General features: G+C 72.0%; 44 protein-coding genes and 2 pseudogenes. 26 read left to right on the forward strand and 20 right to left on the reverse strand.

Going from position 1 to position 57,671, the window contains the following annotated elements; genetic code table 11:
• Positions 1-100 (forward strand): annotated as a pseudogene (locus tag ACIP64_RS08945) (IS481 family transposase); the annotation flags it as partial.
• Here ACIP64_RS08945 and ACIP64_RS08950 read toward each other — a convergent pair.
• The 5 genes from ACIP64_RS08950 to ACIP64_RS08970 all read right to left on the reverse strand — a co-directional run bounded on the left by ACIP64_RS08950 (position 97) and on the right by ACIP64_RS08970 (position 7,355).
• A complete protein-coding gene (locus ACIP64_RS08950) occupies positions 97-2,442 on the reverse strand; it encodes an ATP-binding protein (protein WP_401583234.1) in 2,346 nt (781 codons plus the stop codon). The pseudogene ACIP64_RS08945 and the gene ACIP64_RS08950 sit on opposite strands and share 4 nt — an antisense overlap.
• A gap of 92 nt (positions 2,443-2,534) precedes the next feature.
• Positions 2,535-4,328: a glycoside hydrolase family 127 protein gene (locus ACIP64_RS08955; RefSeq protein ID WP_401583236.1), complete on the reverse strand. Its 1,794-nt coding sequence runs from the start codon at positions 4,326-4,328 to the stop codon at positions 2,535-2,537.
• On the reverse strand, positions 4,321-5,097 hold the full coding sequence (locus tag ACIP64_RS08960) for a carbohydrate ABC transporter permease (RefSeq protein WP_401583237.1): 777 nt from the start codon (positions 5,095-5,097) through the stop codon (positions 4,321-4,323). The genes ACIP64_RS08955 and ACIP64_RS08960 overlap by 8 nt, the downstream gene beginning before the upstream one ends.
• Positions 5,094-6,029: a carbohydrate ABC transporter permease gene (locus tag ACIP64_RS08965; protein ID WP_401583239.1), complete on the reverse strand. Its 936-nt coding sequence runs from the start codon at positions 6,027-6,029 to the stop codon at positions 5,094-5,096. The genes ACIP64_RS08960 and ACIP64_RS08965 overlap by 4 nt, the downstream gene beginning before the upstream one ends.
• A gap of 48 nt (positions 6,030-6,077) precedes the next feature.
• Positions 6,078-7,355, reverse strand: a complete 1,278-nt coding sequence (locus ACIP64_RS08970) for an ABC transporter substrate-binding protein (RefSeq protein WP_401583240.1) — start codon at positions 7,353-7,355, stop codon at positions 6,078-6,080.
• Positions 7,356-7,561: 206 nt separating this feature from the next.
• On the opposite strand from ACIP64_RS08970, the gene ACIP64_RS08975 reads away from it, so the two are divergent.
• A complete protein-coding gene (locus ACIP64_RS08975) occupies positions 7,562-8,578 on the forward strand; it encodes a LacI family DNA-binding transcriptional regulator (protein ID WP_401583241.1) in 1,017 nt (338 codons plus the stop codon).
• A gap of 24 nt (positions 8,579-8,602) precedes the next feature.
• Here ACIP64_RS08975 and ACIP64_RS08980 read toward each other — a convergent pair whose 3' ends face one another.
• A complete protein-coding gene (locus tag ACIP64_RS08980) occupies positions 8,603-9,358 on the reverse strand; it encodes a helix-turn-helix domain-containing protein (RefSeq protein ID WP_401583242.1) in 756 nt (251 codons plus the stop codon).
• Between the two features lie 238 nt (positions 9,359-9,596).
• Between ACIP64_RS08980 and ACIP64_RS08985 the strand changes: the two genes are divergently transcribed.
• From ACIP64_RS08985 to ACIP64_RS09000, 4 genes and pseudogenes are all read left to right on the forward strand, one after another.
• Positions 9,597-10,259 (forward strand): DUF4097 family beta strand repeat-containing protein, encoded by a 663-nt coding sequence (locus ACIP64_RS08985; RefSeq protein ID WP_401583243.1) that lies wholly within the window; start codon positions 9,597-9,599, stop codon positions 10,257-10,259.
• Positions 10,260-10,411: 152 nt separating this feature from the next.
• On the forward strand, positions 10,412-11,227 hold the full coding sequence (locus tag ACIP64_RS08990) for an alpha/beta fold hydrolase (RefSeq protein ID WP_401583244.1): 816 nt from the start codon (positions 10,412-10,414) through the stop codon (positions 11,225-11,227).
• Between the two features lie 287 nt (positions 11,228-11,514).
• Positions 11,515-12,996, forward strand: a complete 1,482-nt coding sequence (mmsA, locus tag ACIP64_RS08995; RefSeq protein WP_401583246.1) for a CoA-acylating methylmalonate-semialdehyde dehydrogenase — start codon at positions 11,515-11,517, stop codon at positions 12,994-12,996.
• A gap of 129 nt (positions 12,997-13,125) precedes the next feature.
• A pseudogene (locus ACIP64_RS09000) lies at positions 13,126-14,655 on the forward strand (FAD-dependent monooxygenase); the annotation flags it as partial.
• 99 nt (positions 14,656-14,754) lie between these two features.
• Here ACIP64_RS09000 and ACIP64_RS09005 read toward each other — a convergent pair.
• Entirely contained in the window at positions 14,755-15,630 is an 876-nt protein-coding gene (locus tag ACIP64_RS09005; RefSeq protein WP_401583248.1) for a LysR family transcriptional regulator, read from the reverse strand.
• 70 nt (positions 15,631-15,700) lie between these two features.
• Between ACIP64_RS09005 and ACIP64_RS09010 the strand changes: the two genes are divergently transcribed.
• On the forward strand, positions 15,701-16,069 hold the full coding sequence (locus tag ACIP64_RS09010; RefSeq protein WP_401583250.1) for a nuclear transport factor 2 family protein: 369 nt from the start codon (positions 15,701-15,703) through the stop codon (positions 16,067-16,069).
• A 140-nt stretch (positions 16,070-16,209) separates the two neighbouring features.
• Here the strand turns inward: ACIP64_RS09010 and ACIP64_RS09015 are convergent, their stop codons facing one another.
• The gene (locus tag ACIP64_RS09015; protein WP_401583251.1) at positions 16,210-16,806 is read right to left on the reverse strand and encodes a helix-turn-helix transcriptional regulator; all 597 of its coding nucleotides are present in this window, start codon (positions 16,804-16,806) and stop codon (positions 16,210-16,212) included.
• Between the two features lie 217 nt (positions 16,807-17,023).
• Positions 17,024-17,908: a GNAT family N-acetyltransferase gene (locus tag ACIP64_RS09020; protein WP_401583804.1), complete on the reverse strand. Its 885-nt coding sequence runs from the start codon at positions 17,906-17,908 to the stop codon at positions 17,024-17,026.
• A 348-nt stretch (positions 17,909-18,256) separates the two neighbouring features.
• On the opposite strand from ACIP64_RS09020, the gene ACIP64_RS09025 reads away from it, so the two are divergent.
• Entirely contained in the window at positions 18,257-18,472 is a 216-nt protein-coding gene (locus ACIP64_RS09025; protein WP_401583253.1) for a hypothetical protein, read from the forward strand.
• 516 nt (positions 18,473-18,988) lie between these two features.
• Here ACIP64_RS09025 and ACIP64_RS09030 read toward each other — a convergent pair.
• The 4 genes from ACIP64_RS09030 to ACIP64_RS09045 all read right to left on the reverse strand — a co-directional run bounded on the left by ACIP64_RS09030 (position 18,989) and on the right by ACIP64_RS09045 (position 25,852).
• On the reverse strand, positions 18,989-22,597 hold the full coding sequence (locus ACIP64_RS09030) for a S8 family serine peptidase (RefSeq protein ID WP_401583255.1): 3,609 nt from the start codon (positions 22,595-22,597) through the stop codon (positions 18,989-18,991).
• A 558-nt stretch (positions 22,598-23,155) separates the two neighbouring features.
• Positions 23,156-23,557, reverse strand: coding sequence for a tautomerase family protein (locus tag ACIP64_RS09035; protein ID WP_401583256.1), 402 nt, complete (start codon positions 23,555-23,557; stop codon positions 23,156-23,158).
• A gap of 223 nt (positions 23,558-23,780) precedes the next feature.
• The gene (locus ACIP64_RS09040; protein WP_401583257.1) at positions 23,781-24,560 is read right to left on the reverse strand and encodes an SDR family NAD(P)-dependent oxidoreductase; all 780 of its coding nucleotides are present in this window, start codon (positions 24,558-24,560) and stop codon (positions 23,781-23,783) included.
• 71 nt (positions 24,561-24,631) lie between these two features.
• Positions 24,632-25,852: an alpha/beta hydrolase family protein gene (locus ACIP64_RS09045; RefSeq protein ID WP_401583259.1), complete on the reverse strand. Its 1,221-nt coding sequence runs from the start codon at positions 25,850-25,852 to the stop codon at positions 24,632-24,634.
• 237 nt (positions 25,853-26,089) lie between these two features.
• On the opposite strand from ACIP64_RS09045, the gene ACIP64_RS09050 reads away from it, so the two are divergent.
• Positions 26,090-26,719: an isochorismatase family protein gene (locus ACIP64_RS09050; protein ID WP_401583261.1), complete on the forward strand. Its 630-nt coding sequence runs from the start codon at positions 26,090-26,092 to the stop codon at positions 26,717-26,719.
• 25 nt (positions 26,720-26,744) lie between these two features.
• Here the strand turns inward: ACIP64_RS09050 and ACIP64_RS09055 are convergent, their stop codons facing one another.
• The 3 genes from ACIP64_RS09055 to ACIP64_RS09065 form a co-directional block, all read right to left on the reverse strand.
• Positions 26,745-27,215 (reverse strand): MarR family winged helix-turn-helix transcriptional regulator, encoded by a 471-nt coding sequence (locus tag ACIP64_RS09055; protein ID WP_401583262.1) that lies wholly within the window; start codon positions 27,213-27,215, stop codon positions 26,745-26,747.
• 115 nt (positions 27,216-27,330) lie between these two features.
• The gene (locus tag ACIP64_RS09060) at positions 27,331-27,708 is read right to left on the reverse strand and encodes a DUF488 domain-containing protein (RefSeq protein WP_401583264.1); all 378 of its coding nucleotides are present in this window, start codon (positions 27,706-27,708) and stop codon (positions 27,331-27,333) included.
• A 230-nt stretch (positions 27,709-27,938) separates the two neighbouring features.
• Positions 27,939-31,643, reverse strand: coding sequence for a S8 family serine peptidase (locus tag ACIP64_RS09065; protein WP_401583265.1), 3,705 nt, complete (start codon positions 31,641-31,643; stop codon positions 27,939-27,941).
• Between the two features lie 406 nt (positions 31,644-32,049).
• On the opposite strand from ACIP64_RS09065, the gene ACIP64_RS09070 reads away from it, so the two are divergent.
• On the forward strand, positions 32,050-32,421 hold the full coding sequence (locus ACIP64_RS09070; RefSeq protein ID WP_401583266.1) for an ArsC/Spx/MgsR family protein: 372 nt from the start codon (positions 32,050-32,052) through the stop codon (positions 32,419-32,421).
• Positions 32,422-32,500: 79 nt separating this feature from the next.
• Here ACIP64_RS09070 and ACIP64_RS09075 read toward each other — a convergent pair whose 3' ends face one another.
• Positions 32,501-33,184 (reverse strand): hemerythrin domain-containing protein, encoded by a 684-nt coding sequence (locus tag ACIP64_RS09075; RefSeq protein ID WP_401583267.1) that lies wholly within the window; start codon positions 33,182-33,184, stop codon positions 32,501-32,503.
• A gap of 465 nt (positions 33,185-33,649) precedes the next feature.
• Between ACIP64_RS09075 and ACIP64_RS09080 the strand changes: the two genes are divergently transcribed.
• The 13 genes from ACIP64_RS09080 to ACIP64_RS09140 all read left to right on the forward strand — a co-directional run bounded on the left by ACIP64_RS09080 (position 33,650) and on the right by ACIP64_RS09140 (position 46,620).
• Complete coding sequence (locus tag ACIP64_RS09080; protein WP_401583269.1) at positions 33,650-34,549, forward strand: DUF2199 domain-containing protein; 900 nt, start codon at positions 33,650-33,652, stop codon at positions 34,547-34,549.
• A 13-nt stretch (positions 34,550-34,562) separates the two neighbouring features.
• Positions 34,563-34,925, forward strand: a complete 363-nt coding sequence (locus ACIP64_RS09085; RefSeq protein WP_401583271.1) for a hypothetical protein — start codon at positions 34,563-34,565, stop codon at positions 34,923-34,925.
• Positions 34,926-35,036: 111 nt separating this feature from the next.
• The gene (locus ACIP64_RS09090) at positions 35,037-35,447 is read left to right on the forward strand and encodes a cupin domain-containing protein (RefSeq protein WP_401583273.1); all 411 of its coding nucleotides are present in this window, start codon (positions 35,037-35,039) and stop codon (positions 35,445-35,447) included.
• Positions 35,448-35,604: 157 nt separating this feature from the next.
• On the forward strand, positions 35,605-36,450 hold the full coding sequence (locus ACIP64_RS09095) for an alpha/beta fold hydrolase (protein WP_401583275.1): 846 nt from the start codon (positions 35,605-35,607) through the stop codon (positions 36,448-36,450).
• A 283-nt stretch (positions 36,451-36,733) separates the two neighbouring features.
• Positions 36,734-38,368: a purple acid phosphatase family protein gene (locus ACIP64_RS09100; RefSeq protein WP_401583277.1), complete on the forward strand. Its 1,635-nt coding sequence runs from the start codon at positions 36,734-36,736 to the stop codon at positions 38,366-38,368.
• Between the two features lie 355 nt (positions 38,369-38,723).
• Positions 38,724-40,085, forward strand: coding sequence for an FAD-dependent oxidoreductase (locus tag ACIP64_RS09105; RefSeq protein WP_401583278.1), 1,362 nt, complete (start codon positions 38,724-38,726; stop codon positions 40,083-40,085).
• Between the two features lie 161 nt (positions 40,086-40,246).
• The gene (locus tag ACIP64_RS09110; protein WP_401583280.1) at positions 40,247-40,738 is read left to right on the forward strand and encodes a hypothetical protein; all 492 of its coding nucleotides are present in this window, start codon (positions 40,247-40,249) and stop codon (positions 40,736-40,738) included.
• A 102-nt stretch (positions 40,739-40,840) separates the two neighbouring features.
• Positions 40,841-41,410, forward strand: a complete 570-nt coding sequence (locus tag ACIP64_RS09115) for a hypothetical protein (protein WP_401583281.1) — start codon at positions 40,841-40,843, stop codon at positions 41,408-41,410.
• Positions 41,411-42,235: 825 nt separating this feature from the next.
• The gene (alr, locus tag ACIP64_RS09120) at positions 42,236-43,414 is read left to right on the forward strand and encodes an alanine racemase (RefSeq protein WP_401583283.1); all 1,179 of its coding nucleotides are present in this window, start codon (positions 42,236-42,238) and stop codon (positions 43,412-43,414) included.
• Positions 43,411-44,448 (forward strand): D-alanine--D-alanine ligase family protein, encoded by a 1,038-nt coding sequence (locus tag ACIP64_RS09125; protein ID WP_401583284.1) that lies wholly within the window; start codon positions 43,411-43,413, stop codon positions 44,446-44,448. The genes alr and ACIP64_RS09125 overlap by 4 nt, the downstream gene beginning before the upstream one ends.
• 68 nt (positions 44,449-44,516) lie before the next feature.
• Positions 44,517-44,753, forward strand: coding sequence for a hypothetical protein (locus ACIP64_RS09130; RefSeq protein ID WP_401583285.1), 237 nt, complete (start codon positions 44,517-44,519; stop codon positions 44,751-44,753).
• Positions 44,754-44,830: 77 nt separating this feature from the next.
• A complete protein-coding gene (locus ACIP64_RS09135) occupies positions 44,831-45,982 on the forward strand; it encodes a sensor histidine kinase (RefSeq protein ID WP_401583286.1) in 1,152 nt (383 codons plus the stop codon).
• Entirely contained in the window at positions 45,979-46,620 is a 642-nt protein-coding gene (locus ACIP64_RS09140) for a response regulator (protein WP_401583288.1), read from the forward strand. The genes ACIP64_RS09135 and ACIP64_RS09140 overlap by 4 nt, the downstream gene beginning before the upstream one ends.
• A 10-nt stretch (positions 46,621-46,630) precedes the next feature.
• Here the strand turns inward: ACIP64_RS09140 and ACIP64_RS09145 are convergent, their stop codons facing one another.
• Positions 46,631-48,385, reverse strand: coding sequence for a CocE/NonD family hydrolase (locus tag ACIP64_RS09145; protein WP_401583290.1), 1,755 nt, complete (start codon positions 48,383-48,385; stop codon positions 46,631-46,633).
• A gap of 665 nt (positions 48,386-49,050) precedes the next feature.
• On the opposite strand from ACIP64_RS09145, the gene ACIP64_RS09150 reads away from it, so the two are divergent.
• Positions 49,051-51,303, forward strand: a complete 2,253-nt coding sequence (locus tag ACIP64_RS09150) for an LLM class flavin-dependent oxidoreductase (RefSeq protein WP_401583292.1) — start codon at positions 49,051-49,053, stop codon at positions 51,301-51,303.
• A 99-nt stretch (positions 51,304-51,402) separates the two neighbouring features.
• Here ACIP64_RS09150 and ACIP64_RS09155 read toward each other — a convergent pair whose 3' ends face one another.
• Positions 51,403-52,083, reverse strand: a complete 681-nt coding sequence (locus tag ACIP64_RS09155; RefSeq protein ID WP_401583294.1) for a hemerythrin domain-containing protein — start codon at positions 52,081-52,083, stop codon at positions 51,403-51,405.
• Positions 52,084-52,536: 453 nt separating this feature from the next.
• Between ACIP64_RS09155 and ACIP64_RS09160 the strand changes: the two genes are divergently transcribed.
• Both ACIP64_RS09160 and ACIP64_RS09165 read left to right on the forward strand, forming a co-directional pair.
• A complete protein-coding gene (locus tag ACIP64_RS09160; RefSeq protein ID WP_401583295.1) occupies positions 52,537-53,421 on the forward strand; it encodes a nuclear transport factor 2 family protein in 885 nt (294 codons plus the stop codon).
• An 89-nt stretch (positions 53,422-53,510) separates the two neighbouring features.
• Complete coding sequence (locus tag ACIP64_RS09165) at positions 53,511-54,965, forward strand: MFS transporter (RefSeq protein WP_401583296.1); 1,455 nt, start codon at positions 53,511-53,513, stop codon at positions 54,963-54,965.
• A gap of 117 nt (positions 54,966-55,082) precedes the next feature.
• Here the strand turns inward: ACIP64_RS09165 and ACIP64_RS09170 are convergent, their stop codons facing one another.
• A complete protein-coding gene (locus ACIP64_RS09170; protein WP_401583298.1) occupies positions 55,083-57,512 on the reverse strand; it encodes a SpoIIE family protein phosphatase in 2,430 nt (809 codons plus the stop codon).
• Between the last annotated feature and the right edge of the window lie 159 nt (positions 57,513-57,671).

A 57,671-nucleotide genomic window follows, 5' to 3' on the forward strand; every position in this document is an offset into this window, starting at 1 on the left:
AGACTTCCTCCACACCTACAACCACCATCGCTGCCACACCGCACTCGGAGGCAAGCCCCCGATCAGCCGCGTCAACAACGCTCCGGGCCAATACACCTAGCGGTGGCCGGCCATCCAGGCCGCGACCTGCACCCGCGAGCTCATGTTGAGTTTCGCCAGGATGCGCTGCACGTGACCGTGCACGGTCCGCTCGGAGATGACCAGCCTGCGGGCGATCGACCGGTTCGTAAGGCCGCGGCCGATGAGGACGGCGACCTCCCGCTCCCTGACGCTCAGCGGGCTGCCGGAGGGCGCCGTCGCCGAGGGGGACGGCGGCGGCGCGGACTCCAGCAGCCCCCGCACGTCGCCCGAGGCGGCGAGCTCCCCGCCCGTGCGGTAGGCCACGGCGAAGGCGCTCTTCCCCAGGGCGTCCCGGAGGTTCCGGTCGCAGTGCCCGTGGTGGACCAGCAGCGAGGGGAAGAAGGTCGGCGGGCTGTCGGTGCGGTGGCTGAGCGTGTCGGCGGCCCCGAGGAGGGCGGCGGCGCGCCGGGCGTCGCCCTCCCCGTCGGCGATCCACGCGAGGACCTCCAGGCAGGCCGCGGTCAGCAGCGGATGGCCGATGTCGTCGGCCATCCGCAGGCTCTCCCGCAGCCGGGCCGCGGCGTCCTCGGCGTGCCCGCCGCGCCACAGCGAGAGGCCGGTGCCCCACAGCAGGTAGGACCGGAACACCGACTCGCCGCGTGCGGTGGTGAAGGCCAGCGCCTCCTCGAAGCGCCGCCGCGCCGACTCCCCGTCGGACCGCAGTTCGTGGGTGAGGGCGAGCATCGTCAGGGCGGACAGGTGCAGCAACTCGCAGGTGTCCGGCGCGTCGAGCGCGGCGACGGCGTCCTCCAAATGCGCCTGGGCCCGGACGAAGTCGTCGCGGAAGAGTGCGGCGGTGCCCTCGGACAGGGCGGTGATCCCGTGCACCGACGGGTCGGTGGAGGCCGCGTCGATCGCGCGCGCCCTGGTCAGCAGGGCGTCCACGGCCGCGCGGTCGCCCTGAGGGGCCGTCAGCGCGCAGTCGGCGTAGACCACTCCCGCCAAAGCGTCACCGTCCGCTTCCGCCTCCTGGCCGAGCAGCCGGTCCAGCCAGCGGCGTCCCTCGCGGAACAGGCCCCGGGCGTTCCAGTACGGGAAGAGGTCGCCCGTCGTCCGCAGGCCGGCCCGGGGGTCCCGGAGCACCTGGCGGTCCAGGACGTCGCGGAAGTTGGGCATCTCGCGGTCGACGCGGGCGATCCACTCCAGCTGGCGCGGCCCGACGAACTCCGCGCGGGCGCGCGCGGCGAGACCGGTGTACCAGTGGCACAGGCGGTCGATCGCCTCGTCGGCGCATCCGGCCTCCCGTGCCTTCGACCGGCCGTACTCGCGCAGTGTCTCCAGCATCCGGAAGCGCACCGCCGTGCCGTCGGTCTCCTCCCGTACCAGCACGGACTTCTCGTGGAGTGAGGTCATGACGTCGAGCACGTGATCGGATCCGCAGACGGCGGTGGCGGCCGTCATGTCGATGCTGCCGGCGAAGAACGCCAGGCACGACCAGACCCGTCGCTCGGCGGGGCTGCAGAGTTCGTGGCTCCACTCCACGGACAGCCGGAGTGTCTGCTGGCGGGTCGGGATCCCGCGGCCGCTGCGGGTCAGCAGCGCGAACCGGTCGCTCAGCCGGTCCAGGATCTGGGCGGGCGACAGGGTGCGCAGGCGCGCCGCCGCGAGTTCGATGGCGAGCGGCAGCCCGTCCAGCCGCCGGCAGACGGCCGCCACGACGCCCGCGGTGTCCGCGGTGAGTGCGAACCCGGGGGCGGCGGCGGCCGCCCGCTCGACGAAGAGGGTGACGGCGTCCGACTCCCCGGGCCGCGCGGAGGTGTCGTCGCCGGGAAGCGTCAGCGGGGGAACCCGCAGGACCGTCTCGCCCCCGATCCGCAGTTCCTCGCGGCTGGTGCACACGAGGTGGACCGGCGGGCAGGAGCGGAGCAGGCGACCGCACAGGGCCGCGACGCCTTCGACGATCTGCTCGCAGTTGTCGAGGACCAGCAGGCGGCAGCCGTCGGCGAGGAAGTCCACGAGCGCGTCCTCGGTGGACCTCCCGGCCGGCGCCCGGACGCCGAGGGTTCCGGCGACGACGTCGGCGAGGAGCGCCGCGTCGGACAGCTCCCCCAGGTCGACGAGCCACACCCCGCCGGGGAAGCTCCGGCGGGACCGCTCCGCGGCGCGCAGCGCCAGCCGGGTCTTCCCGACCCCGCCGGGTCCGGTCAGGGTCACCAGGCGGGCGCCGCGAAGCGCTCGTACGGTCTCGGTCAGCTCGTTGCGCCGGCCCACGAAGCTCGTCACCTCGGTGGGCAGGTTGCCTTCGGCTCCGGGGCGCCCCGGCTGCCTCCCGGTGGGACGGCGGCCCTCACGCGTGGTGCGCCCGGCGTCGTCGCCGGCCATACCTGCCATTCAACCACCACGGCCTCGGCGGGTGTCCCCGGTGACAACGCACCGGATGCACACCGGTACGCGGTGTGACCGCCGCACGGGGGTCAGGCGCGGGGGGCGGGGAGCCAGACGCGCATGGTGGCCGGGCCCCGGTTGCCCCAGCGGTGGTAGGGCACCAGCCGGACCCGCGTCCGCTCCCCCGGCGCCTCCGGCGGCTCGCCGTACGGCCAGCCCCGGTGCCCGGGCAGCACCGTGGTCGCCGGGGCCTCCAGCTCGACCAGGCCTGCTTCCTCGTGCTCGACGAGGGGGCCCGCCGTGTCCACCTGGACGAGCTGCTCCCGGGGGTTCTCCGCGCAGTAGACGATCGGCCCGCGTTCGACCGCGACGCAGCCGCGCACCGCGTCGATGCGGGGGTCCGGCCAGACCCAGCGCGGCCGGAGCGGCAGTTCGAGCCGGAAGCGGTCGCCGGGCCGCCAGGTCTTCTCGACGTGGACCTGGGCGCCCTCGCGGCGCACCGCGGCGGCACCGGCCGCGACCTCGGCCCCGGACGCCCAGGGCGGCAGGCGGAGGGAGACCGTGCGCGGGGCGGCAGGGGCGGCGAGTACCTCCACCTCGGCCCCGCCCGACACCGGGTAGCCGGTCTCCACCCGCAGGGCGAGGCCGTCGTGCCGGATCTCGGAGGGGGTCAGGTGGTGGATCTGCACGCCGTCGCCGGTCGCGGTGGCGAGGTAGGCGGGAAGGGAGGCGAGGGTGCGGGCGAGGTTGTTCGGGCAGCACGACACGGAGAACCAGGGGGCGCGCAGCCCGGTCCCCGCCCGCGGGCTGACGCCGTCGGAGGGTTCGCCGGGGACGCGGACCTGGAGGGGGTTGGCGTAGTAGAACGAACGCCCGTCCAGGGCCGGCGAGGTGGCGATGACGTTGTAGAGGGTGCGTTCGGCGAGGTCCGCGTAGCGGGAGTCGCCCGTGGCCAGCAGGAGCCGGTGGCACAGCATGAACGACCCGACCGCGGCGCACGTCTCGGAGTAGGCCCGGTCGGGCGGCAGTTCGTAGTCGTCGCCGAACGACTCCCCGGCGTGGCGGGACCCCATGCCGCCGGTGAGGTGGACGCGCCGCTCGACGGTGCGCTCCCACTGCTCCCGCACGGCGGTCAGCAGGGACGCGTCCCCGGTCTCGACAGCGACGTCGACCGTGCCGCACGCGAGGTACATCGCCCGTACGGCGTGGCCCCGGAACACCTTCGCGTCCCGTACCGGCACGTCGTCCTGGAAGTAGGCGCGGCCCAGCTCGATGTCGGCGAGCGCGGGGGTGCCGCGCCTCTCGACGAAGCGCCGGGCCATCTCCAGATAGCGGTCGGCCCCGGTGGCCCGGTAGAGCTCGACCAGGGCCATCTCGATCTCGGGGTGGCCGCAGACCTCCGGGGACTCCATGAAACGCCGGCAGATGTGGTCGGCCGCCCGGCGGGCGGTCTCGGTGAGCGGGCCCGGCCCGGTCCGGCGCAGGCGGGCGACGCCCGCCTGGATGAGGTGGCCGAAGCAGTAGAGCTCGTGGCCCCACTCGAAGTCGCGGTAACGGTCGCCGCTCCATCGGGTGTTGAGGTAGCCGTCGGCCTCCTGGGCCCGGGCGACCACCGATTCCAGCGCCTCGAACCGCGGGTCGCCGGCCCAGGCCATGGCCTCCAGCAGTTTGTAGACCTCCGAGTCGGCGAACTCCCTGCCGCGGGCCGGCTCGCCGCGGAAGTTGCCGATCCATCCGCTCCTGTCCATCCATTCGAGGCAGTGCCCGATGATCACGTCCTGGTTGAGGGTCTGCCGGTCGCCCCAGAAGCCCGGGGCCAGCCGGACGGTGTCCAGCCCCAGCGGGGTCAGTACGCCTGCGGACGGAACGACGGGGTCAGCCACGTAGTGCTCCTGTCATGAATCCGCGCACGTAGAAGCGCTGGAGGGCGAGGAAGAGGATCAGGCAGGGGACGGCCATGAACATCACGCCCGCCTGCATGACCGGGTAGTCCACGGCACCGAAGTTGTGCACCCGCATGTTGACCACCGCGACGGGCAGCGGCAGTTTGTCGCCCGAACTGATCAGAATCAGCGGGGCGACGTAGTCGTTCCAGGAGGCGAGGAAGGCGAACAGACCGACCGTCACCAGGCCCGGGGCCACCAGCGGCAGCAGCACCCTGACCAGGGTGCGGAGGCTTCCGCAGCCGTCGACCCTCGCGGCGTCGTCGAGGGTGCGGGGCACGGCCTCGAAGGCGTTGCGCATCATGAACACCGCGAACGGCAGCTGGAACATGACCATCACCAGGGCCAGGCCGACGAGCGAGTCCTGCAGGCCCAGTTCGCCGAGGAGCACGTACAGCGGGATGAGGATCGTCGGGTAGGGCACCATCAGGATGGCGAGGACGAGGGCGAACAGCAGGCCGCGGCCGGGGAAGGCGAAGCGCGAGAAGGCGTAGCCGGCGAGGGTGGCGACGAGGAGGGTTCCGGCGACGGTGAGCGCCACGAGCACCACGGTGTTGGTCAGATAGGTGCCCACGCCCTCGCCGTACGTGGCCAGCTTCCGGTAGTTGCCGAGGGTGAAGGAGTCGCCGGCCCGCACCGACGACCACGCGCTCCGTCCGATCGGGTAGACGAACACCACGGCGAGCGCCGCGAGGGCGAGACGTCTCACAGGGTCCTCCTCCTGATGGAGACGAGCTGCACGGCGTTGAGGACGACCAGCGCGACCAGCACGAGCACCGACATCGCGGCGGCCGAGCCCAGGTCGAACCGGACGAACGCCTCACGGACGATGACCATGACGACCGAGGTCGTGCTGTTGCCGGGCCCGCCCCTGGTGAGGATGTAGAACTGCTCGAAGCCGAGCAGCGAGCCGGTGACCATCAGGCAGAGCACCAGGGCGATGGTGGGCCGCATCAGCGGCAGCGTGATCCGCCGGAACGCCTGCACCGCCGAGGCGCCGTCCACCCGTGCCGCCTCGTAGAGTTCGGTCGGGATGGACTGCAGGCCGGTGAGCAGGATGACCATGTTGAACCCGGCCCACCGCCAGATCACCAGGGTCACCGTGGACCCGAACGCGACGTTCGGGTCGCCCGCGGTCCAGGACACCGGCTCGTCGATGAGGCCGATCGCCTCGAGCATCCCGTTCAGGGGGCCGATCTGCTCGCTCAGCAGGCCGAAGAAGAGCAGGGTCGCGGTGGCCCAGCCGACGGCGGCCGGCAGGAAGAACGCGCCCCGGAACAGGCCGGTCCCCCGCCCTCCGTTCTGGATCATCAGGGCCAGGGCGAAAGAGACGGCGAAGAGCAGGACGGTGACGATCGCGGTGTACTTCAGGGTGAACACCACCGCGTCCACCACGAGGGAGTTGTCGGCGATGCGCTGGTAGTTGTCGGGTGCGTTGAAGGACGGGGACGCCAGCAGCGGCCACTTGTTGAGGGACATCCAGACGACGAGGCCGAGCGGCACCAGGAAGAACAGGCCGACCACGACGGCGGCGGGAGCCGCGTAGGCGAGCCCGGTCAGGCCCTCGGAACGCCGCCGCCGGCGGCGGGCACGAGCGGCCGTACCGCGCGCGGCCGTGCGGGGTTCTGCTGAATCCGTCATGTTCTCTCCAGCTGCGGTCCGGCACACCGCCGGTGTGCCGGACCTGTCCTATTGCTGGTTCAGTGAGGCGGAGATGGTGCCGGCGCCGTCCTTCAGCGCCTTGGCGGGGTCGGAGCCGAACAGCGCGTCCCGCAGGGTCTTCACCCACGGGCTCTGCGGGTCGTTGTAGGACTCGTTGAACTTCAGCGCGTAGGGCGTCCGGCCGTCGGCCATGATCTCGTTCATCGCCTGCACCCGGGGATCGTCCGCGGTGATGTCGGTGCGGGCCACGGTGGACATGCCCTTGGCCTGCAGGTCCGCCTGCACCGTGTCCGAGAGGGTGTAGGCCAGGAAGTCCCAGGCCGCGTCGGCGTTCTTGCTGGTGGCGCTCACGCCGATGACGTCGCCGCCGACGAAGGTGGACTTGCCTCCCTTCACGCCCGGGATCGGGGCCACGCCCACGTCGATGCCCTTGTCCTCCAGCAGGCCGAGCCAGGTGGACGGTCCCGGGGCGATGCCGATGTCGCCGGCCTGGAGGGCGCCGAGCCAGGTCGTCCCGTTCTCGTCCTTGGAACCGGGCGCGGCCACGCCCTCGGCGTAGAGCGTGCGGTAGACGTCGAACACGGCGGCCATCTGCGGGTCGTCGACGGTGCTCGCGGTCCCTTCGGCGTTCATGACCTCGCCGCCGTCGGCCCAGACGGACGGCCAGAACGTGAAGACGTCGCAGCCGCCGCAGTTCCCGCCGAAGTAGGTGCCGTAGGTCTTGCCGCCGAGCTTCTTGCGGATCGTCGTGGCCTGGTCGGCGAACTCCTGAAGCGTCGCCGGGGCCTTGTCCGGGTCGAGACCGGCCTTCTTGTACAGGTCCTTGTTGATGAACATCACCGAGATGTCGACGGTGTGCGGGACCGCGAAGAGCCTGCCGTCCTGGGTCGCCTCCTTGATGTGGGCCGGGGCCACCTTGTCCTTGAACGGGAGCGACTCGAACCGGTCGGTGACGTCCTGCCACAGGCCCTGGGAGATGTAGTTCGGCGCGAACACCACGTCCGAGGCGAACAGGTCCGGCAGGTTCCTGCCGCCCGCCGCCGTGGCGATCTTCGCCGGGTACTCCTCGTTCGGGAACGCGGTCACCTCCACCTTGTTGCTGTGGGAGGCGTTGTAGGACTGCGCCAGTGCCTTGGTCTGAGCCTCCGTCGCGGCTCTGGTCCACACCGTGATGGTGGACGCCGCCGAGGACGTGCCGGGCTTGTCCGCCGACCCTCCTGAGTCGCTGCAGGAACTGGCCAGCACCGCCGCACACGCCACGGCGAGCGCGGCGGCGACCTTGCGTCCGGACGATCGCGATTCCATGTCTTCCCCCTCTGCATCCCCAGAGAAGCACCGAAAACTGACCTGAAAGGTTTTTGGAAACGTAGGATCGGCGGCCGGGGCTGTCAAGGGTTCGGAGTGAGGTACGTCACTTGTCCACCACGCATGTCCCCTCTATATTCAGGCAAATTGGAGCAGGCAGCCTGGGACGCAGCGTCCTCCCTCCTCACGAAAAGGTTCTCGGAACGATGAGTTCTCAGCGGCGACGGGCGACCACGATCACCGATGTGGCCTCGCTCGCGGGGGTGTCGATCGCGACCGCGTCCAAGGCGCTCAACGGCGGTAACCAGGTCCGCGCCGAGACCGTGCAGCGGGTGCTGCGGGCGGCCGAGGAACTCGCGTACCAGCCCAACGCGCTCGCCCGGAGCCTGATCTCCGGTCAGACCCGCACCGTGGGGCTGCTCACCAGTGACAGCGTCGGCCGTTTCGGCATCCCCGTGATGCTCGGCGCGGAGGACGCCTTCGGCACGGGGGAGATGGCCGTCCTGCTGTGCGACGCGCGCGGCGACTCCATCCGCGAACAGCACTACGTACGCACCCTGCTGGCCCGTCGCGTCGACGGGATCATCGTGGTGGGCGAGAGCACCGACCGGCGGCCGTCGATCAGCCGCGACCTGCCGGTGCCCGTCGTCTACGCCTATGCGCCCTCGGACGATCCGCGGGACGTCTCATTCGTGCCCGACGACGTCGGAGGGGCCCGCCTCGCCGTCCAGCACCTGGTGACCGTCGGCAGACGGCGCATCGCCCACATCACCGGGCCGACCGACTACCAGGCCGCGCAGGACCGTGCCGCCGGCACCCTCGGCGCGCTGGAGGAAGCGGGGCTCGCCCTCTCCGGCGGCCAAGTGCTCTTCGGGGCCTGGTCGCAGCGGTGGGGGCGGCAGGCGGCCGAGATCGTGCTCGGCTCCGACCCCGGGATCGACGCCGTGGTGTGCGGGAGCGACCAGATCGCCGCGGGCTTCGTCGAGGCCGCCCGCGAGCGGGGCCGTCGTGTGCCCGAGGACATCGCGGTCGTCGGGTACGACAACTGGGAGGTGCTGTCCACCGAGACCAGGCCCCCGCTGACCACCATCGACATGAACCTCGAAGTGCTGGGCCGCACGGCCGCCCAGCACCTGTTCGCCGCCATCGACGGCCAGGCCGGCTCGGGAGTGCACCGCATGCCTTGCAGCCTGACGATCCGTGACTCGACCCTGCCGCAGTAGCGCGACCCGCCGACGGGCTGCCGCCTACGCGCCGCCGGGACGCGGCGGTGCGCTGTCCTCCGGCGCTGTCGCGGGCCTGGTGTGGAGGACTTCGCGGGCCTGTTCGGCGGCGCGGGTGATGCTCTCGCTGATGAAGTCGAGGAAGCGGGCGATGTTCTCCAGGCGGGCGGCGGCCGGGGTGTCGGGGCCGAGGACGGCGACACCCTGACGGGCCGTCGCGACGAGATGGTCGTTGGCCCGGGCGCTGGCGATCGTCGCCTGGAAGAAGAGCTCGTCGTCGACGACGTAGCGGTCGCGGCGGCGTTCGTCGCGCTCCCGGCGCACCAGGCTCTGACTCTCCAGGAACGAGATCGCCTTGGAGACGGACGCCGGGCTGACCTGGAGGCGCGAGGCGAGCTCGGACGCCGTGAGGCTGCCCGCGTCCGTGGTGAACAGGCAGGTCAGCACGCGGGCCGGCGTCTTGCCCAGGCCGGAGCCCATCAGCACGGTCGTAAAGGTCTCCTCGTACGCCGCGACGGCCGCGGCGTCGCGTCCGTGCGACTGGGGATCCGTCTGCGGGGCCCGGGGGGACGCGGGCCGGCGCCGGTGCGCGCGGTGTTCGGTGGCGCGGTGCGCCAGGTCGGCGCGGTAGGCGGTGGGGCCGCCGTTGCGCATCACCTCGCGCGTGACCGTCGAGGTCGGACGGTCCAGGCGCCGGGCGATCTCGGCGTAGGGGAGGCTGTCGGCCAGCCCCAGCGCGATCTGCTGGCGTTCGGACTGGGTGAGCCTGCCTCCCGGCATCGCGATCTCCTCGGTGGTTCCTCACGGCGGTCCCTGACTCCCCCACCATAGCGTTCACTCCTTACTCATTGCAATGCACGAGAGATCTGTCGTTGCGTTACTTTCAGGTCCGTTGCAACACTTTCTAGTCCTTGAGCTGCGTATTTATGGATGCGATGCAACAAGCATGTTGTCGTGAGATGGAAAGCAACGTAGCGTTTCTCATGTCGGAAACAAGGAACGAGCACAGGAGAGAACGATGCAGAAGTTCGACACCCCGGCCCCGGTGACCGCGATCCTGAGCATCCCCGCCGGCCGCGTCCAGGTGATCGCCGCCGACCGCGCCGACACCACCGTCGAGGTCGTGGCCGCCGATCCCGCCAAGGGCCGCGACACCAAGACCGCCGAGCAGGTCACCGTCACCTACGCCGGCGGCATCCTGCGGATCACGGCGCCCGACGCCAACCGGCTCATCGGTCCTTCCGGTTCCGTGGAGGTCACCGTCCAACTGCCCGCCGGCTCCCGCATCGAGGCCAAGACCGGCAGCGCCGAGCTGCGCGGGGTGGGACGCCTCGGCGACGTGGTCTTCGACGGCGCGTACCGCCACATCAAGATCGACGAGGCGGCGGGCGTCCGCCTCACCGCGGTCGACGGCGACGTCGAGATCGGCCGGCTGGGCGGTCCCGCGGAGATCAGCACCGCACGGGGCGACATCCGGATCACCGAGGCAGTGCGCGGCACCGTCGTGCTCAGCACCCAGTCCGGTGACATCTCGGTCGGCGCGGCCGCCGGCGTCTCGGCAGCCCTGGACGCCGGAACGGGCCACGGCCGCATCGTCAACGCCCTCAAGAACGACGGCACCGTCGAACTCGACATCCGCGCCACCACCCCGCAGGGCGACATCACCGCCCGCAGCCTCTGAACAGCGCGGCGCCACCACCGCCCCGCCGGACCCGCCGCGGCCGAGATCCCTTCGGCCGCGGCGGGCGCGGCAGGCCTGGGCAGGGGCCCACGATTCCGCGCCGGGCCCCGCACACCACGTACAGGACATCTCACGCGAGCAAGGGGAATCCCATGACGAACAACAGCACGTCCAGGGCCGGTGCGCAGTGGTCCGGCATGGTGCCGGTCGAGGACACGGCCCTGGCCGTCACCGACTCCGGTGGCCCCGGCATCCCCGTGGTCTACCTCAACGGCCAGTTCGCCACCCAGGGGTACTGGCGCCGCGTCCTCGCCGAACTCGGCCCGCAGTGGCGGCACATCACCTTCGACGAGCGTGCCCGCGGCAAGTCGGGGCGCTCGTCGGACTACTCCTTCGAGGCGGCCGTCCGGGACGTCGACGCCGTCCTCGCCGCCAGGAACGTGGACCGGGCCCTGGTCATGGGCTGGTCCTACGGCGCGGTCGTCGCGGCGCACTGGGCCGACCGCAACCCGCAGCGCGCCCTGGGCGCGGTCCTCGTCGACGGCGCGTTCCCGCACAACTGGCTCGACGAGGCCATGGAAGTGCGCATCCGCAAGCTCTTCCGGCGCATGAGCTGGTTCCTGCCCCTGCTGCGCCCGACCGGCCTGGCCCCCCGGATGACCGCCGCACAGCAGGCCGAGAGCAACATCGAGCTGGGCGTGCTCTCCCGCGAACGCGAACTGGGCCCCGTGCTGGACCGCATCACCGTCCCCGTCCGCTATGTCGTCGCCTCCGGCACGTCCCTCGGCAGCCGCGGCGACGAACAGGAGCGCATCCGCGCCGGCCTCGACGCGGTGACCTCCCGGAACCCGAACATACGGATCGCCGCGAAGGTCGCCAGCAACCACGGTGCGATCCTCAAGAAGGACTACCCTGCCGTCGCCCGGGCCCTGCGCGACATCGCCCCGCAGGAGGGCACGAGTCACTGAGCACCGACCGGCGGACGCGGAGGCGCGGCGGGCGGGCGGGCGGGCGGCGAGTGACGCGGGCCACCACACAACGAGACCGGATGCGCGCACATCGGGCCCCGGGCGTCCGAACCGCCTCACCGCCGGGATCCCGGTCGTAGATTCCAGTTCAGCAGTGCGGGCCCGCGGACGCGTGGCACATGCACGCGGCCCGGACCACGGCCCGTCCGGCCGGGCTCACGGCGTGCGAGGTGCGGCGCCAGGAAGCCCGCGGCCCGCCGCCGTCATCCCTGGAGGAGTTCCGACCGATGAAGACCGTCACCCACTGGATCGCCGGCAAGCCGTTCACGGGCGCCCCGGGTGCCCCCGGCACCTGGGGCACCGTGACCGACCCCGCGACCGGAGAGGTCACCGCGCAGGTGGCAATGGCCGGCGCCGAGGAGGCCGACGCGGCGGTCGCCGCGGCCAAGCAGGCCTATGCCACCTGGCGCACGACCTCGCTCGCCGATCGGATCGCGATCCTCTTCCGCTACCGCGCCCTGCTGGACGCGCGCCGCGACGACATCGCCGCGCTGATCACCGCCGAGCAGGGCAAGATCCACGCGGACGCCCTCGCGGAAGTCGCGCGGGGCCTGGAGATCGTCGAGCTGGCCTGCGGGATCGGCACGGCGCTCAAGGGTGACACGTCCACGGAGGTGTCGGGCCGTGTCGACGTGGCGTCGTTCCGGCAGCCGCTCGGTGTGGTCGTCGGCATCTCACCGTTCAACTTCCCCGCCATGATCGGCATGTGGATGTTCCCCATGGCGATCGCCTGCGGGAACACCTTCGTGCACAAGCCGAGCGGAAAGGCCCCGTCGGCCTCCATGCTCCTCGCGGAACTGGCGGCCGAGGCCGGCGTGCCCGACGGTGTGCTCAACATCCTGCACGGCGACAAGGTCGCGGTGGACGCGCTGCTCGACCACCCCGACGTGGCCGCGGTGTCGTTCGTCGGCTCCACGCCGGTCGCCCGCCACGTCTACAGCCGGGCCGCCGCGAGCGGCAAGCGCGTCCAGGCCCTCGGCGGGGCGAAGAACCACATGCTGGTGCTCCCCGACGCCGACCTCGACGCGGCGGCCGACGCCGCCGTGACCGCCGCCTACGGATCCGCCGGCCAGCGCTGCATGGCCGTCTCCGTGGTGGTCGCGGTCGGCTCGGCGGGCGACGCACTCGTCCCGCGGATCGCCGAACGGGCCGCCCGGATCACGATAGGACCCGGGAACGACCCGGCGTCCGAGATGGGCCCGCTCGTCACCCGGGAACACCGCGACGAGGTCGCGGCCCACGTCGCGGGCGCTGCCGCCCAAGGCGCCGACGTGGTGCTCGACGGCAGGGATTTCACCGTCGAGGGTCGGGAGAATGGCCACTGGATGGGCGTCACCCTGCTCGACAGGGTCAGCACGGAATCGGACGCCTACCGCAACGAGATCTTCGGTCCCGTCCTGTGCGTGGTCCGCGTGGAGACCTTCGAGGAGGGCCTGGCCGTCGTCAACGGCTCCCGGTACGGCAACGCGAGCTCCGTCTTCACCCGCGACGGCGGCGCGGCCCGGCGGTTCCAGTTGGAGGTCGAAGCCGGGATGGTCGGCGTGAACGTGCCGATGCCCGTGCCGGTGGGCTACCACTCCTTCGGCGGCTGGAAGGACTCGGCCTTCGGCGACCACCGTATGTACGGGAGCGAGGCCGTGCACTTCTACACGCAGGGCAAGGTGGTCACGAGCGTGTGGCCGGAAGCCGCAGCTCGGGCCTCCCGCTGAACCCCGCGCCGGGAGGCGGTGCGCCACCGCCGACGATTCCGCCCAACTCCGCTGTCCCGTCGTCGCGTTGATGTCCCACAGACGGTCGGCCCGGCACCCGTTCTCTGTTACTGTCCCCGCCGACAGGCCAGTGCGGGCGACTCATCGGCGGAGGAACGCATGGGAGAGACCGTTGTCGTCGGTGCCGGGCCGACCGGTCTGTGGCTGGCGGCGGAACTGCGCCTGGCGGGCGTCGATGTGACCGTCGTCGAACGCCGCGAGGAGCGCTTCCCGCACTCGAAGGGCTTCACGATCCATCCGCGGACCATGGAGATCTGGGCATCGCGCGGGATCGACCACCTCTTCCTCGACGAGGGCAGGAAGATCCCGAACTCCCATTTCGGCCTGCTCGACCAGCGCGTCGACTTCAGCACGCTGGACACCCCCTTCCCGCACATCCTCGTGCTGGGCCAGCCGAGGGTCGAGGAACTGCTGGAGCAGTACGCCCTCGACCTGGGTGCGGACATCAGGCGCGGACACGCCTTCGCCGGCCTGACGCAGGACGCCGATTCGGTGGTGGCCCAGGTGGAGACCGCAGGCGGGCGGTACACGCTGGAGGCCGACTACCTGGTCGGTTGCGACGGCGCCGCGAGCGAGGTCCGCAAGGCCGTCGGCATCGCGTTCCCGGGAACGGACTCCACCGCGTACACCTGGATCGCCGACGTCACCCTCGACGACCCGCCGGACGTGCCGTACTTCCAGCGGAACAGCGCCGCGGGCCAGGCGCTCGTCGTCCCCATGGGCAACGGCGTCCACCGCGTCGGCGGGGTCAACGCCACCGGCGACGGCGACGACGACTGGACGCGCCATGCGGGCGCGGAGGAGCTCCGCGTCCGGCTGGCGGCCGTGGCCGGCTCGGACTTCGGCCTCCGCGATCCCCTGTGGGTGTCACGGACCGGATCCGCCAACCGGCTCGCGGAGCGCTACCGGTCCGGAAGGGTCCTGCTGGCCGGGGACGCCGCCCATCGCATCTTCCCCGTCGGCGGCCTGGGCCTCAACGTCGGCCTCCAGGACGCGTGGAACCTGGGATGGAAGCTCGCGGCCACCGTGCGGGGCTGGGCGCCCGGCGGGCTGCTGGACAGCTACCACGACGAACGCCATGCGGCCGGTGTCGCGCTGATGGAACTCGTCCGCGCGCAGACGTCGCTCATGACCGATTTCCGGCCGGATCTTCTCGCCCTGCGCTCGGTGCTGAACCGGGCCATCAGCGAGGTGCCCGCGTTCTCCGCTTCGCTGGCCAAGGAGCTGTCCGGGCTCGCCGTCGCCCATCCGCCGGGCGGCGACGCCCATCCGCTCGTCGGCCACCGGGCCCCGGACCTCCGACTCGCCGACGGCAGGGGGCTCTTCTCCGTCCTCGCCGCCGATCGGTACGTGCTGCTCATGGCCTCGAAGGCGGACGCGGAGACCGCGTCGCCGCGCACGGACGGCGGGCGTCCGCCGCACGTCCTGACCGTGGTCACGGACGCGCCCGACCGCGTCCGCCCGGAATGGGACCGGCTCCGCGCCGCACTGATCCGCCCGGACGGCCATGTCGCCTGGGCCGCGTCGACCCGCGACGGAACGGCGCTCACCGCCGAGGCGGCGGACGCGATCGCCGCGGTCCGGCGGCCGGGGGCCTGAGAACCGCTCTCCTCAAGCGGGTGCCGCAGGTACGAATCCTGCCTGGGTGCTCCCCTTCGGCTCGACCAGGCCGTGCATCGCCGTGATCGACGCGCAGGTCTAGCCGGTGTGCAGGGCGGCAAGGAGCCTGGCCCGCAGGAGTTGTACGGCTGGAGAAGACTGGCCATGGCGGGTGACGAGTCCGAGCCGGGCGTGCGTGGCGGCGTCGGTGAGCGAGACAGTCCGCACGTCGGCGCCCTGCACGGAGGACGCGCTCAGGACGGCAACCCCGGCGCCGCGCTCAACGAGGCGGAGCAGGGTGACCGGGGAACTGGCGTCGATGTCCACGCGTGGGTCGAGACCGATCCTGCGGCAGGAGTCCTCGTAGGCGGCGCGGATGCCGGTGCCTCGGGAAAGGCAGAGGATCTTCTCACCCTCCAGGTCGGCGAGACTCAATTCCTTCCGGTCGAGAGGGTGCCCGGCCGGGACGGCGACGGCAACCGGCTCGTCGAGGACGACGCTCACCTCCAGGCCCGGGGCGACATCGCCCGCATAACCGATCAGGGCCAGGTCGAGAGTGCCGGAGAGAGCGTGGGTCTGGAGGTCACCGGAGTAGCCCTCGTGAAGGCTGAGCTCGACGCCGGGGTGGGTACGGCCGAGATCCGCGACGGTATCGAGGAAGGCCGGGATCGAGCAGCCCATGATCATGCCGAGACGGACCCGGCCCCGGACGGCATCGGTGAACTCGGCGACGGTGTGCTCGATGGCCTCAAGGATGGCAAGGGCGCTCTTCGCCAGAGGGAGGACCGCCTCGCCGGCCGGCGTGAGGCGAATTCGTCGGCCGGAGCGGTCGAGCAACTGCTGGCCCAGTTCCAACTCCAGCTTGGCCACTTGGGTGCTGATGCCGGACTGGCTGACGTGCAGGCGATGAGCGGCAGCGGTGAAGGTGCCCTCGTCCATGATCGCGGCGAAGTAGCGAAGCTGATGAATCTCCATATCCAATGATGATAGAGGCCATCGGATCCATCTGTTGGACGGATGGAGGGAGCTGCTCAAGGATGAGGGCATGACGACAACGAAGACGGTGCGAGAGCTTGCCGAGACCTACTTCACCGCCTGGGAAGCAGGCGACTTCCAGACCCTGCGGGGGCTGCTGGCCGAGGATGTCGACTTCGTCGGGGCACTGGGAACAGCGTCCGGGGTGGAGGAGGCGCTCGCAGGACTGAAGGGGCTCGGTCAAGTGCTGGAGAAGATCGACGTGAAGGTACGGGTGGCGGAAAATGATGACGCGATCACCTGGTTCGACCTGCACACAAGCGTTGCGCCGCCCACCCCGACGGCGAACTGGATGCACGCGGAGAACGGGAAGCTCACCCGGATCCGGGTGACCTTCGACCCCCGCGCACTGCTGGCGGGATTCGAGAAACACCACTGACGACGAAGACCCCGGCACGGCCGGTGCTCCGGCCCTCGGACCGGAGCACACCCCGGTCGCCCCGGAAGCCCGAGGAAGCCGGTCCGGGGCGTCGGGACCTTGCGCGGATCACCGAACACCGGCACGGGGCCGGGCGTCAGTCAGGCCGGTGAGAGTCCGCTCCCCTTGCCCCCCTGCTGCAACCGCAACTCGCGGGGGCTCACTCCGTACGCCGCCTTGAAAACCCGGCTGAAGTGGGCCGGGCCGGCGAACCCCCACCGGTGGGCGATGGCCGCGATCGTCATGAACTGATGCACCGGCGACGCCGGTTCCCTCCTGCATTCCTCGAGGCGCTGCGACCTGATCCATTCACCGAGGGTGATTCCCGCCCGGGACAGGGTCAGGTACAACCACCCTACGGAGACGTCGTGCTCGGCGGCGATGCGCTCGGCAGTCAGATCGGGGTCCGCCAGCTGAAGGCGGACGAATTCCTGAACCCGCTCCAACAGGGTGCTGTTCAGGGACTCCTTGGCCAGGTCGTCCCGGCCCAGGCCCAAAGTGACCACAGCCCCGACCAGATCGACACAGGGCTCCGCGAACAGGCCGGTCTCAGTCTCGCCGACAGCGGTCCGGTCGTGGGCCAGCCGGGCGAAGAACGCCGCTGTGGCGCCCAGGACCGTGGGCTCTGCTTTATCACCGGTTGATCGTGCGGTACGCCGATCGCCGGTTCGGCACAGGGGCACCGGCCGGTGTCGCACGCGTGCCGGAGGTCGGCGGCGACCTCGGCGGCGAGATCACTCCTCTGCGGCCCGAACGGCACGCCGCGGAAGTCGAGCGCCAGGGAGGCGATTCAGCCGCAGGCATGTGCGAGCAGCGTCCCGGACGAGGAAGCGGTAGACGTTCCGCGGCTCCACCGGGCGGCCGGCGCAGACGTGCCCGGCCTCGGACCAGGCGACGCCCGTGCGCGCTCCAACGTCACCCGAAGAACCCCGAGGGGATGTATGGCTCCGGTGGCCGCATTCCGCGCAGGCAGACCCAGGCGGACGTGCTGAGTTCCAGTCCGGCGGTCAGCCCCACGTCCACGGCCCACTGCTGCTCGGCCGTCACATTGGCGATCTGTGCCGGGGCACCCTCGGGCAGGCTCAGTAGTGCGGCCGTGAGCAGCCGGGACGCCAGGCGGCGTGAGGTGGCGGCGAGCAAGCGTATGTTCCCGTACGGGTCGATGTAGCAGTAGCCGCTGCCGGCCAGATCGTCGACGATCAGCAGGTCGCTCTCGGTGAGCAGTTGTTCGTGGTCGGGGCCGTGGGCGCTGCCCCGGGTACGCCGGTCGACGGAGTCCACCAGGTCGCGGTGCTTGGCCGAGCCCTCGTGCACCGCCCCGTCGGGCGTCGGCAGGTCGTCCTTGCGGACGGCGCCCTCCAAGCGCATCGCCGGATGCAGCACGAAGCCTGCCCGACGGTAGGTCGCCGCCGCCCGCGGATCGGGGGAACTGCAGATGATGCCGCGCAGGCAGCCACGCCCGTAGGCCATGGCGGCGGCGAGCAGTTCGCGGCCGACCCCCTGCCGCTGCGCGGACGGCAGCACGGCAAGGAGCGCCAGCCCCCAGGTCCCCTCGCGGCGGGTCGACAGGGCGACCCCGAGCGGCATGCCGGAGGTCTCGTCCACGGCGAGCCAGCAGCCACCGGGGTCGGTGCGCGCGACCCACCGGTTGCGCCGACGCAGCATGGCGGCCACCTCGGGAGGCATCTCCTCGGGAGGGCCACCGCTGGGCAGGGCATCTGAGGCACCGAACGCGGCGGAGGCCACAACCGCTATCGCGTCGGCGTCATCGTCGGAGTCACGCAAGGGGCGCAGCATCATGCGGCCTTCCTGCCCCTTCGGCAGGGCGGGCATCCGCTCCGGCATCACCTTGGCGAAGTGCCCGATCCTGCAGTCGGCTCACACGCGGTTGACGACGGTGCCGAAACGCCGAAATTGCCTCGTCACCCCGTGGGCGGTCACTGCCGTGCGCAAGCCCTACAGCCCCGAACGCAGGGCAGCGACCAGTCGACGTTCGAACGGTCGCACCTCACTGAGACGCGTCACCCGCGACAGTGCCGTACAGCAACAAGCACAGCCACCTCCGCGCCACGTGAGGTGGCGCCGAGCGGGTACTTCACCCAGGGCCGCGGGCTACGATCGGGCACAGGGAGGGGACATGGAGGGGACATGGAGTCGTTCGGAAGTGCTGTCGGCGCGTTTCTCTACGGAGGGCCCGTCCTGGCGGCCCTCGTCCTGGCCTTTGTCGCTCTCGTGATTCCTCGGTGGCGCCGCCATGTGGTCGCCGAGATCGAACGCGAAGAGGCTCGGGCCGCCCGTGAGCTGTCCGAGGTTGGCCCGCAGCCGACGACAGCCGACAACGCTGGGACAGCCGACGTCGATTAGGGCACGGAGCCGCACACCGCAGGTGGCACCGATCATGCCGCAGCCCGTGGGGCTCCACCGGCCTTCCGAGGTCAGCCCGATCAGTGGGGTGAGAAGCGTGCGAGGCAAGAGGCCAGGGAATCATTGCCCGGTTTGCGGCTTCGACCTCGGGTACCCGCCCTGGGGCGGGAGCGGGGATGTCGCGACCTTCGACATCTGTGCATGCTGCGGCATCGAGTTCGGATACGAGGACGCGTCAGACGCGGGCGTGATCAAGGCCCGTAACGACTGGGTCGCCCAGGGGTACCCCTGGAAGGGCGACGTTGGGGAAAGACCGGCCGACTGGGATCCGGAGGCGCAACTGCGCGCGTCGCTGCCGGTCCCGTGGCCCATGGGTGATCACGGTGCCGAATCAGCGCAGGATCCGAAGTCGTCCCACTGAGGTCTGCGACACAGCAAGGGCCGCGCTCACATCGGACTCCCCGGCCCGGGGTGCCGCGGAGCGGCCGGTGGCGGGCACCGGCCGCTCTGCGGAGGTCACTTCAGGCCGAAGGCCCGGGTGACCGTCTGGGTGATGCCGCCGCCGTTGCGCTGCGCGGCGGTGACCCGGATCGAGACGTAGTGCGCCCCGGCCGGTGCGTGGAGCTGGGTCTGCCAGGTGCCCTTGTTCTCCTTCATGTTCTGCGGCTGCCAGGATTTACCGTCGTCGTAGGACACGTCGAGCCGGACTGAGGAGACCGCGTCCTTCGCGGCGTCACTGCCGACGACGGCGGGTGTGACGGAGAAGGCCGACGTGCGCTTGGCCCGTCCGTCGAGGTCCACGTCGGTGGTGTAGTCGAGTTGGGCGAGCGGCAGGGCCTGGTCGTCGGCGGTGCCGGACAGGAACGTCCACTCGGTGTGCGTGGTGGCGGAGTAGGGGGTGAATTCGGCGTTGGCCCTGGTGTCGACGACCAGCCGGTACGGGAGCTTCTGGGGTGCCAGGTCGCCCACCCCGAAATCGGGCCGCGGCCCGCTCTGCACCAGCAGCCGGTCCCCCTGGTAGAGCGCGAAGCTGCGCGACCACAGGGACGACGTGTCACCGCTGTGGGCGGATCCCCCGTCGCCGAATCCCGCGATCATGCCGCCCATGGCGTTGCCGACCCGGTGCGGGACCTCGAAGCCCAGGATGCGCGGCCGGGTGATCGGGCCGAACCAGTGCTCGCTGTGCACGCTGCCCGGCTGGTAGCCCACGACGTCGGTGAAGGTCCCCCAGCCGTCGGTGGACGCGTACTGCTGCCACTTGACGCCCTTCCCGGCGGACACCCAGTCGGTCCGCTGCCCACGGGCGACCGGTTCCCTCGGAAACGGCGGGACCCGCACCGATCCGTAGACGGCGTACGGGTAGCCGGCCGGCCAGAACTCGTACGGCGGGCTGTCCTCCCGGCTCTCCACGACCTGCACGCCGGCGGGCGGTGCGAAGACGTTGTCGATGCGCGCGAGGCTGCCGGGGTCGGTGGCCGCCGACGGGTCCTGCGGGATGCCTCCCTGGTGGTAGTCGGCCAGGTCGTACAGGTACGCGGGCGAGGGGTGGGCCTCGACCGCCAGCTTCGTCGCGGCCCTGCCCGCGGAGGTGATCCGCCGGATCAGCGCCTCACCCTCGTCCGTGGTGAGCGAGGCGACCGGGACCGGACCGGTGCCCGTGCCGTCCGGGGTGCCGTACCAGTCGGTCCCCCGGCCTTCCCCGTCGTTGACCACCAGGAGCATCGCCGCACCCGCGGCGCGCGCCGCGGCCGCCTGGTCCGCGGGGGCCACGTCGGCACTGCGGCGGACGACCGCGGCCTTGCCGCGTGCGGACAGGCCCGCGTAGCCGGCAGCCGTTCCGTCGCCGGCGAAGACGGCGTCCACGTGCGCGGTGCCGTCGCGGAACTGAGGGGATCCCGGCTGCACCAGCAGTGTGTCGTCGAGAGAGCGTCCGGCGTAGCTGATCCTCAGCGGGGTCTGCTCGGCCCGGATCCGGGTGGTGAAGACGAAACTGCCCTTCTTCACCTTGCCGTTGGTCGGGAGGGCCCAGAGGCTGTCGTACGCGGGCGAGGGCAGCAGGATCTCGTGCAGGGCCTGCGTGTCGCTGGGCGTGGGCTCGGCCGAGGTGAAGGAGCGGAAGAGGTCGATCCTGCTGGTGGTCACGGACGTGGGCTTGGGCGTCGCCACCTTGACCTGGCGGATGCGCGAGGCGTCGAGGTCGACGGTCCGGTCGGCCGTCAGGTCGACTTCGGGGGCGGTCAGCACCGCGAACCCGAGGGAGTGCGGGCCGTGGCGGCCCTCCACGTCCAGCGTGGACACCACGGTGTAGGAGCCGGGCGCCCAGCGGCTGCTGAGCGTGCCGTCCGGGGCCCACATGACGGTGGTCCTCCCGTCGGCTCCGGTGATCTCGACCTCACCGCTGACCGGCTTGCCGGAGCGGTCCTTCAGATGCACCGTCAGGGTGTGCTTCTCGGACTCGACGGACAGGCCCACGGCCGTGTGCACGGAACCGGCCTGCGAGACCGCGGTGACCTGGGCGGCGTACTGGCCGGGAGCCAGTCCTCCCGGGTTCGCCGTGATGCCGACGGTCGCGGATCCGCGCGCCGGTACGGTGACGCGGTCGGCGGCCAGGGTGAACACCCCGGCGGGCGAGGCCCCGCGATCGGTCGAGAGCCGCAACGACACCGCGCGGTCCGTGGTGTTGGTGTACGTGATCTTCCGCGTGACCGGATCGTGCTTCCGGTCCTTGGCCCAGCGCACGAGTCCGGCGTCCACCGAACCGGTCGCGACGACCTGGTCCTTCAGGTAGGCCGCGGCCACGTCCAGCCGCCCGGTGCCGGCCTGGTACGGGCTGTAGTCGGGCGTCAGGACGCTGGTGCCCATCAGCGCGTCCTTGATCTGCCCCCCGGTCCACGACGGGTGCTTCTGGGCCAGCAGGACGGCCGCGCCCGCGACATGGGGCGCCGCCATGGACGTGCCGCTGTCGGAGCGGTACCAGCCCTCGCCGCCGTCGGTCATGTACTGGGAGCGCGCCGCCGTCACGTCGACACCGGGGGCCGTCAGATCTGGCTTGAGGCCGTCGTCGTTCAGTCGGGGTCCGGCGCTGGAGAAGTCGGCGAGGTGGTCGGAGCCGTCCACCGCGCCGACGGTGAGCGCGGCGTCCGCGGTTCCCGGCGCGCTCACGCTGTAGGGGCTGTTGCCGCTGTTGCCCGCGGCGATGACGAACAGCGCGCCCGTCTCGGCGCTCAGCTCGTTCACCGCCTGGCTCAGCGGGTCGTCCTGGGTGTGCCAGGCCGGCGTGCCCAGGCTCATGTTGACGACCTTGGCGTGTTCGGTCCGCACCGCCCACTCCATGCCCGCGATGATCCCCGATATCGCGCCCGAGCCGTTGTCGCCGAGGACCTTGCCGACCACGAGGTCGGCGCCGGGGGCGACACCGCGCTCCTTGCCGTCGGAAGCGGCGCCCGTCCCGGCGACCGTGGAGGCGGTGTGGGTGCCGTGGCCGTAGCGGTCCACGACCTCCTGGCCGGGGACGAAACTGCGCGACGCCACAATGCGGTCGGCCAGGTCCGGGTGGGTGGCGTCCACGCCCGAGTCCAGCACCGCGACCCGCACCCCGGCGCCCGTACCGCCCGCGGCCCACGCCGCGGGTGCGCCGATCTGCGCGGTCGAATCGGCCAGCGTGGCCTGCGCCTTGGCGTCCAGCCACACCCCGTCCACACCGGCGGCGAAGGACGGCGCGGACGGGCCCGGGGAGGCCTCGGCGGTCCTCGCCGCCGGCAGGTCGCCGTCCCCTGCACCAGTCAGGGTCGACCAGAACGCGGTGGCCTTCGACCGCTGGGCGCGAACGGCCGCTCCGTGGACGGAGGGCAGGTCCACGGTGGTGGCCGTCCCCGGCAGTGCCTTCTCGGAGGCGCCGTTCGTGCGAGCGGACGCGGCATTGGAGCGGGTGATGATCAAGGGGAGCGCGCCGGCGTGGGCGTCGTCATAGCCCTGGGCCACCAGCCGTGTGACGTTGAAGAGTTGCTTGTCGAGTCGGCCTGTCGCGAGGTACGCCATGGCCTCGTCGGGGTACACAAACGTGTCCCCGCCTTCGGCGACCACACGCACGGACCCCTTGGCCCCCGGCGCGCGCTCGACATCCATCAAAGGAGCCTGGCCGCCCGCCTCCTGAGTCATCGTCACCTTGTCGCCGGTGATCAACGTCACGGTGACCGGCGCGTGCTGGGACCCGCCGGTTCCGGCCGGGGACGTGGCAGCGGGGAGGAGTGGGGCGGCGCCGTGGGCCGCCCCGGGAGTGCTCAGGGTGACGGCAAGAACCGCGGCAACCGATGCCGCAGATCTTCGGGCGAATGGAACGCGCACATTTCCTCCAGAGTCGACGATGGACGGCATCCGACCATCCCCGCAGGGGAAATGTAAAGGCCTTGAACTAATAACTTTCCTGGGCCGTCGTCAGATCGGCCGACGGCTGGACAACCCCCGCCACAACGGCACTTGACCAGACAGAACAGCCCGGGAACGGGCATCAGGAAACGCCCGCGAAATACCCCTTTCACCCCGCACGCAATTCGACATCCGGTGGTTTTCGAAGTTTTCACACATACGGAACAACGCGGAAATCCCGCCTCGGTACCGCCGATGAGAACCGAACGCGCGGAACCCCGGCGCCGCACCACCGGCGCCGGGGTCCGGGCCCCGCGGTCACCAGCGCGGAGCGGTGTCCGCGAGTTGGAGTTCGCCCCTGCCGAAGGAGAAGCTCTCGTTCGGAACGGGGATCAGCGCGATGAAGATGTCGTCCGGCGAGACGCCGACAGCCTCGGCCACCAGCCTGTTGATGGCGGCCGCGACCGCCCGCTTGTCCTCGAGGGGCCGGTGCGCCCCGAGGAGGACCGTGATGATCATCGCGTCGCTGCTGCGCTGCATCCCCATGAAGGTCGGGTCCAGGAACAGTTCGCTGTCGCTGTGCTCACTGATCACGATGAAGCGGTCGCCCTCGGGAATGCCGAGCCCCTGAACGAGCGACTGGTTGAGCGCGTCGGCGAGTGCGCCCTTCTGCTCCGGCGAGAAGCGGCCCGCGGGGACGTAGGCGTTGAAGACGGGCATGGCATGCTCCTTCGGCAGGGAGGCCCGGGGTCCGCGACGCGGTCCGGCCGGGCGTGGACCGTGTGCGGAGGCGAGTGTGCGGCGCCCTCCGGAGACCCGGCCGTCCGGGCACGGCACGCGCGTCCGCCCCGAAAGGGCTCACGAGGGCATTCTCATCGAGGGTGCACTCCCCCGCGAGGCGGCCGCACGTACGATGCGCCGACTTCCCCGGGCCGAACACGCCCTACAGGCGTGCCGTCATCCCGCCGTCGATCGCGAGCGCGGCCCCCGTGATGAAGCCCGTCTCGTCGCTCAGCAGGAACGCCGCGAAGGCGGCGACCTCCTCCGGCCGCCCCATCCGCCCGAGCGGGTGCATCGCCTCGGCCGCGCGCCAGGACTCCTCCCACGTCACGCCCGGCAGGCCACCGGCCAGCCCCCGCGACAAGGGGGTGTCCACGCCGCCGGTGATCAGGGCGTTGATCCTGATCCCCGCCGGGGCCGCGTCCAGCGCCGCCGAGCGCGTCAGCCCGATCACGCCGTGCTTGGCGGCGTTGTAGGACGCCATGTTCGGGTAGGCGGCGACGCCGCAGGCGGAGGCGTTGTTGAGGATGGCGCCGCCCCCGGCGGCCCGGAGCGCGGGGATCTGGTGCTTCAGGCCGTAGAAGACACTGCTGAGGTTCAGCTCCAGCTCCGCGCGCCAGGCCGCGCCGTCGATCCCGGTGATCGGGCCCATGGCCGTGGGGGCGCCGACGTTGTTGAACGCGCCGTCGAGCCGGCCGTACCGGCTCACCGTCCACTGGACGAGTTCGGCCACCTCGGCCTCCGCGGTCACGTCGGTGGGGACGAAGACCGCCTCGCCACCGGCCGCGCGGATGCCGGCCACCACCGCGTGGCCGACCTCCTCGCCGCGCGCCGCCAGGACGACCTTCGCGCCCTCGCCCGCGATCCGCTCCGCGGTCGCCCGGCCCACGCCGGACGTGGCCCCGGTGATCAGGACGACCTTGTCTGTGAATCGGGCGGACACGCGACCCTCCCGTGCTCAGTCGGGCCGGAGGCCGGGCACGAGCCTCCGGCGGGGCCCTGCGGGCAGGTGGTTCACATCCCGCCGTGGGCCGGCGCGGCAGTGGTTGCCAGGGGGGCCCGCTCGCGGTCCGCTGCCGCCGCCCGCTCCTCGACCCAGGTCCGGGCCACGTTCCACGCGTGTCCCGCCGGGTCCACGACGTCGAAGTGGCCGGCGCCGGGCGAGGCCACGAAGGTGACGTCCGCGCCCCTGGCGGCCGCCGCCTCCGCGTACGTCCGGCCGTATGCGGGCGGAATGACGTCGTCGGCCGTGCCGTGGATCACGAGTACCGGCACGCCTCCATTCTCCAGCAGAACGGGAGACGCCGCCGCGTACCGCTCGCCGTACTCGGTGACGCGCCCGCCGAGCAGGAGCGGCACGATCCCGTCGTGCGCACGCGAGGCGACGGCGTTCCAGGGGTCCGGCAGGGACGGCGACGGCGCACCGGCCGGCGGCTGAGCGTCCGCCTCCGCGAGCTCCGCTCCGAGCCGGGCCTCGTCGGCCGCGACCAGGTCGAGCACGCCGGCCAGGGTCACGACGCCGAGCGGCCGCACCTTCGGACGGGCACCCGGGACACCGTCGGGCAGCACGGACCGGTGCGCGGTCCACGTGGCGAGCTGGCCCCCGGCGGAGTGGCCCACGACCAGGATCCGGTCCGCGTCGATCGAGGGGTCGAGGTCCGGTACCGCGTCCACGGCGGCCGCCACGTCGTCGAAGGTGCCGGGCCAGCCGCCGCCGGGCTCGCCGATGCGCCGGTACTCGATGTTCCAGACCGCGAACCCCCGCGAGACCAGGTCCTCCGCGAGGGCGGTCGACTGCCTGCGGTCGAACATCGCCGCCCACCAACCGCCGTGGATCAGCACGACGGTGGGGAACGGGCCGTCGCCCTGCGGCAGGTACAGCTCTCCGACCTGCGACGGTTCCGGGCCGTACGCGATGGTGCGGACCGCGCGCGGGCCGTCCTCCGCGTCGTCGTACCGCACGGCGCTCTCGGCGCTCACCAGCGTGTCGATCGTGGCGAAGAAGGCGGCGATGCCGGGGAGGTTGCCGCCCTTCGCGCTCGATTCGTCGTACGCCTGCGCGTCGGTCCACTCGACGATGTCGAGCCAGGTGTCGTCCGCCACGCGGACCAGTCGTGCGGCGATGAATCCCCGCCGGTCCTTGCGGAAGTCGGCGAGCATCCCGCTCCGGGCGGCCAGCATCGCCGACGTCCGCTCGGGCGTGACAGTGAAGGTGGTCAACTCGATCACAGACATGGAGGAGCTCCCGGCGGTGCGGCATCTCGGAACAGAGGCTGACAGTAAGTTTTCATGACTATCAAGATTACTTACCAATGAGCCTAAGGAGTCGTCCGCGCGATGGCAACCCACCGCTCCGCCCACCCCTCCAGGGCTGCTTGCACGGGTGGAAAAGGAGCGTTACGTTCGCATTGGTCATGAATTTTGACTGTCGCGATGAGTCACCATGCGTCCATCGGAAAAGGTGAGCACGTCATGCCCGACACGACGTTCCGCGAGTTTCTGACCACCGACAACGCGGCACTGGTCCTGGTCGACCACCAAGTGGGCCTCTACAGCGGGGTCCGGGACACCGACCTGCTGGAGCTGAAGCACAATGTGGTCGCCCTGGCGAAGGCGGCGCAGGTGCTCAACCTGCCGATCGTGGTCACCACCACGGCCGCGGACAGCATGTGGGGACCGCTCGTCCCCGAACTCGCCGAGGTCCTGCCGGACGATGTCGACGTCATCGACCGCGGCACGGTGAACGCCTGGCACGACAGCCGGGTACGGGACCGGATCAGGGCGACCGGTCGGCAGCGGCTGATCTTCACCGGCATCTCGCTCGAAGTGTGCGCCACCCTGCCGGCCATCGCCGCGGCTGCCGAGGGCTTCGCCACGTACGTCGCCCTCGACGCCTCCGGTACCTTCTCCGACGCCAAGCGCGAGGCCGGGCTCATCCGGCTCCAGCAGGCAGGGGCCGTCGTCAGCGACTACGCCACGCTGATGGTCGAGATCCTCGCCGACAACGCCTCGCCCCTCGCCGGGGACGTGTACGGAGCACTCGACATGCCCTTCTCGGTCATCGTCGGCCAGCTCTCGGCGGCGTACACCAAACACGCATGACGGGCACGGCGGTGCGCCGGCGGCGTCAGTCGGCAGCGACCGTGCTCGCGTCGCGGCGCTGCTGCTCGACGACATCCACGAACAGGCGCTTGAACTCGGCGTAGACACCGACCCCGAGGCGCTGCGCGTGGCGTGCCTGCATCTCCGTCATGATCTTGTCCGCGGCGGCCATCTGGGCGCGACCGCGCTCGGTGGGGCACACGAGCTTGGCCCTCCGGTCCGCGGGATCGTTGTGCCGCTCGACGTAGCCCAGCTCGGTGAGTTCGTCGACGAGCGTCCCGATCACCTGCTTGTGCTGACCGGACACCCGGGCCAGGTCGGTCGCGCGGATGCCCTCCGCCTGGAGGTAGGCGAGGACGGCACCGTGACGGGGCTTCAGGTCGTCGAACCCGAGGTCGTGCAGACGGGAGAAGAGTTCGGCCTGGACGGCGAACAGCAGGCGCCCGGCCAGCACCCCGAGATCCGGGTCAGCAACGTTGCGCACCGTGCGGCTCACGCCCCTTCTCCACTGCCTCACCCCGGGAGCTGACGCCCCGTATCCCGATCCGGTGATTGTAACGGCGCGGCGGACGGCCGTACGGGCGGCATGACGAGGGTCCGCCCCCGTCGTGTCAGCGGCGGCTCGCCGTGCCGGCGGCGCCCAGCCATTGGGCGAGGACGGCGGCCTCGCTGCGGTCGAGGTCCTTGGTGGCGGTGAGCAACGTGACCCTGCCGTGGGCGGCGAGGTCGCGCAGGTGCCGGACGGCGGGCCGGTGATCGGCGTCCTCCAGCTCGCCGATGTAGCGGTCGCGGAACTCCGCGAAGCGCTCGGGGTCGTGGTGGTACCACGTGCGCAGGTCCGCGGAGGGCGCCACGTCGCGGAGCCATTCGTCGAGACGGGCCCGCTCCTTGCTCATCCCGCGGGGCCACAGGCGGTCCACGAGCACGCGCTTGCCGTCGCGCGGCGAGGTCTCCTCGTAGATCCTCTGGCAGCTGAATCGTCCGGCCATGGCCGTCGTCACCTTCCCGGTGGGACTGCCCGGCGTCCGGTCCGAAGCCGGCCGTGCCGGGGCGGGAACCTCTGGTGATCACTCTATCGGCGGTACGGCGCCGTGGCCCGGCGAGCGCGGCGACGGCGCCCGGCGGTGCCCGTGGACGCCCGTGGACGCCGCGTGGGCGGGGCCGCCGGCTGCGGCCCCGCCCACGCGGTAGTGACCCGGGTGCCCCGGGGGGGGGGACGTCAGCGCAGGCCGAAGGCCCGGGTGATCGTCTGCGAGACGGTGTTGCCCGCGTTGTCCCGTGCGCCGACCCGGAGGGTGACGAAACCGGCCGACCGCGGCGCGCGCAGGTTCGTCCGCCATCCGTCGTCGCACCGGCTCAGGTCGGACCGCTGCCAGGTCTTGCCGTCGTCGTACGACACCTCGACGGACGGCTTGCCGATGGCGGCGGTAGTGCCCGGCAGGTGCGAGGCGGTCACCGTCAGCGGGGCGCGCCGGTCGGCACGGCCCGAGGCGTCGGTGTCCACGCCGTAGTCGAGCTGGATCAGCGGCAGGGACACCGCCGCGTCGCTGCCGGTGACCGCGGAGGTGAAGTCCCACTCCGTCAGGGTGTGCGTCGAGTACGGACTGGCCCAGGTGCCGCGGTCGTTGTCGAGGACCAGCCGGTACGGCAGGCGCTCCGCGCCGAGCCCGGGAACCTGCAGGTACTCGGCGTTGCCCCAGTCGAGCTGCTGGTCGCCCTGGTACAGCGACATCCAGTCCTTGACGTCGAAGTTCGCCCCGGCCTCGCCGACATGGCCGGAGCCCGAGTCGCCCCAGCCGGGCGCGGTGATGTACATCGTGTCGAGGTAGCGCACCGGCTGGTAGTTGACCGGGCCCATGCGGGGCCGCTGGATCGGGCCGAACCACTTCACCTCGGCGGTCCTGCGCGCCGGGTAGGTCAGCGGCCCCATCGCGTGCTGCCCCGTCTCGCCCTGGATGAAGGCGTCGTCCAGCCACGTGGTCCCGGCGGTGACCCAGTCGGTGCGCTCGCCCTGCGCGGGCGCGGTGAGCTGGTTGCCCACGGCCCAGCCGCGCCAGACGTCCGGACGGAACTCCATGGCCTTGCCCTGCCGGAAGTTCCGGAAGGAGACGTTCACCCGGCCGAGGTCCTTGGTCTCCTCACGCCAGGTGGGATCCTCCGGCACGGCGCCGGTCCAGTGGTGCACGACGTCGTAGACGTAGTCGGTCGTGGGGTGCGAGGTGACCTTCAGCGGGACCGATCCGTGCCGGAGCGAGCCGATCAGCTGGGCGCCCTGGTCGGCGTTGAGCGTCGCCACCGTCACCGGGGCGGGGCTCAGCGGGCTCCAGGGGTTCTCGTCCCAGGGCTCCAGGCGGCCGGTGCCGTCGTTGACGACCAGCAGCAGCCGGGCCCCGGCAGCCGCGGCGGCGTCGGCCTGCGCCTCGATGGCGTCGGTTCCGGCGCTCCGCACCACGACGGCCTTGCCGCGCACATTCTGCCGCGCGAGTTCCTCGGCGGTGCCGTCACCGGCGAAGACCGTGGTCAGGTTCCGGGTCCCGGCGGGCAGCGGCGTGGCCGCGCGCTTGACCAGCGGGTCGTCGAAGGTCGTGGACTTCGTGCCCAGGGTCAGCGCGGGCTGCTCGAGACGGAAGCGCGCGCCGGCCTCGAACTCGCCGTCGGTGACCTTCTTCCCGGTGGGCAGGGCCCAGATGCTGTCGTACGAGGGGTCGGGCAGCATCGAGGTCTCCACCAGGCTGTCGCTGTACGACCGGTGGGCGTCCAGACGCGGCGCGACGGCGGTGGTGTCCTGCGGCACGTGCGCCAGGATCCGGCGTGCCTTGCGGCCGTCCAGGGTGACGGTGCGGTCCTGGTCCAGCTTCACGTCGTTGAAGGCGAGCAGCACCATGCCGCGCGAGTGCTCCCCTTCCGCGCCCTGCACGTCGCCGGTGAGCCAGCCGCTGTAGGAGCCGACGGGCAGCCGTGCCGTACCGGTGCCGGACGCGTCGAGGTCCAGCACCGAGAAGAGGTGCTCGGCGCTGAGGACGACCCGGCCGGCCAGCGGCTTGCCGGAACGGTCCTTCGCGACGACCGTCAGGTTCTGCCGCTGGCCCTCGCGGGCCGCGCCGATCAGGGTCCGGGCGCGGACCGCTCCGGCGCCGTCGGTACCGGTGATCATGGCGCTGACCGACTGGTCACCGGCCAGCTTGTCCAGGGACGCGGTGAGCGTGACCGCGGCGGTGCCGTGCGCGGGCACGGTGACGTGGTCCGCGGAGAGGCTGAACAACCCCGCCGGGACGGTGCCGTTCACCGCGAGGGCGAGGCTGACCGGGGCGTCGCCGACGTTGGTGTACGTCACGGTCTGGACGTTGGTCTCCCCCGGCTTCGGGGGCCAGGTGTAGAAGCCGGAGTAGGCGCTCGTGGTGGCGAAGACCGTGGTGTGCACGGCCGCCGCCACGTCGAGCCGGCCGGCGCCCGCCTGGTACGGGGTGTACGCCGGGGTCGCCTTGGCGCTGCTGACCAGCGCCTCCTTCAGCTGGGCGCCCGTCCAGTCGGGGTGCGCGGAGGCGAGGAGCGCGGCGGCGCCGGCGACGTGCGGCGTCGCCATCGACGTGCCGCTCATCGTGGTGTAGTAGCCGGAACCCCGCTTGTAGTGCGAGCGCGCCGCGACGATGTCGACACCGGGCGCGGTGATCTCCGGCTTGAGGCCGCCGTCGCCGTCGCGCGGGCCCTGGCTGGAGAAGTCGGCGAGCGTGTCGGTGGAGTCGACGGCGCCGACGGTCAGCGCGGAGTCCGCGGCACCGGGGCTGCTGATGGAGTGCGGGCCGCCGTTGCCCGCCGCGATCACGAACAACGCGCCTGTGTCGCGGCTGAGTTCGTCGACGGCCTGGCTCATCGGGTCGGACTTGTCGCCGCTGCCGCCCAGGCTCATGCTGATGATCCTGGCCTTCTGGTCGCGGGCGGCCCACTCCATGCCCGCGATGATCCAGGACTCCTGGCCGCTGCCCTCGGAGTTGAGCACCTTGCCGACGGCCAGCCGGGCGCCGGAGGCGACACCGCGCTCCTTGCCGTCGGAGGCGCTGCCCGTGCCCACGATGGTCGAGGCGACGTGCGTGCCGTGGCCGTTGTAGTCGGCGATGTCGTCCTCGCCGGGGACGAAGCTGGCGCTGTCGGACACCTGTCCGACCAGGTCGGGGTGTTCGGTGTCCGCGCCGCTGTCCAGCATCGCGACCTTCACGCCCTGGCCGGTGTCGCCCTCCGCCCAGACCTTGTCCGCGCCGATCTGGGCGGTGGAGTCGGCCAGATCGGCCTTCACCTTGCCGTCGAGCCAGACCTTGGCGACGCCGCCCGCGAACGACGGCTCGGCGGAGCGGGCCGCCGCGGCGGAACCACCGGTCAGCGAGGACCAGAACGCCGGTGCCTGCCGGTGGTTCTGTGCGAGGGCCGCGCCCTGGATGCTGTCCAGGCGGCGGACGCCGGTCGAGCCGGCCATCTTCGCCCGGGTGCGGGACGTGGCGGCGGCGCCGGTGTAGCGCACGATCAGCGGCAGTCCGGAGCTGTGCGCGTCGTCGTAGCCCTCGGCGATCAGCCGTGTCACATTGAACAGCTGCTTGTCGAGCTTCCCCGTGCTCACGTACGGCAGGGCGGCGTCGGGGTAGACGTAGGTGGCGCCGTCCACGACGGCACGGTGGAAGCCGGTGGTGGCTCCGCTCGCGGCCTGGAACGAGCGCACGACGGTGCCGTCGGCCGCGGTCCCGAGGGTGACCTTGTCACCCGTGATCAGCGTGACGGTGTGGGTGCCGGGGGTCTGATGGGCGGCGTCGTTGTGCGACACCTCACCGGCGGAGTACGCGGACACGGCGGCGGTCGCCGGTATGACGCCGAGTGTCAGCGCGGCAGCCACGGCGAGGGCGATCGGCCCGGGCCGGGGAATGGGAACCTTGGGCAAGGAGGACTCCTGAGGCGCGGCAATGAGCGAAAGATCACTGGATCCTCCGGCCGCCCTCGCCGTTGTTCAAGGGGTCGCACGCGTCACTCTTGCGCCATGGCACAGGTGCGCCGCGATCAGACGCGTTCGTCGGCCGTCGCGCGTCCGGGGGGACGGCGGTGGATCTCCACGTGAATTCGCCGTGTTCGGGGTGTTCGGGGTGTTCGGGCATGGGGCGACGGCCCTGTGGCGCCGGCCGGTTCGCGCAGCTCGCCACAGCACCGGTCCGGGCAGAGCCGCGCCCCGGGCGGCCTATCCTCGGGCTGTCCGGGCTCGCCCGCTCTGCCGGGACTTCCGCGCCACGACCCTCGCGCCGACCGGGGTCACCGCCTGACCGGCGGCCCGGCACCGACAGAAAGGCGAAGCCTTGGAGATCTGGATCAACCCGGCCTGCTCGAAGTGCCGTTCGGCCCTCACCGTCCTCGACGCGGAGGGAGCGCAGTACACCGTTCGGCGCTACCTGGACGACCCGCCCACCGCGGCCGAGCTCACCGCGCTGCTGGACCGGCTCGCCCTGGAGCCGTGGGACATGACGCGCCTCGGCGAACCGGTCGCGGAGGAGCTCGGCCTGACGGCGTGGGGCCGGGACGGCTCGACCCGCGAGCAGTGGATCGAAGCCCTGACCCGGCACCCGGCGCTCATCCAGCGGCCGATCATCACCGCGGACGACGGAACAGCCGTCGTGGCCCGCAGCGAGGACGCCGTCCGCTCCGTCCTGCCTCCGTCGTCATCGACGTGAACCGGGCACGGGCGGTGCGTATCGGCTCCCCTGTGGTCGATACGCACCGCCCGTGCCCGCGGCCCGGCCGGCGGAACCCTCAGGAACCGACGCGCGCGGGGCTGGCCGTTCCGTGGACCGAGCGGGCGTGGGCCGCGTAGCGGCGGCGCCCCAGGGTCGGGACGATCAGCCGCACGGGCAGCGGGGCCGTCGCCAGGACCGCCTTGACGACCTCCGGGTCGCCCTCGTACATCGCCATGCGGAAGACGAGCGGCAGGTCCTTCTTCGGCGTGTGCGCCATGCCGTGCTCGCCGAGCTGGTGCCATTCCGCCGCGGTGACGTGCTGAGCCGCCAGCGGCAGGATCTCCGTCTCCTCCAGCGCCATGTGCTCGATGAGCACGGTCAGCAGCCGCTCGAAGGCATCGGCGAGCCGCTCGCCGTCCCGTCCCGTGGAGCGCCAGCCCGCGATGAGTCCGGTCACCTCGGTGTGCAGTGCGTCGATCGCGTGGTGCTGCTGCTCCATCGTCGGCACGATGGCCTCCGCCTGCTCGCCGGCCCGCTCGACGAGCTTGGGCCACAGCAGGAGGTCCTCGCCCTCGTGGTGCGTGTGCAGCACCCGGCACACCAGCGCCGCGTGCGCGCCGACGACCTCCGCGCGGCGGGTGTCGTCCGGCGCGACGGACCGGATGAGGGCGGGAAGCAGCCTGAACTCCCGGCGCAGCGCGGTGTGGGCCATGTACATGTCGCGCGTGTCGGCCATGGGTTCGTCAACGAGTGGAGCCATTGTCTCTTCCTCTTACGGCCGCCTGGCATCCCGGAGGATGGCGCGGCCCGGTCGGGCAGGACCCTGCGCGGTGGCGTTGCGGAACCGCCCGCCGCACCGGGCGTCGGCCGCCGGGTGCCACAGAGGGCGCAGGGTGATCAGGGCAGGGAAGGCACAGGTCGGTGGCCTCGCCCGCTGCCCAGGTCACTGTGCCAGGGCGCGACGCCCGCCGCATGCGTCAAATGCCCCTGCCCGGCGGCCGCCGCATGGGTCGTCCGACTCTGCTGCCCCTCGCCGCGCGGGCCTTGGCCGCGCCCGCGGACCCGATCGCCCGAGGACCGCATCCGGGGACAAGGACTTCAGGCGGACGCGGTCGCACGACGGCCAAGGTCCGTCGCACACGTGACGCTTGACGCGTCCGGGCCACGAGCGGCCGCCCCCGCTCCCTGGGGCGGGGAGCGGTCGGCGTCCCCTACGCTGCACACCGTGATCGGAAACCCCACCCCCGTGTGCTCGTGCTGCGGCACCCCCGTGCCCGACGAGGAGCGGATCGACGTCCGCTTCGGCCTGCCCGACGCCGCGCTCGACGTCCCGGAGGACGCCCGGCACGAGGTCGGGGTCGCCGCGCTGCTCCGCGTCGACGGCGCGGGCAGCTTCATCCGCTGCCTGCTGCCGGTCCGGCTCACCGGCGGAACGGAACTCGTCCTCGGCACTTGGATGCGGATCAGCGACGACGACCTCGACCACGCCCACCGGATCTGGGACGACCCGGCCTACCGGGGACTCACCCTCCGGGGCGCCATGGCCAACGCGATCATGTCCTGGGGCGCCGGCCTCCTGGACGCCCCGGCCACCCTGGTCGTGCGCGACCCGGACGAGATCCCGTACGTCGACGGCAGCGACGACGAACTGCTCCGCAGTGTCCTCACCACGACCTGGGACCGCGACGACGTCCTCAGCCGCTTCACCCACCCCCTGCCCGTGCCGGTCCGTACCCCGCTGGACGAGCACTGGTCCGTCGAACGCAGCCGCGGCTTCACCGCGCGCGTCGTCGACGGCACGCACCGCTTCCTGACACCCGGCCGCACCGTGCACTGCGACGTGTTCACCGACCGGATCCGCCGCCGCCCAGAGGAGTTCCTGACCGCCCTGCTGAACGGCGCACCCACCGTGCCGCCGGAGCGGCAGATCACGGAGGACACCGGGAACGGGATCCGGCACGCCTTCTGGACCGTCGCCACACCGAACGGCCGCACCCAGCACGAGTTGTACGGCTTCACGGTGGACCGCGACGGCAACGCGGCAGGTGTCGTCTGCATGTGGGACAAGCCGGACGACCTCGCCTGGGCACTGCACGTCTGGCGGTCGGTGCGCGGCGTCGGGTGACCCCGTCGAACCGGTGACCGAGTCCTGGGTGATCGACGGCGACAACGCGGCACCGGTTCCGGACGCACTTCGGGCGCGGGTGCGCCGAGGGGTGCTCGAGACGTGGCTGACCAGTTCGTCCGGGCGCTCGCTGTCCTTCGTGACGAACACCGAGCGGGCGATGGTGATGCTGCTCGACGGGGACGGCGATCCCGGCGAGCATGCCGTCGACCCGGGAGCCGAGGGGGCGAGCGACGGGTTCGTCCTGTCCAACGGGCAGCGGGACGCGTACCCGGACCGGGACACCGTGCCCGTCGAGGAGGCCTTCCGGCTCGTGGAGCACCTTGTCCGCACGGGATCCTGGCCCGCGGACGCGCGCTGGATCGCCGACCGCTGAGGCGACGGCCCACCGGATCGGTGCGTCCCCAAGTCCCCCGCTGCCCGGGGCTGTCACAAACACGGGGGTCGCCTTGTCGTCAGTGCGGACAGTCCCCGTTTGGAGGAACAGATGAGCGCTGAGCACACGCACATGCCCCCTGGCGTCGAGGTGATCTCGACCCTGCCGGAGGCGGCGGCCCGCATCCCGGACGGCGCCGAGGCCAGGACCGTCCGCGTCACCCTGTCGCCCGGTGACCCCGGCGCGCCTCCGCACCGGCACCCCGGGCCGGTCTTCGGTTATGTGACGCGGGGCGAGATCCTCTTCGAGCTGGAGGGGCAGCCGCCGCGGGTACTGAAGGCGGGCGAGGCCCTGTTCGAGCCCGGCGGCGACGTGATCCACTACCAGGGCGCCAACAACCTCCAGGACGCGGAGTCGCAGCTGGTGGTCACCATGTTCGCGCTGCCGGGCACCCCGGTGCTGACCGTGGTCGGCGCTGAGGAGCTGGCCGAACGACGGCACCTGCGGTACGCGCAGTCCTGAGCACCACCCGCGGGCCGGGCGGCGTCCGGCCCGCGGCGGGCCGGGCTGCCCCGGCGCCGATTTCCGCCGGGCGGGGGTGGGGTGCGGACGGCCCCGGCGGAGCAGGCGGCCTCCCCGCACACCGAAACACTCACCACCCGCCTCGAAAGGGCCTTTCATGCAGCGCCATTCCCCGTTCCGGAACCTCCTGACACCGCTCTCCCTGGTGGCCACGGTGACCGCCGCCGCCGGCCTCCTGGCAGTGGCCGTGGCCCCGGCGGGGGCCGCCAGGGGCAGGAACTCCTCGGGCGACCGCAAGCCCACCGTGGTCCTCGTGCACGGCGCGTTCGCCGAGTCCTCCAGCTGGAACGAGGTCGTCAAGACCCTGAAACGGCACGACTATCCGGTGGTGGCCGCCGCCAACCCGCTGCGCGGACTGGCCTCCGACGCCGCGTACATCAGAAGCCTCCTGGCAAGCATCGACGGACTGGTGGTCCTCGTCGGGCACTCGTACGGCGGGTCGGTGATCACCAATGCCGCGCAAGGCTCCGACAACGTCAAGGCCCTCGTCTACATCGCCGCGTTCATGCCGGACCGCGGCGAGAGCGCCGTCGAACTGTCGGCCAGGTTCCCGGGCAGCTCGCTGGGCAGTGCGCTGCGCCGTGTGCCGTTCACGCTGCCCGACGGCTCCCAGGGCGTCGACCTCCTCATCGAGCAGGACAGGTTCCACCACCAGTTCGCCGCGGACGTGCACCCGTACACCACGAGTCTCATGGCGGCCACCCAGCGCCCCGTGACCGCGGCCGCGCTGGAGGAGGCCTCCGGCGAGCCGGCCTGGAAGTCGATTCCGTCCTGGGCCCTGGTGACCGGGGAGGACCTCAACATCCCCCGTGCGGCCCAGCTGTTCATGGCCGAGCGCGCCCGGGCCCACGTGGTGGAGATCCACTCCTCGCACGCCGTGGGCGTGTCGCACCCGGACGACGTCGCCGACATCATCGACAAGGCGGCGCGGGCGGTCCGCTGACCGGCCCCTCGCGGCGCCGGGCTCATCACGAGTGACGAGAGCCCGTCCGAACACCCCTATCACTCCCAAGTATTGGTCAAAACATGGCCAGGCCGCCGAAAACGGCCGTCCGTTGCGGTGACCGCCATCTGCCGTTCACACCTGTCTCACCGCTCCGGTCGATCGTGCTTCCTAGCGTCCGTGAGGGCGCGCACCGCTGACCTGCCGCAGCCCGCTGTCAGGTTCGGGGCGCTGCTGTCCGGTCGGTGTGCGACTGCACCCGACGACGCGAAAGGCCCCTGGCATGTCGGAAGCACCCAAGCAAACCAGAATCTCTCGTCGCAACGCGCTCGGCCTGTTCGGCGCGACAGTGTCCGGCGCCGCCGCCGGGCCGCTGGTCCTCGGCGCCGGAACCGCCGAGGCGGCCCCGGCGCAGTCGGAGGTCACCGGTCTCACCACCGGCTCGCCCACCACCCCCGTCCAGGGCCTGCACCTGACCTTCGGCGCCGACCCGCGCAGCCAGATGGTCGTCTCGTGGATCACCGACGCGGCCGTCAAGAACCCGCGGGTCGTCTACGGCACGCTGAGCGGCGGTTTCGGCTCCACCGTGCACGCGAAGTCGAAGTCCTACGTCGACGGCACCTCCGGGCGGACCGTCTGGGCCCATCACGCGCTGCTCAGCAAGCTGAGGGCCGACACCGACTACCTGTACGCGGCCCAGCACGACGGTGCCACCCCCGACGCCGGCACCTTCCACACGGCCCCGTCCGGCAGGGCGCCGTTCACCTTCACCAGCTTCGGTGACCAGGGCACGCCCAGCGTGACGTGGAAGACCGGTGCGAACCCGGCCGACGCCTCGGGCCGCGACTTCGAGCCCAACGCCACGCCCGCCGCCGCCGACATCGTCACCGGCATCGAGAAGGTCGGCCCGCTGTTCAACCTCCTCAACGGCGACCTCTGCTACGCCAACACCGGGCCGGACCGCGTCCGCGTCTGGAAGGACTTCCTCACCAACAACAGCCGCTCGGCGCGGTTCCGTCCGTGGATGCCGGCCGCGGGCAACCACGAGATCGAGCTGGCCAACGGCAAGCTCGGGCTCGACGCGTACCAGACCTACTTCGAGCTGCCCTCGACCGAGACCCAGCCCGAGCTCGACAACCTCTGGTACTCCTTCACGGTCGGCTCGGTGAAGGTGATCGTCCTGCAGAACGACGACATCGCCCTGCAGGAGGGCGGCGACATCTACATCAAGGGCTACTCCGGCGGCCGGCAGCTCGCCTGGCTGGAGAAGGAGCTCAAGGCGGCACGGGCGTCCAAGGACGTCGACTGGATCGTCATCTGCATGCACCAGGTGATGATCAGCTCCGCGACCGCCGCGAACGGCGCCGATGTCGCGCTGCGCGCGGCGTACGGCCCGCTGTTCGACAAGTACGGCGTCGACCTGGTGGTCTGTGGCCACGAGCACGACTACGAGCGCTCGCTGGCCGTGCGTGGCGTCGTCCCCGGCAGCGTCACCCTCACGCCCAACCCGAGCCAGACCGCACTCGACGTGATCGAGAGCGAGCACGGCACGACGCACATGATTCTCGGCGGCGGCGGCGTGTCCGGCATCACCAACAACAGCTTCACCAACGACGACGCCGACGGTCACGGGCACCACTCGGCGTACGTCCAGATGGAGCACGTCGGCAAGTTCAACTCCGTCAAGGAGCAGGAGACGGCGGTCTGGATCGGCGTCCGCGACTCGGAGCACCCCTACGGCTTCGCCGAGTTCAGTGTCGACCCGGGCCGACACGCCGGTGACATGACCCGCATCCACGTCACCTACTACAACATCATCACGCCCACCGGTGAGCTCTCGGTCTTCGAGAAGTTCACGCTGCAGCGCCGTCGTAGCGACGGCAGCAACGGCGACCACGGCGGCCACGGCCACCACTGACCCGTCGCGGGTCAACGGCAGCAGTAGCCGGAAACGCCGGGGGCCGGGACGTCGTCCCGGCCCCCGGCGTTTTCCGCCGCCCCCGGTCCGTCACCTTCGGTGACGAGCCAGATGCATCTTGCCACCGGGCGGTCCGGCCACGCGGCTCCCGTGCCGGGCGGCGCGAAGTCCGTTTTCCCCGGGGCGGCCAGGCACACGGGCCGTGCGCCGAAAGGGCCAATCGGCCGGGCACAAAGTCGTAGGACCATGAGCCGGTTCCGGGACGCGAAGAGCGATCGGATAGGGTCGCTGTCACCGCGGAAGGGCTGCTATTGAGCCCGTTCCGCGGTACCGCAATTCGGGAGGAGCCGCTTTTATGTCACGTCCGATCCGTATAGCCATCGTTGGTGCAGGTCCCGCTGGAATCTATGCGGCGGACGCGCTGCTGAAATCCGATTCCGCGCAGGAACCGGGCGTGTCCATCGACCTGTTCGAGCGCATGCCCGCGCCCTTCGGTCTCATACGCTACGGCGTGGCACCCGACCACCCCCGGATCAAAGGCATCGTGGATGCCCTGCACCAGGTTCTCGACAAGCCGCAATTGCGGCTGTTCGGCAATGTCGACTATCCCGGGGACATCGACCTCGACGATCTGCGCGCCCTTTACGACGCGGTGATCTTCTCGACCGGGGCGCGCACCGACCGGGCCCTGGACATTCCCGGTGTCGGCCTGGACGCGTCGTACGGCGCCGCGGACTTCGTCTCCTGGTACGACGGCCACCCCGACGTACCGCGCACGTGGCCGCTGACCGCGGAGAAGGTGGCCGTCCTCGGCGTCGGCAATGTCGCCCTGGACGTGGCCCGCATCCTCGCCAAGACCGCCGACGAGCTGCTGCCGACCGAGATCCCGCCGAATGTGCACGACGGCCTCAAGGCCAACAAGGCGCTGGAGATCCACGTGTTCGGCCGCCGCGGCCCCGCGCAGGCCAAGTTCACCCCCATGGAGCTGCGGGAGCTGGACCACTCCCCGAACATCGAGGTCGTCGTCGCCCCCGAGGACATCGACTACGACGACGGCTCGATCGCCGCCCGCCGCGCGAGCAAGCAGACGGACATGGTCGCCAAGACCCTGGAGAACTGGGCGATCCGCGACGCCGGCGACCGGCCGCACAAGCTGTTCCTGCACTTCTTCGAGTCCCCGGTCGAGGTCCTCGGCGAGGAGGGCCGCGTCGCCGGGCTGCGCACCGAGCGGACCGAACTCGACGGCACCGGGAACGTCCGCGGCACCGGCCGCTTCACGGACTGGGACGTGCAGAGCGTGTACCGCGCCGTGGGGTACTACTCGGACGAGCTGCCCAAGCTGCCGTTCGACATCGTCTCGGGCACGGTCCCGAACGCGGCCGGCCGCGTGCTCGACGGCGGCGAGCACATGACCTCGGTCTACGTGACGGGGTGGATCAAGCGGGGCCCGGTGGGCCTGATCGGCCACACCAAGGGCGACGCCAACGAGACGGTCGCCTGCCTCCTGGCGGACCACGCGGCGGGCGCGCTGCCCGCCCCGGCCGTACCGGACCCCGACGCCGTCGTGAAGCTCCTGGAACAGCGCGGCATCCGGTACACGACGCGCGAGGGCTGGTACCGGCTCGACGCCCACGAGCGGGCCCTCGGCCGGCCCGAGGGGCGCGAGCGCGTCAAGGTCGTGGACCGCGAGGCGATGCTGGACAACTCCGGGGCCTGACACCGTCCGTGGCCCGGTACGGACCAAATGCCGCCCCACGGCCCGGCCGTGGGGCGGCATTCCGGCACCCGGCGGGAGCTTCGGACCTAGTGCTTTTTGCCGATGCGCGATGCGCCGCGAGACCGATTTCCCCCGCGCCGGGAAGCAATAGTGTCGGCCGTATGAGCGAGCACCCGGGGAAGCCCTCCCACGAGCGCGCGATCGACGTTGTCCGGGGTTACGCGAACCACGACGCCGTCGCGGTGCGCAATGCCCTGGCCGATCTGGATCCCGGCGGCTGGACGGACGTATTCGGGGTCCTGAACGGCCTGCTGCGCTCCACCATCGGCATCGTGGAATTGACCGGCACGGAGTGGAATACCGGCCAATTGGTCCGGCACGCCGACGAAGTCGCCGCCGCGGCCCCGCTCCACTACGAGTTCGCCGTTGCCGAAGCGACGCGGGCATGGGCCCTCGGCAACGTGTCGCCGCTGCGCACCTTCGCCGACGGGGACCTCCCGGCGGCCGTGCACATCACGGGTGTGTTCGTCGCCGTTCTGGGTCTGGCGCTGTGGGGCAGGGCCGGCTTCCTCGACGTGGTGAACCGGCTCGACGAGTCCGCCACCGCGCTCATGAACGACCCGGACTCCGCAATTCCCACCATCCGGCCGTAGCGGCCGGACATCAGACTCTCGCCGGCTTCGTCGTCGTCGATGCCACGAGTTCACGAAGCCGGCGAGACCCCCTTGCCGCTTCTCGTGCGGGAGTCACGCGCCGTGAATTTCCAGACCCCTCTGTCCGCCCTGGTCCCGGGAACCTCCGGCCGGCTGCTCACCGCGCTCGTGGCGCACCACACCGCCGACGCGAACCGCCCGCTGGCGCTGGACGAACTGTCCCGCGTCGCCGCGGTGACACCGGCCCAGTTGGAGACCGCGCTCTTCCGCCTCGGCCTGCTCGGCCTCATCGCGCCCCGGCGCGGCGGCGAAGCCGTGTGCCTCGTCCCCGGCCACATCGCCTGGGACGCCCTGCGTCAACTGACCGATCTGCGCGGTCGCGTGGTGGACACGGTCCGCGAGCGGACGCGGGCCCACCTCCACCCGGCACCGGAATACCTCGCGCTGAGCGGCCCCGTCATCGAGGGGACCGCGACGCATCCCGCGGACGTGCTGGAGCTGATCGTCGTCCCGCCCACCGCCGCCCCGGCGGACTGGGACGACCGCCTCGCCGCCCTCGTCACCCAGGTGTCCCGCGCCCTGGGCAACGTCGTCGTCCCCCGCCGTGCCCGCAGCACCCGGGAGGCGGAGGCCGTGGGCGGCGAGAGCACGGTGCGCATCCTGCCGGCCTGACCGGCCACGCCGGCGGGCTCTCGGCCGGATCACCGAGTGGGGGCGCGCGTCCAGATCTCCAGGCCCGCACCTTGCGGTTGCCGCGGGAGCCGGGCCCGGCCGGCCAAGGGCCTCCGGCACTCCGCGGATGTGGGGACGTCTCCCGGGCCGACGTCCCGGGGCGTCCCGCCGCACGCGCCCCTCCCTATCAGACCGCCGCGTCCGCGGCCAGGCGCGTGCTCACGAGACCGCGATCACCGTCCCCGGGACGGACAACCCGTGCCGCCCTTGCCACCTTTCCCACTTCGGCTCGCGGGCGACCCGCTGGTGCCGGGGCGATCCGGTCGGACGCAAGGAAGCCGTGCGCGCGGCACGCAGGTGCGGTGGCCGTGCCCGCCGGGAGCCCGAGCCCGGACGGCCACGCGGAACTTCGCCCTGTCGCCGGGGCTTCCGCGCGGTGCCCGCGATCGGGCTCTCCGCGCCGCGAGCCACACCTTCCGCACCCCCCAGGGCATCGTCAGCAGCGGCCTGACGATCGGCGCACAGGCGATCACCGCGGACACAGTCCCGCCCCGGCAACGCGGCCCCTACAGGCACCCCACGCAACGGCGGCGGCGGGGGCCGCGGTGTCGCACCGGCACGCGCCGAAAGGCGACGTCCGCGGTCGGCCGAAAGTCGTAGTGCCCTGGGGCAGGTCCGACTTCTGCCCGAAGCCGGGGCGTGGGCCGCCTTCATAGCCTGCTGGTCATGAGCTCCACGTCGTGGACTCGGCACTTCGTACGGCCGGCGACCCAGGTCGCCCCCTCGGGCACGGGCCCGGTCGTCACATCTCAGGAAAGGCGCCGCATGCACTGCGTACCATCGATCGCTTCCGGCGCCCGCGTCGGCGAGCCGCCCCGGCGGACCGGCCGCGGGGACCGGGCGGAGCTGACGCTCGACCCGGCGGCGATCGCGGCCAACACCCGGTTCCTCGCCGCGCGGGCGACCCGCCTGATGGCGGTGGTGAAGGCCGACGGTTTTGGGCACGGGGCCGCCGAGGCCGCCGCCGCCTCGCTCGGCGCGGGCGCGACGTCGCTCGGTGTCACGTCGGTGGAGGAGGCGCTGTCCCTCCGGGAGGCCGGCTTCCGGGTGCCGATCCTGAGCTGGCTCAATCCCGTGGACGCCGCCTTCGACGAGGCGCTGCGTGCCGGTGTCTCCCTCGCCGTCCCCGGCTGCGCACACCTGGCCGCCGTGGTGCGTGCCGCCTCCCGGACGCGCCGCCGGGCGCGGATCCATCTGCAGCTGGACACAGGGATGGGCCGCGAGGGCGCAGAGCCCGGAGCGTGGCCGGAGCTGTGCCGGCGGGCGCGGGCGGCGGAGGCGGAGGGCCTGGTCGAGGTCGTGGGCGTGATGAGCCACCTCGGCTGCGCGGACACCCCCGGCGACCCGTGCACCGACCGCGCGCTCGCCCTGTTCCGGTCCGCGGTGTCCACCGCGGCGGAGGCCGGGCTGCGTCCGCGCCGCCGGCATCTGGCGGCGACGTCGGCGACCCTCACCGACTCGCGGACCCGGTTCGACCTGGCCCGCGTCGGCGCCGGCCTCTTCGGCATCGACCCGACCGGGACGACCCGGCTGCGCCCCGCGCTCACCCTGACCGCACCCGTGGTGTCGGTCCGCGCCGTGCCGGCCGGCGCGGCTGCGGGCTACGGCCACGCCTGGAGCGCGGGACGGCGCACGCATCTGGCCCTGCTGCCCGTGGGGTACGCGGACGGTCTCCCCCGCGCCGCGTCCGGTCGGGCGGAGGTCCTCCTCGGCGGGCGCCGGTGCGCTGTCGCGGGCCGCATCTCGATGGACCAGGTCATCGTCGACACCGGTGACCGCCCGGCGGTGCCCGGCGAGCTCGCCACCGTCTTCGGTCCCGGCGACCGCGGCGAGCCGACGGTCAGGGAATGGGCCCGGTGGTCCGGGGCCCTGGAGCACGAGGTCGTGACGGGGCTGGGCGCCCGCCTGCGCCGTACCGTGCGCAGCCGGGCGGTGGCGGCATGACCGGCACGACGGCATCGCGGGACGGCCGCGTCCGCGTCGCGGTGATCGGCGGCGGCCGCAACTGCGAGCACGAGGTCTCCCTGGCGACCGCGGCGTCCGTGCGTTCGGCGCTCGACCCCGCCGTCTACGACGTCCTCGCCCTCACCATCGGCCGGGACGGACGGTGGCAGGACGCCTCCGGGCGGCCGCTGGCGGCCACCGCCGCGGAGAGCGTGTCGGCCGCGCTGACGCTGCTGGCCGGCTGCGACGTGGCCTTCCCCGCGGTCCACGGCCCGTACGGCGAGGACGGCACGCTGGCCGCGCTGCTGGACCTGGCGGACGTGCCGTATGTCGGATCGGGGGTCCGGGGCGGCGCGCTGGCCATGGACAAGTGGGCGACGAAGCTGGTGGCCGAGGCGGTCGGTGTGGCCGTGGCGCCGGGGCTGCTGGTCACGGCGGACGACGCCGACCAGGTGGTCTTCGACGGTGCCGTCGTGGTGAAGCCGGTCGCCGCCGGATCCAGCCACGGGGTCTCCCTCGTGACGCGGGCCTCCGAGCTGGCCCCGGCGCTCGCCGAGGCACTGCGGCTCGACGAACGGGTCCTGGTCGAGCAGCTGGTCGTCGGGCGCGAGGTGGACCTGGCCGTGCTGCGGCGGGCGGACGGCGGTCTGACGGTGGGGCCGCCGCTGGAGATCGTCCTGGACGAAGGGCGCCTCTTCGACACCGAGCAGAAGTACGACGGAGGGGCGCGGTTCCTGATACCCGCGCCGCTGACCACCGACGAGCACGACCAGTTGGTCGAGGCGTCCCTCGCCGTCTTCACCGCGCTGGGCTGCCGCGGAGTCGCCCGGTGCGACTTCTTCCTCACCGCCGCCGGACCCGTTTTGAACGAGGTCAACACCATGCCGGGCATGACCGCGCAGTCGCAGGTCCCGAAGATGTTCGCGCGCCAGGGGCTGAGCTATCCCGAGCTGCTGGACGAACTCGTGCGCGGCGCGCTGCCCCCCGGGCCCCGCACCCGCGGCGCGTCGGCCGCCGAGCGGAGCCTCGCGTGACCGCGCCGCTGAACGCCGTCCTTCCCAGCCCCCGCCGGGCCCCCGTCCACCGCCACAGGAGGTTTCCCATGTCCCTTTCCCTGCAACGGCTGCTGCACTCGGCCCGGGTCTACACCGTGACCGCCCTCGAAGTGGCCGTCCTCGGCGGCAGCACCGACCTGATGTCGGCCGACGCAGACACGGCCCGGAGCGCGAGCCGCGACGCGGAAGCGCCGGCCGCCCCGGGGTCCGCCGGCACGGGGCGCCATCGCACCGCGGTCCCCGGGGTGAGCGGTGTCTCAGAGGCATCCGAGGCGCTTCGGTGACACTGGAGGGGACCGCGGAGGGCCTGCCGCCCGTCCGGCGAGCCGGAGCACGGCACGACAGTAAGGAAGACGAAGGCGTGGACAGCAGCACGGACCGCTTCTTGGAGCGGCTGGTGCGCGGTGTGGTCGGGCTGGCGGGCCTCGGGGTCCTGCTCGGTCTGGGCATCGTGGACCTGACCATGGGAACGGTCCTCGCGCCCATCGTTCTGCTGGCCGCCGCCGTGGCCATGGTGACGTGGCGGCTGTCCGGCCGGGCACTGGGCACCGTCGCCGTGGGCCTTGGCGTGATCATGGTGGCGGCGACGCGGGAGGTCAATCCCGGCGCCATCGACGCGCTGCCGTTCGGGCTCACCATGACGACGGTCATCCTCCTGGTCATCGGTCTGGCCGCCTGGCGGGCGGAGCCCGTCCGTGCCGCGCTCGCGGTGCCGCTGCTGCTGGCGAGCCTGGTGCTCCAGCCCTTGACCATGCTCTCCGTCTCGCGGGCCACACCCGTGGTCTCCCTGGCCCTGGCGCTGGCGGGTGTCATCGCCGGCGCCACCGGCCTGTGGGCGCGCATGCTCCGCACCAGCCGGCAGCGTCAGGCGACCGCCGAGCAGCTGGCGCAGCGCACGAGCATCGCGTCCGACCTCCACGACTACGTGGCCCACCACGTCACCGGCATCGTCGTGCTCGCCCAGGCCGCCCAGAGCGTCGCGGCCAAGCAGCCGCAGGCGGTGCTGCCCGCGCTGGAGCGCATCGAGGCTGCGGGTGACGAGGCGATGACCGCCATCCGCCGCATGGTCGCCCTGCTGCACGAGCCCGGCTCGCAGGCCCGGCTCACCCCCATGGGCACGATCGCCGACATCGCGTCCCTCGCCGACCACTTCACCTCCGGGGACGACGTGAAGGTGCGGCTGACGATCACCGGGGACTTCGACGACGTGCCGATCGACGTGCAGTCGGCGGCGCACCGGGTGGTGATGGAGGCGCTGACCAACGTCCGCAGGCACGCCGAGGAGGTGCGGACCCTGGAGATCCTGGTGAGCCGCGACGCATGGCCCGACGCGGTGACGGTCGAGGTCTCCAACGACGGCCGCGGCCGCGCCGGCCACTCCGCGGGGGGCGGCTACGGGCTGAGCGGTCTGCGCGACCGGGCCGTGGCGCTCGGCGGCTCCTTCACCGCCGGTCCGAGGGACCCGGAGGGCTGGACCGTCCAGGCCCGTATCCCGGCGGGAGGCGCCCGATGACCATCCGTGTGCTGCTCGCGGACGACCAGGCCATGGTCCGCACCGGCTTCTCCCTGATCCTCGGTGCCGAGGACGACATCGAGGTGGTGGGCGAGGCGAAGGACGGCGTCCAGGCCCTGGAGATGAACCGGCTCCTCAACCCCGACGTCGTCCTCATGGACATCCGCATGCCGCGGATGGACGGCCTCCAGGCACTGCGCGAGCTGAACCGCTCCAACGCCGCGCCGAAGGTCGTGGTCGTCACGACCTTCGACGACGACGCCTATGTCTACGAGGCGCTCAACAGCGGCGCCTGCGGCTTCCTCCTCAAGGACTCGGGTCCGGTGCTGCTCACCGAGGCGGTGCGCGCGGCCCATTCCGGCGAGGCCCTGGTGAGCCCGGCGATCACGGTCCGGCTGCTGCGGGGCATCCAGCCGCCGCGGACGGTGTCCCCGGCCGCGTCGGACCTGTCCTCCCGCGAGACCGAGGTGGTGCGGCTGGTGGCCGACGGGCTGACGAACGCGGAGATCGCCGCCGCGCTCTTCGTCTCCCTCGGCACGGTCAAGACCCACCTGGGGAACATCCAGACCAAGCTCTCCGCGCGCAACCGGGTGGAGATCGCGCTGTGGGCGTGGCGCTCCGGTCTCGTGGACGGGTAGCACGGGCGGTTCACACCGGGGGCCGCGGGACCCTGGGCACGTAGGGCAGCAGCAGGTGGGAGGGGTGGTCGGGCCCGGACAGCAGGGTGGTCGTACCGCCGAAGACCTCGGCCGGACGGTCCACGGGGTCGTTGTGCAGGAAGATGCCGTGCCCCTTCATCGGCACGCCGTGGACCTGCGGCCAGGGGCCGCTTCCGGGCAGTTCGAAGTCGCGGCCGGTCACGGTCAGGGCGAGCCGGTGGCCGGCGGGCACCACGACGGAGGTGGGCCAGATCTCGATGTCCAGCGGGACGGCGGTGCCCGGCGTGAGCGGTTCGACGCGGTCATGGGGGTGCCAGGGCCGGTACGGCAGGCTGCGTCCCGGGTCGGTGGCACGGTGCGAGGCCCTCAGCCAGCCCATGCCGATCACGCCGGCCGGATCGAGGCCGCTGACGAAGGTCACGTCCACGCCCTCCGGGTCGAGGACGCGCAGGGTCAGGAACAGGTCCGCGTCGGTGGTGGTGGACGCGACGTGCAGCCGGGCGGCGGCGGGCCCGGTGATCTCGGTCTCCTCGGGGAACGGCTCGGTGGTGAGGGTCAGCCCCTCACCGGTGGCGGCGAAGTCCGCCCGCTCCTCACGTGTGAGCGCCTTCTCGCTCAGGGACCGGCTGTCCAGGTGGAGGTCGAGCTCGGTCCACCTGGTCCGGGCGAGCGGCCACTCCTGTTCCGCGCGTCCCTCGAACGTCCCGTCCACGTGGCGGACGTTGAGCAGGACCGGCGGCTGCCGGTGCCAGCCGGTGTCCTCCCCCTTGAGGAAGTGCCCGAAGAAGCGCTTCTGCAGCGCCACTCCGTAGTCGGTGTAGAACTCCGCGAAGTGCTCGTTGCCGTGCACCTCGAGCCATTTTGCGGCCGATCCGGCGCGGGCGTACCCCTCGAAACCACCGCGGGTGTGGAGGTGGTGGGCCCAGTTGACGGCGGAGAGGACGGGGACGTCGATCTTCTCCAGCTCGGGCGTGCGGTCCCGGTACCAGTCGTCGTCGAGGGGCCGGGAGAGCATTTCGGCGGGGGTGTCGGTGCGGCGCGCGGCGCGTTCGGCGTCGGAGAGGGTGCCGGGCCCCGCGACGGGTTCCCCGGTGCGGGGGCTGCGGGCGCCGTCTTCGCCGACACCGTGCTGCACTGACGCGACCTGCACCGGGAACCACACCGAGGTGAACGTGTTGAGGATCCCTCCGTGCCGGGCGAACTCGCGGTAGAGGTCGGCGGCGCCCTCCCACGGGCAGATGGCCGCGAGATGCGGCGGCCGCAGAGCGGCGACCTGCCACTGGTTCATCGCGTAGTACGAGATGCCGAGCAGGCCCACCTTCCCGTTGCTCCACGGCTGGGTGCCGGCCCACTCGACGCATGCGTAGTAGTCCTGCGTCTCGCGCGGGGAGAGGAGGTCGAGCAGACCCGGTGAGCGGCCGGCGCCGCGCGAGTCCACGCGGACGCACACGTATCCCTCCGGCACCCATTTCTCGGGGTCGACGGTCTCCCAGTTCTGGTAGCGGTTGGACGAGCCGGCCGTCGCGTCCGGGTACTTGGCCGCGAGCGGCGCCCACATGCCCGGATAGCCCTCCTGGAAGGCGAGCCCCTTCGCGTACGGGCCATGGGTCATGATCACCGGGTGGCGGCCGTCGGCCGCAGGCCGGAACACGTCCGCCCGCAGCACCGCTCCGTCGTCCATGCGGATCGGGACGTCCCAGTCGATGCGCATTCCGCCGGGCACCGCGTCGTCGCGGGTCTCCATGGTCCACTCCGTTCATCGAGCCGTGCGCTGACGGGACGGGCCGTGCCGGTGGCCCTGGTCAACGGGCGATGAGCGCGACGGTAACATGAGTTCGTGCGCAAGCAAACAGGTTCGGACGCGTGTCCGCCAGGCGGCACGCAGGGGTGTGCCCACCCGTGCCCTGCGGGCCCGTCGCGCGGGACCGAGCGGGCCGCAATGGCTGCGACGGGCTGTCGTTCCCGTCCCGCGAAAACGCATGACCGGCCTTGCCCGCGAATTTCCGGCGACGGCAGTCCAGAGCAATGTGACGCATCGGGAAAAGGACCTACTCCCCCGGACTTAGGCCTGGTCAGCGCGGTCTTGACGGGAACGGAAAATAGACCCTCGCCGGTTTTCGTGCTAGAAATCCGATCGGATCGCGACTCACCGCGCCCTGCCTTTGCGCCAGGGTTTTCCCTTTCCTGCCCATCCGTGTTCCCACCCGTGTTCCCGCCCGCGGCGCGGGGCGCGGACCGACGGCCGCCGAGGCCGCCGAGGCCGCCGCGATCCTGCCGAGGACGGCTCGCCCGTCCGCCACGACCACCGGCCTTGTGCTGTGCCGCGAGCGGCCGGCATGCGATCCGGCCCCGCTCTGTGCCCGCCGGGCGGCCATGCCATCAGCCAACGGCCCACACCTGGAGACCTCCATGCCCGACTACGGCCGCAACCTGCAGTTCGGATCTTTCGTCACCCCGCTCAACCGCGACCCGGAAGCGGTGGTCGACCTCGCCCTGCTCGCCGAGCGGGTCGGCCTCGACCTCGTCTCGTACCAGGACCACCCCTACCAGAACGGCTTCCTGGACACCTGGACGCTGATGTCCTGGGTCGCCGCCCGGACGACCTCGATCCGGCTGGCCACCAATGTGGCCAATCTGCCGCTGCGCCCGCCGGCGGTCCTGGCGCGCGCCGCCGCCAGTCTCGACCTGCTCTCCGGGGGACGCGTCGAACTCGGCCTGGGGGCCGGTGGTTTCCGCGACGCCATCGCCGCGATGGGCGGCCCGGACCGCACCGTCGGCGAGAGCGTCAGCGCGCTCGGCGAGGCGATCGACGTCATACGCGGCATCTGGGACGAGGGCAACCGCTCGCCGCTGCGCGTCAAGGGGAGGTACTACACGGTCGACGGCGCCAAGCGGGGCCCCGCCCCGGCCCACGAACTGGGCATCTGGCTCGGCGCGTACAAGCCGCGCATGCTCCGCCTGACCGGCGCCAAGGCCGACGGCTGGATCCCCACCATCAACTACGTGAACTCGCCGGACATGGCCGAGAGCAGAAGGATCATCGACGAGGCGGCGGCGGAGAACGGCCGCGACCCGCGCGAGATCCGCCGGGTGCTCAACATCTTCGGCGGTGTCGGGCGCGGTACGGAGCCCTGGCAGGGCCCGGCGGACGACTGGATCGAGCGCATGCTGCCGCTGATCCTGGAGCACGGCTTCGACACGATCATCCTGGGCTCCGACAACCCGTCCGACATCGTCGCCTTCGCCGAGGAGATCGCCCCCGCCGTGCGCGAGGCCGTCGCCGCCGAGCGGGCCGCCGCCGGCACCCCCACCGGCCGGGTGCGGTCCGCCGCCGCCCTCGCCAAGCGGGCACCGGGCATCGACTACGAGGCACTGCCCGCCCCGCTGGCCGCACGGGCCGTGGAGCCGGGCGACCGCGGCTACGCGGCCCTGCGCTCCACCTACTTCACCGCGGGCACGCCCGGTCTGGTGCTGCGGCCCTCGAACGCGGAGGAGACGGCGGCCGCCCTCTCCTACGCCCGCGCGCAGGGCGTTCCGTTCGCCGTCCGCAGTGGCGGCCACGGCATCAGCGGACGGTCCACCAACAACGGCGGCATCGTCATCCACCTCGGGGCGATGAACGGCGTCGAGGTGATCGACCGGGAACGGCGCCTGGTCCGGGTGGGGGCCGGCGCCCGCTGGGGCGAGGTCGCGCAGAAGCTCGCGCCGGCCCGACTGGCCATCAGCTCGGGCGACTTCGGCGACGTGGGTGTCGGCGGGCTGGCGACGGCCGGCGGCGTGGGGTTCCTGTCCCGTTCGTACGGGCTGACCATCGACCACGTCAGGGGCGCCGAGGTGGTGCTGGCCGACGGGCGCGTCGTACGCGCCGACGCGGAGAACCACCCCGACCTGTTCTGGGCACTGCGGGGAGCCGGCGCCGGCATGGGCATCGTCACGTCCTTCGACATCGAGGCCACCGAACTCGGCGACGTGATCTACGGGCGCTTCGCCCACGAGGTCAAGGATCTCGGCGCCTTCCTCCAGGCGTGGGGGCGTCTCACCGAGAGCAGTCCCCGCGAACTGACGCCGTTCCTCGTCGTGGCGGCCCAGGGCGGCCGGAGGATCGCGCACACCACCGTCCTGTGGGCGAACGACGACACCGAGCGCGCGACCAAGGCGCTCGAGGCATTCCTCAACCTGGCGCCGGTCCTCGACCAGCAGGCCGCCATCACCCCGTACGCCGCTTTCATGGCGCCGCAGAACAACCCGCAGGACGGTCACAGCGGCCCGAACTTCCGCTCCGCGCTCGTCGATCACCTCGACGAGCGGACCACCGGCGTCATCAGCGGGATGTTCGACAAGGGCGAGACGGGCTACTTCCAGATCCGAACCGTGGGCGGGGCGGTCAACGACACCCCCGCCGACGCCACGGCCTACGCCCACCGGACCCAGAACTTCGCCCTGGCCGTGGTTCCCCGCGGCAGCGCCGCCGACCTCAAGAGCTGGGACGACATCGACTTCCGCGGCCTGTACCCCAGTTTCGAGAGCCACGCCCAGGATTCCGCGCTGTCCAAGGCCTTCCCGCCCGCCACTCTGGAGCGGCTGCGCCGCATCAAGGCGGCGTACGACCCGGAGAACGTCTTCCGCGGCAACTTCACCATCCTGCCGGCGACGGGGGTGTGACCCCGGCTGCCGATGTCCCCGCGCGGCACGGCGCAACGGACCCGGCCGCCCCTGATGCGGGGCGGCCGGGTCCGTGCGGGAGGCGGCCCGGATACGTCGTCAGGCGCCCACGCGGGGCGGCGTGCCGGTGCCGTGCACGCGCTCGGCGTGAGCCGCGTACACCGCCCGGGCGGCGTCCGTCAGAGCAGTGCGGTCGGGCTCCGGCACGTCGGCGAGGAGTGCCTCGACGACCTCCGGGTCGGCCTCGTACATCGCCATCCCGAGAGACAGCGGCAGCGCCTCCTGCGGGGTGCGGGCCATGCCGTGCTCGCCGAGCTGCTTCCACTCGGCCGCGGTGACGTACTGCTCGGTGAGGGGAAGGATCTCCTTCTCCTCCAGCGCCAGGTGCTCCACGAGGGCGGCCAGCAACCGCTCGACGGCTTCCGCGAGTTGCTCACCGTTCCGGCCCGTGGCCCGCCACTGCGGCAGCAGCCCGGCCACCTCCGCGTGGCCGCGCTCGATGGCGTGGTGCTGCTCCTCCATCGCGGGCACGATCGCGGTCGCCTTGTCGCCGGCCCGCTCGAGCAGGCGCGGCCACAGCAGCAGGTCCTCCCCCTCGTGGTGCAGATGCAGGATGAGGCAGACCTGTTCGGCATGGGCCCCGACGACGTCCGCGCGCTCGGCATCACCCGGCGTCACGTCCCGCACCAATTGCGGGAGCAGGCGGAACTCCCGGCGCAGCATGGTGTGCGCCATATACATGTCTCTCACGTCCGCCATGGGCTCGTTCACCCGGGTCATTTCAACACCTCTATTGCTGTGGTAACGCAGTACGTGTGGCCGCCCGGTACCCCATGGCAGCCAACTCGACGGGCGCGCGGAATTTCGCCGGTCCGGGAATTCACGGGTCGGCGCACTGCGGGCAGCTCTCCACCCGCGATGCCACCCTACAAGATGTGTGCGTACGCAAGCAAATATGCGCGAACGCCATCATCGCGCGCCCCTGAACTGGTATTTCCCATCGCCAGGTGCCCGTCCGGGCGGCGCTCCCTCCCCGAGGGCACCGGCACACCGGCCGGATCGGTCCTACACCCGGAGCCGTAGACCCAATGTCCCATTCACATCCGCTCTCCCCTCACTTGACGAGGGATAAGCCGACTTTTTAACTGGTGGTGCCGGCGCCCTGTTTGCCGCGGCGACGGAACTTCCGCCGGCGGAGGGTGAATTCCTCAAATTCTCGAGAACGGGACAAAAATGAGCACTGCCCGCACGGCCCGCATCATGGGGCGCGACGTCGACGTCTCCCGGGCCGCACCCGATCTGGTGCGATTCCTCGCCTCCTACTTCGAGGCGAAGTCGGCGGACGACGTGGACGTCCTGATGGGCCACTTCCTGCCCGAGTCGGTCACGTACACCGACGCCACGCTCGGGTGGATCTTCCGCGACTGGCAGACCCTGTACGACAAGTTCGCCGAGCTGCTGGCGGCCTGGCCCGCGGAGGCCGTCGCCTGGCCCACCCGCATCGTCGGCGACTTCGACAGCGCCGTGGTGTTCTTCACCGACTCGCCGGAGATGTTCGGCCGCGAGCTGCGCGCCGCCGGCACGGTCGACTTCCGCGAGGGGAAGATCGTCCGCTGGGTCGACACCTGGGACGGGCGCTCGCTGACCGCCGAGACCGCCGCCTCGATGCGTGTTCCGCACGACGTCTACCCCGCGGACTTCGGCGAGCAGAAGCTCGGGGAGAAGGCCGCCCCCGTCCTGCGGCGCACCGCCCGCGAGTTCGCCGCGGCGCTGGCGGCCGGGGATGCCGCCCGGGCCTCGTCCCTGCTCCACGAGGACGTCGCCTTCGAGGACACGTCCCTGCACCTCCTGCTCGAAGGGCGGTCCCGGACACGGGACTTCCTCGACCGCACCCTGGCCGACCTGGCCTACGGCCCGGGCTCGGCGCTGCGGCACGTCGTCGGCAGCGCTCAGGGCGGCGCGTACGAGTGGAGCACCGGCGGCCGGGTTCCGGCGGGCGTCACCGCACTCGAACTGGACGGGGACGGCACGATCACCCGCGTGACGTCCACGTGGGACGCCTCCTTGACCCCGGAGACCGTCCTGCACCGGATCCAGAACGCGGCCATCGTGCCGTGACCAGCATCCGGGCGCCGCACCGCCGGGGCCGTGCCCCGGCGATGCCCGCCCGCCGACCTCACCATCCCTGATCCAAAGGAAGTTTCGACGTGTCCGGCACCAAACCGCGCCACCTCGGGGCGGTGCTCGCCCTGCTGGCATTCGCCCAGATGATCGTCGCCATCGACTACAACATCGTGTTCGTCGCACTGCCCGAGATCGGCGCCGATCTCGGTTTCACCGCGCACAACCTCCAGTGGGTGGTCTCCGCCTACGCCGTCGCCTTCGGGGGGTTCCTGCTGCTCGGGGGCCGCGCCACCGACCTGTTCGGCCGCAAGGACATGTTCCTGCTGGGCATGTTCCTCTACGCCGCCTCCTCCCTGGTGGGAGCGCTGGCCACGGCGCCCTGGGTCCTCGTCGCCGCACGGGCGGTGCAGGGTCTGGGGGGCGCGTTCCTGGCCCCCGCGACCCTGTCCCTGGTGACGACCCTCTTCCCCGAAGGACGGGAGCGGATCCGGGCCCTGTCGGTGTGGGGCGGCGCCGGCGGCGCCGGCATGGTGCTCGGCTCCATCCTCGGCGGGGTGCTGACGGACGCCTTCGCCTGGTCCGCCGTGTTCTACGTCAACGTGGCCATGGCCGGCGCCGGACTGATAGCGGCGTTCGTCCTGCTGCCCGGGACCGCCCGGGCCGCCCGCGGCGGCTTCGACCTGCCCGGCGCGGTACTCGGCACCGCGTCCTCCTCCCTGCTGGTCATCGGCCTCGTGCAGGGGCCGGACCGGGGCTGGGCCGCTCCGTTCGTCGTGTGGTCCCTGGTCCTCGCGGTCGTGCTGTTCGCGCTGTTCGTGGTGGTCGAGGACAGGTCGGCCTCACCCCTCGTGCCCTTGAGGCTGCTCCGCAACCGGGACCTGTCGACCGGCACGGTCGTCACCTTCCTGTTCATGGCCACCTTCGGTGCGCTGGCCTACTTCCTCACCCTGCTCTGGCAGTCGGTCCAGGGGTACAGCGCTCTCACCACCGGCTTCGCCTTCGTCGTCCCCTCCGGCCTGGCCCTCGTCGGCACCTTCGCCGGGGGACGGGCCGCCACCCGGGCCGGTACGCGCACGACGCTGCTCCTCGCCCTGGCGATCAGCACCGCCGGCGCCGCCGGGCTCGCCGTCACCATCAGCGCCGACCGGCCCTATGCCGTGATCGCCGTCCCGCTGGCCGTGCTGTCGCTGGGGCAGGGCATGGTGTTCGTGACGATGTTCGCCGCCGCCTCGACGGGCGTTCCCCCCGAGGACCAGGGCATCGGCAGCGGCATCGCCACGACCGGCCAGCAGATCGGCGGCGCCGTCGGCCTGGCCCTGCTGATCGCGTTGGCCGGCGCGGTCGACGGGTCGCACGCCGAGGCCGATCCGGCCCGGGTCGTCGACGGCATCAGGGCCGCCGTCTGGGCCATCACCGCCGGCATCGGCCTGACCGCACTGGCCGTCCTGAACCTGCGGCGGCCACCCTCCGCCATCCGTGCCACGAACACGGCCGCAGCCGGGACCGCCGCAGAACTGTCCGGCGACCGCGGACGCTGACCCGCCCCCCAGTGCGCGGTGCGGGCCCGGTGACCCCGGTGTCCGGCACCGCCCGTGTGCCACGATGTGCGGCCCGGCGATCCCGGGCCGCACATCGGCATGCGCGGGCACCGCGGTTCAGGGCGCTTCAGGGTCAAGCACCTGCTCGGCCCAGATGGTCTTGCCCACGGGCAGGTACCGGGTTCCCCAGCGGTGCGAGCACTGGGCGACCAGGAAGAGCCCGCGCCCTCCCTCGTCGGTGGTGGCCGCACGGCGAATGTGCGGGAAGGTGCTCGACGCGTCGCTGACTTCGCAGATCAGCGTCCGGTCGAGCACCAACCGGAGCCGTATCGGATCATGGCCGTGGCGGATGGCGTTGGTGATCAGCTCGCTGACGACGAGTTCCATGTCGAAGGCCAGGCGCTCCAGGCCCCACTGCTCCAACTGCCGTCGCGCCAGGGCCCGCATGCTGCCCACGACGCCGGGGACGGGGGGCACGGTCCACGTGGCCACCTTCTCGGGGTCGAGGGTGCGTGTCCGGGCGAGGAGGACGGCCAGACCGTTGTCCGTCGGGAGGTGGGGGGCGACGAGGTCGGCGACGACGGTGCACGTGTCGTCGAGCGGACGGCTCCGGCCTGCGATGACCGTGCCGAGCCGGGCGGCCAGGGCATGCGCCTTGTCGGGGTGCAGGAGGGCGTGGCTGCAGAGCACCAGGGTGCTTCCTTCGCCGAGTTCCACGTCCAGCGGCTCGAACACCGGGTCCCCCAGGCCGAGCGGGTTGTTGACCGGCAGATCGGGAAACGTCACCTCCCCCTCCCGGCTGACGACGGCCGGCGGGTGGTGGCCGGCACTGGCCATCACGCAGCGCCGCGAAATGGGGTCGTAGACGGCGTACAGGCAGGTGGCGCCCTTCAGGGCCTCCACCACGGGTGCGGAGCCGGAGGCGTGTTCGCGCTCCAGCAGGCGTGGCACCATCTCGTCTATCTGGCCGAGCAACTCGTCCGGTGTGAGATCCAGTTGGGCCAGCGTACGGATCGCGGAGCTCAGGTGGCCCATGCACGCGGCCGCCTGGAACCCCTCGCCCGGCACCGCGCCCACGACCAGGGCCACCCGCGCACCCGACAGGGGGATCACGTCGAACCAGTCGCCGCCGACCCCCGCGTGCCGGCGGGACGGCCGGTAGTGGTGGGCCACCTCGACCGCGCTCTGGTCCGCGACGCTGCGCGGCAGCATGCTCTCGTGGAGGGTGAGGGCCGCCGCGTGCTCGTTGGTGTAACGGCGGGCGTTGTCCACGCAGACCGCGGCGCGCGCGACGACGTCGTTGGCGAGCACGAGGTCGTCCGCCTCGAAGGGCCGCGCGCGCTTGCGGTACAGATGCACGAAACCCAGGGTCACGCCCCTGGCCCGCACGGGCACGAGGATCAGGGAGCCGATGTCGTACTTGTGCATGGCCCGGACGCGCCGGTCGGCGGAGTTGCGCAGCCACGCGCCGTCGAGGTCGAGGTGCGGGATGAGCCGCGGCTGCCCATCGACGAGGCTTTGCACGTGGGGCGAGTCGATGGTGTAGCTCCGCAGCTCCCCGAGCTCGGAGAGCCCCTCGAAGACGCCGGGGTCGGCGGCCTTCCGGGCGACCAGGCGCACCGCGACCCGGCCGGTGCACGCCGGCTCGGGGTCCGGCTCCGTGCCCGCCATGACGCGGTCCAGGAGGTCGACCACCGCGACGTCGGCGAATCGCGGCACCAGCATGTCCACGAGCTCCTCGCACGTGCGCCGCACGTCGAGCGTCGTACCGATGCGGACCGCGGCCTCGCCGATGAGGGCCAGGCGCTCCCGCGTCCGGTACTGGTCGGTGATGTCGATGATCAGGTCGGCCACTCCGAGGACGCCGCCGTCCGGTCCGGTCAGGACCACGGACGACACGTCCCACACATGGTCTCGGTCCGGATCCGCGGGGGTGCGCCCCTGATGGACGGCGTGGACGATCGGCTGCCCGGTCTCCAGGACCTTCCTGATCCTGCACTCGATCGCCTCGGCGTCCAGCCCCGGCAGGAGCTCGCCGATGGAGCGGCCGAGCGCCTCCTCCTCCGGGAAGCCGTGGATGCGTTCCAGCGCGCTGTTGACCCGCGCGACACGCAGATCCCGGTCGTAGACCGCGACGCCGATGGGCGCCTGGGTGAACAGCGCCTCCAGGAGCGCCTGCCCCTCGACCATCGTGTGCGGGCCGACGGGGACGGCGACGACCACGCAGCCCTCTCCCCGCCGGCCTCCCGGGTCCTGCATGCGCGAGGTGTGGAGGACGACATCGGCGGGCGGGCCGTCCCGGCGGGCGAGCACGACACGATGCCCCGACAGGCCCCCCTCCGCCGGTCCCGCGGCCCGTCCCGAGTGGTGCGCGAAGGCCTCCGGCCACAGAGTCTCCACCGAGCGCCCGACGACCTCGGAGGGGCGGTAGCCGAAGAGTTCCTCGGCGGCGGCGCTCCATGCGGAGACGAGGCCGTGGCGGTCGAGTACGAAGCCGGCGACCTTCTGGTCGCCGGGCGGGGGACGGCTCGCGGCGCGATTGCCCATGCTCGGTCCTGTCACGCGGGGGACGCCCGCGGGCCGGCGTCGACCGCGGACGGCCGGCGCCGGTGGTTCCGCGGCCGGGACCACCGACGGGTGGCTCTCACGTTCAGCCTAAGCAGACCGCCTGGCTCCCGCCCGGCTGTCGGCCTCCTCACAGCTCCC

It is taken from the genome of Streptomyces sp. NPDC088733 (genome assembly GCF_044751185.1).
Taxonomy (GTDB): domain Bacteria; phylum Actinomycetota; class Actinomycetes; order Streptomycetales; family Streptomycetaceae; genus Actinacidiphila.

What these genes read in the sequence shown, in the direction of transcription:
- ACIP64_RS08950 (WP_401583234.1), bottom strand. Translation starts at nt 2,442, where the DNA reads ATGGCCGGCGACGACGCCGGGCGCACCACGCGTGAGGGCCGCCGTCCC.
- ACIP64_RS08965 (WP_401583239.1), bottom strand. Translation starts at nt 6,029, where the DNA reads ATGACGGATTCAGCAGAACCCCGCACGGCCGCGCGCGGTACGGCCGCT.
- ACIP64_RS08970 (WP_401583240.1), bottom strand. Translation starts at nt 7,355, where the DNA reads ATGGAATCGCGATCGTCCGGACGCAAGGTCGCCGCCGCGCTCGCCGTG.
- ACIP64_RS08975 (WP_401583241.1), top strand. Translation starts at nt 7,562, where the DNA reads ATGAGTTCTCAGCGGCGACGGGCGACCACGATCACCGATGTGGCCTCG.
- ACIP64_RS08980 (WP_401583242.1), bottom strand. Translation starts at nt 9,358, where the DNA reads ATGCCGGGAGGCAGGCTCACCCAGTCCGAACGCCAGCAGATCGCGCTG.
- ACIP64_RS08985 (WP_401583243.1), top strand. Translation starts at nt 9,597, where the DNA reads ATGCAGAAGTTCGACACCCCGGCCCCGGTGACCGCGATCCTGAGCATC.
- ACIP64_RS08990 (WP_401583244.1), top strand. Translation starts at nt 10,412, where the DNA reads ATGACGAACAACAGCACGTCCAGGGCCGGTGCGCAGTGGTCCGGCATG.
- mmsA (WP_401583246.1), top strand. Translation starts at nt 11,515, where the DNA reads ATGAAGACCGTCACCCACTGGATCGCCGGCAAGCCGTTCACGGGCGCC.
- ACIP64_RS09005 (WP_401583248.1), bottom strand. Translation starts at nt 15,630, where the DNA reads ATGGAGATTCATCAGCTTCGCTACTTCGCCGCGATCATGGACGAGGGC.
- ACIP64_RS09010 (WP_401583250.1), top strand. Translation starts at nt 15,701, where the DNA reads ATGACGACAACGAAGACGGTGCGAGAGCTTGCCGAGACCTACTTCACC.
- ACIP64_RS09020 (WP_401583804.1), bottom strand. Translation starts at nt 17,908, where the DNA reads ATGATGCTGCGCCCCTTGCGTGACTCCGACGATGACGCCGACGCGATA.
- ACIP64_RS09025 (WP_401583253.1), top strand. Translation starts at nt 18,257, where the DNA reads ATGGAGTCGTTCGGAAGTGCTGTCGGCGCGTTTCTCTACGGAGGGCCC.
- ACIP64_RS09030 (WP_401583255.1), bottom strand. Translation starts at nt 22,597, where the DNA reads ATGGATGTCGAGCGCGCGCCGGGGGCCAAGGGGTCCGTGCGTGTGGTC.
- ACIP64_RS09035 (WP_401583256.1), bottom strand. Translation starts at nt 23,557, where the DNA reads ATGCCCGTCTTCAACGCCTACGTCCCCGCGGGCCGCTTCTCGCCGGAG.
- ACIP64_RS09045 (WP_401583259.1), bottom strand. Translation starts at nt 25,852, where the DNA reads ATGTCTGTGATCGAGTTGACCACCTTCACTGTCACGCCCGAGCGGACG.
- ACIP64_RS09050 (WP_401583261.1), top strand. Translation starts at nt 26,090, where the DNA reads ATGCCCGACACGACGTTCCGCGAGTTTCTGACCACCGACAACGCGGCA.
- ACIP64_RS09060 (WP_401583264.1), bottom strand. Translation starts at nt 27,708, where the DNA reads ATGGCCGGACGATTCAGCTGCCAGAGGATCTACGAGGAGACCTCGCCG.
- ACIP64_RS09075 (WP_401583267.1), bottom strand. Translation starts at nt 33,184, where the DNA reads ATGGCTCCACTCGTTGACGAACCCATGGCCGACACGCGCGACATGTAC.
- ACIP64_RS09090 (WP_401583273.1), top strand. Translation starts at nt 35,037, where the DNA reads ATGAGCGCTGAGCACACGCACATGCCCCCTGGCGTCGAGGTGATCTCG.
- ACIP64_RS09095 (WP_401583275.1), top strand. Translation starts at nt 35,605, where the DNA reads ATGCAGCGCCATTCCCCGTTCCGGAACCTCCTGACACCGCTCTCCCTG.
- ACIP64_RS09100 (WP_401583277.1), top strand. Translation starts at nt 36,734, where the DNA reads ATGTCGGAAGCACCCAAGCAAACCAGAATCTCTCGTCGCAACGCGCTC.
- ACIP64_RS09105 (WP_401583278.1), top strand. Translation starts at nt 38,724, where the DNA reads ATGTCACGTCCGATCCGTATAGCCATCGTTGGTGCAGGTCCCGCTGGA.
- ACIP64_RS09110 (WP_401583280.1), top strand. Translation starts at nt 40,247, where the DNA reads ATGAGCGAGCACCCGGGGAAGCCCTCCCACGAGCGCGCGATCGACGTT.
- alr (WP_401583283.1), top strand. Translation starts at nt 42,236, where the DNA reads ATGCACTGCGTACCATCGATCGCTTCCGGCGCCCGCGTCGGCGAGCCG.
- ACIP64_RS09125 (WP_401583284.1), top strand. Translation starts at nt 43,411, where the DNA reads ATGACCGGCACGACGGCATCGCGGGACGGCCGCGTCCGCGTCGCGGTG.
- ACIP64_RS09130 (WP_401583285.1), top strand. Translation starts at nt 44,517, where the DNA reads ATGTCCCTTTCCCTGCAACGGCTGCTGCACTCGGCCCGGGTCTACACC.
- ACIP64_RS09140 (WP_401583288.1), top strand. Translation starts at nt 45,979, where the DNA reads ATGACCATCCGTGTGCTGCTCGCGGACGACCAGGCCATGGTCCGCACC.
- ACIP64_RS09145 (WP_401583290.1), bottom strand. Translation starts at nt 48,385, where the DNA reads ATGGAGACCCGCGACGACGCGGTGCCCGGCGGAATGCGCATCGACTGG.
- ACIP64_RS09150 (WP_401583292.1), top strand. Translation starts at nt 49,051, where the DNA reads ATGCCCGACTACGGCCGCAACCTGCAGTTCGGATCTTTCGTCACCCCG.
- ACIP64_RS09155 (WP_401583294.1), bottom strand. Translation starts at nt 52,083, where the DNA reads ATGACCCGGGTGAACGAGCCCATGGCGGACGTGAGAGACATGTATATG.
- ACIP64_RS09160 (WP_401583295.1), top strand. Translation starts at nt 52,537, where the DNA reads ATGAGCACTGCCCGCACGGCCCGCATCATGGGGCGCGACGTCGACGTC.
- ACIP64_RS09170 (WP_401583298.1), bottom strand. Translation starts at nt 57,512, where the DNA reads ATGGGCAATCGCGCCGCGAGCCGTCCCCCGCCCGGCGACCAGAAGGTC.